We start from the raw sequence: 57671 nt of genomic DNA on the forward strand, positions 1-57671 counted from the left end.
CTCCCGACCGAGCCGAGCAGCCTGGGGGCACGACGTGCGTCAGCACAACGGGGAGCACGCGACACCACGGACTTCCGTGGCGCGACGTGCTCCCCGTTGTGCTGAGCGCGGCACGGTCAGGGCCCAGCCCCGGAGCCCGGCACGGTCGAGGCCGGGCTCCGGAGCGCGGCACGCTCAGGGCCAGCCCCGCAGCCCGGTCAGGGGACGGTGTGCCCCGCCGCCGTCAGGACGCGGTACCACTCCTCGCGCGAGAGCCGGACGTCGGAACCCGCGGCCGAGTCCCGCACCCGCTGCGGGTTCGTCGTGCCCAGGACGACCTGGAAGTGCGCGGGGTGTCGGGTGATCCACGCGACCGCGATCCCCGTCGGGGTGACGCCGTGTGCCGAGGCGAGCTCCTCGAGCACGTCGTTGAGCTCGGCGTACTGCTCGCGGTCGCCGAGGAAGACGCCGTCGAAGAAGCCCTTCTGGAACGGCGACCAGGCCTGCAGCGTGACGTCGTTCAGGCGGGCGTGGTTGAGGATGTCGTTGTCGCGGTCGATCGACTGGTCGAGCCCGGCCATGTTCGCCGTCAGGCCCTGCGCGATCACGTTGGCGTGCGTGATGCTCAGCTGCACCTGGTTGAACGCGAGCGGCTGCCGCACCGACCGCTTCAGCAGCTCGACCTGACCGGGGGTGTGGTTCGAGACGCCGAAGTGGTGCACCTTGCCGGCGGCGTGCAGCTCGTCGAACGCCCGGGCGACCTCCTCGGGCTCGACGAGGGCGTCGGGACGGTGCAGGAGCAGCACGTCCACGTAGTCGGTCCGCAGCGCCTCGAGGGACTCGTGCACGGACTCGATGATGTGCTCGTACGAGAAGTCGAAGTACGCGCCGTCCGGCGTCGGGCGGATGCCGACCTTGGTCTGCAGCTGGATGTCGGCGCGCTCGGACGGCGACAGGGTGACGGCGGAACCGAACCGCTGCTCGCACCCGTGCCAGACGCCGTACACGGCGGCGTGGTCGAACATCGTGACGCCGGCGTCGCGCGAGGCGGTGTACAGCTCGCGGATGTCCTCGTCGCTCATGTCGTTGATTCGCATGAGGCCGACGACGACGTCGGACGCGGTGAGGTCGGTCTGTGGCAACTCCAGTGTCTTCACGCGCTCGATCCTGCCAGCAGCTCGCCGCGCGCAGACAGGCCCTGCCGGTGCCCGTCGGGCCGGGTCCGGCAGTCACGCCCGACGCGACCGGGTGACGGACGGGAGGCGCGGTGCCGGACCGGCACCGCGCCTCCCGTCCGGTGCTCAGCGCGTGGGCGACGCGGCCGGGCCGAGCAGACCGAGGAACGTCAGGTCGTCCGCCACCTTGGTGACGAGCGCGTGGTCGAGCGACGGGATGTCCGGCGAGCCGAGCGGACGCACCGAGCGGACCGCGGCCGCGAATGCGTCCGCGGGGATCGCGGACCCGGCGTGCGGCACCTCCGGGGTCGCGAACGCGTGCAGCAGCGGCAGGACCGAGCGTGCACGGTCCTCGTCCGGCAGCGCCTCGAGTGCGGACCGGAAGCGCTCGACCCACTCGGCGTGGTCCGCGACCCGCTCGATCGCGTACCCGTCCTCGACCAGCCAGTCGACGAAGGTGTCCAGCGAGACGCCGTCGTCGTGCGGGTTGACGACGTTGAACGTCCGGTGGCCGTCGACCACCGACGCGCCGATGGCGTCGATCGCGGCGGCCGTGAAGTCGGCGGGCAGGCCGTCGTAGTGCGAGCGCTGCACCCGGCCGTCCGGGGTCCGCTGCACGAAGGACACGGGTGCCAGCCCGGTCGCGAGCACGCTCCAGACCAGGCGGGTGAACACGTCGGGCAGGTTCACCTGGCCGCGCCAGCGCGGGTGCGCCAGCACCATGTCGGAGCGGAACACCGCGACGGGGACGCCGTGCTGCTCGTGCGCCTCGCGGAGCAGCACCTCGCTCGCCCACTTGCTCGCGCCGTACCCGTTCGCGTACTCGTCGGCGATCGTCCACTCGGGGATCGTCGCCCGGAGGTCCGCCCGCTCGTCGAGTGCCGCGGGGGCGTCGGGGGCGACGTCCTCGGTCGCGCTCGGGCGGGCTCCACCGGCGACGGCGACGCTCGACACGAAGGTGACGGGGACGCTCCCGGCGGCGATCGCGAGCCGGACGACCTCGGCGGTCCCGACGACGTTGGGCCCGAACAGCGCGGTGTACGGCAGGACGTGGTTCACCAGGGCGGCGGCGTGCGTGACGAGGTCGACCCGCGCGGCGAGGTCCTCCCACCGCGGTTCCTCGAGGCCGAGCAGGTGCTCGCTGACGTCCCCGGCGACCACCTCGAGCGACCCCGAGAGCTCGGCGAACCGGTCGGCGAACGCGGGATCGGCCGCGAAGGCGGCGTCCAGTCGACGGCGGGCAGCGGCGTCGTCCGACCCGCGCACGACGCAGACCAGCGTGCCGCCGACCGGTGCGAGCCGCTCGAGCCAGTCCATCGCGGTGAAGCGGCCGAGGTAGCCGTTCGCGCCGGTGAGCAGGACGGTGCGCGGCCCGGCCGAGGTGGGGCGGGGTGCGCGTGCCACCGGCGCGGGGACCGCACCGAGCAGGCGGTCCACCCGCAGGTCCGACGCCCGCAGCACCGTCGGGTCGGCGCCGTGCACGCGGGCGACGGTCGGCCGGTCGTCGGCGGCCGAACGCTCGACGTACGCGGCCACGGCGGCGAGGTCGTTCGTCGGGTCGGTGATGACACCGACGGGCACCTCGGTCTCGAAGACGTCCTCGAGGACGCCGGAGAACGTCAGGGCCGACAGCGAGTCACCGCCGAGGTCCGAGAACCGGGCGGCCGAGGCGGTCTCGGTGCTGACCTCGGCACCGAGCAGGTCACGGGCGGCACGGACGACGGTGTCGACGGTCGGTTCGTCACCCACGTGCTCGCGCAGGGTCGCGACGAGGGTGCCGCTCTGCTGCTCGGCGACCGCGTCGTAGAGCGCGGCGAACCGGTCCCCGTAGCGGGCGGTGACCCGGGGGCGGAGGAGCTTGCGGGCATCGGAGAGCATGCCGTTGTCGACCGTGAAGGGGTCCGGTTCGACGATGATCGCTCGGGGCACCTCGTACGGCGCGAGCCCGTGGGCGCGGGCGGTGCGCTGGAGGGCGGCGAGCAGGTCGCCCTCCGTGGCCTCCGGGTCGACGGGCACGACGACCGCGACGAGGAACGCGTGCCTGCTGTCCCCGTGCAGGGCGATCTGCCGGACCTCCGGCGTCCCACCGAAGGTCGCCTCGAGGGCCGAGACCGCGACGAACTCGCCCTGCGAGAGCTTGATGACGTTGTTCCGGCGGTCGAGGTACTCGTACGTGTCCGGACCGGTCTGCGCCATCACGTCGCCGGTCCGGTAGAACCCGTCCTCGTCGAACACCGCGGCGGTGACGTCCGGGCGGCGGAAGTACCCGGGGATCACCGCGGTGCTCTTCACGAGCAGCTCGCCGCGCGGGTGCGGTCGGTCGGTGGTGCGGTAGCCGAGCTCGGGGACGTCCACCAGCTTGTGCTCGGTGACCGGTGGCTGCTGCACCACGCCGTCGCGCAGGATGCTGCCCGCCTCGGTCGAGCCGTACAGGTCGTGCAGCGGGACGCCGAGGCACTCCTCGAGGTACGTACGGAGCTCGGGCGTGAGCGGGGCGCTGGCGCAGACGGCCTGCCCGACGCGACCACCGAAGGCACGTGTCCGGAGGTCGTCCTGCACCTGAGCACGCACGGCCGGGGCGTCGGTGGCTCCGGCCGCGAGCCGGCGCTGCTCCTCGCGGGCGCCCTCCTGGCGGACCATCTCGGCGATCCGCGGGACGAGGACGAGCTCGGTCGGTGCGTAGACCCGCAGGTCCTCGAACAGGGCCGACAGGTCGGTCGAGGTCGCGAGCGCCACGGTGCCGCCGCGGCCGAGCGTGGCGAGCAGCGCCGCGCGACCGGTCAGGTGGCTCAGCGGCAGGTAGGCGTAGCCGACGGTCACGGCGTCCGGGTGGTCCGGCCGGAGTGCGTGCCAGAGCCGCTCGACCATGGACCGCGTGTACATCGCGCCCTTCGGGGTCCCGGTGCTGCCCGAGGTGTACAGCAGCAGGGCGAGCGGGTCCTCGTCGGGCGCCGGTCGCCACGGGGTCGGCTGCGGCAGGTCGCGGCCCCGTGCCACGAGGTCGGCGAGCCTCGGCAGCGCCGCCGCACCGTCGGTGCCCTCGGCCCCGGTCGCCGCGCCGGCCGCACCCGTCGTGTCGAGCAGGACGGTGTGCACCTCGGCGGCGGCCGCGTCGGTGACCGCCCGGGCCGTCGCGGCCTGGTCGGCGGTGACGCCCAGCCACACCGGCGTCGTCTCGTCGACGATCGCACGGAGCTGCTCGACGGCCGCGCTGGTCTGCAGCGGCACGCTCACCGCGCCGAGCACCGAGCACGCGAGCTCGAGGGTCACGACGTCGGCGCTCGGCGGACCGAGCACCGCGATCCGGTCACCCGGGGCCACGGACTCGCCGAGCACCGCCGCGAGGGCCCGCGCACGGTCCCGGAGCTCCCGGAAGCTCGTGTCGGTGACGACCTCGCCGTCCCGCTGTCGGATCGCCGTTCGGTCGGCGTACCGGTCGAACACCGCCTCGACGGAGGTGTCCTCGTCCTGCTGCACCATGGTGGTTCCCTTCCTCGTTCGTCCGACGCGCCCCCGCGCGCGGCCTCTCAGCGCGCGGCGAGCACGATGCCCGCACGCGCCGTCCCCCGGTCCACTGCCCACCGTCCCGTCGCCGCGAACGCCGCGCCGCGACGCGCGCTCGCCGTGAAGGTCCCGTCCGGGCGCAGCTCCACGTGGGCACCGTCGATGCCGAACCAGCCGTCGTGCGCGGCCGAGCGGGCCTTGGCGACGGCCTCGGTCGCGGCGAGCAGGACGCTGTCCGGACTCTCAACCCCGGTTCGCCGGAGTGCGGTGAGACCCCGCGCGACACGGTCGTCCGTGACGTCCGCGATGCGTCGGAGCACTCCGGGCGGCAGGGGTCGCGCAGGGGTGGCGTCGATGCCGATGCCGGCGTGGTCGTCGCGCCGGGCGACGGCGCAGGCGCGCAGACCGGGGCAGTGGGTGATCGTACCGACCACGCCCTCGGGCCAGCGGGGAGCCCCGCTCCGACCCACGGGCAGCGCCGTCACCGGGGTGCCGATCGCCGTCAGGGCGCGGCGGGCGAGCAGGCGGCCGGTCCGGAACTCGGCACGCCGCGACGGGACGGCACGGGCGATCGCCACGCGTTCGTCGTCGGCGAGGGGGCCGCTCAGGTCGTGGTCGGCGGCGGCGGTGACCACCGAGGCGGGGAGCAGCCCCACCCAGTCGGTCCCGCCTTGAAGTTGCACATTGCAATCAGACGCCCGGAAGCTCCGAGTCCCCCGGACGGGGCACGTCGCGGAGCGGCCGCGACCGGGTCCGTCAGGCGGGCAGGACCGCGACGACGGCCGAGCGGTCGCGCCAGGTCGCGGTCAGTGTCTCGCCGTCCGGCACGGGCAGCCCGATCACCCGCAGCACGACGAGGTCGCCGTGGTCGGTGCGCACCGTCGTCTCGGTCCCGTCGGTGCTGGCTGTGGCCGACGTCACCGTGGGGGAGTCCGGCGCCGACCCGCTGCCGACCGCCGTGCCCTCCTTGTCGAACCGTCCGGAGCCGTCGGCGCGCTCGAGCTCCGCCTCGTGCCCGCCGGTGGCGATCGCACGACGCAGGACGTCGGCGTACACCGGATCCGCGACGGCGTCGTACACCCAGCGCTGCCCGAGCACGGAGTGGTGCATCTCGCACACCAGGGAGCCCCGGGCGCCGTCGAGCGGAGCGCCGCGGTAGGTCAGCGGCGTGTGCAGGAGCCGTCCCTCGGGCGTCCGCACGACGATCTCCTCGACACCGACCTCGCCCTCGGGGTCGTCGAACCGGAAGCGGGTGACGATCTCGACGGCGGCACCGGCGGTGAGGCCGCTCCACGGCTGCGCTGGCAGCCAGGCGGCGAGGGCCTCGGCCTTGGACGGTCGGAGTTCTGCGCGGTGGATGACGGCCATGCACCGACGCTACCGAGCAGACCTCGGCTTCCACCGTCGGCCCGCCGCACGGCGGTCAGTGCCCGGCGGTCAGGGCGCGGAGGTCAGTGCACGGGGTCAGTGCACCGAGAAGCCGCCGTCGACCGCGATCGACTGGCCCGTGACGTACGCGGACCCCGGTCCGGCCAGGAACACCGCCACGGCCGCGAAGTCCGACGGCTCGCCGTTGCGCCCGACGAGCGTGCGCGCGGCGAGCGCCGCGACCCGCTCGGGGTCGGCGGACAGTCGCCTGTTGAGCGCGGTCTGCACGAAGCCGGGGACCAGGACGTTCGAGGTGACCCCGCTGCCCGACCAGGCCTCCGCCTGGGAGCGTGCCAGCGCCTCCAGGCCGGCCTTCGACACCCCGTACGCGCCGCTCGCGGCGAAGGGGCGGTGGGCCTGCTGCGAACTGATGCCGATGATCCGGCCGTACCCGCGTGCGGCCATGCCGGGCGCGAGCCGCTGGCCGAGCACGAAGGGTGCGTCGAGGTTGACGGCCATCGTCGCGTCCCACGTGCCCTCGTCGAGGTCCGGCATCGGCGGTCGCAGGTTGATGCCGGCCGAGTTGACGAGGACGTCCACCTCGCCGACGGCGTCCGCGAGCGCGTGGGCGCCCGCCCGGGTCGACAGGTCCGCGACGACACCGGCGGCCGATCCGCCGTCGGCGGTGATCGTCGCGACGGTCTCGTCGATCGCCTCCCGCGTGCGCGCCGCGACCAGCACGTGGGCACCCGCGTCCGCGAGGGCGAGCGCGATCGCCCGACCGATGCCGGAGCTGCCCCCGGTGACCAGTGCACGGCGTCCGTCGAGGCCGAAGAGCTGCTCCAGTGCCATCGGGCCAGGCTACCGACGCCCGTACGCTGGGTCGGTGCGCGACGACCTGCTCCCCGTGCTCGCCTGCCCCGTCTGCGCCGAGCCCCTCGCCCGTGTCGACGGCGGGCAGGTCGGCTGCGCCACCGGACACCGGTTCGACGAGGCGAAGCAGGGCCACCTCACGCTCCTGCCCGCGAAGCGCCGCGCCCTGACCGCGGACACCCCGGACATGGTCGACGCGCGGATCCGGTTCCTCGGGCGGGGGCACTACGCACCGGTCGAGCGGGCGCTCGCCGCGGTGGTCGCCGCCACGAAGGCCCCGGGCGTCGTCCTCGACGTCGGCTCCGGCCCCGGCACCTACCTCGCGCACGTGCTGGACGCGGACGGACCGGACGAGACTGCGTCGGCCGGGAGGCCCGGCTCGGCCCCGGCAGGCCCCGTCGCTGCCCGCCTCGGGGTCGCGCTGGACCTGTCACCCGTCGCCGTCCGGCGGGCGGCACGCGTCCACCCGCGGGCCGGCGCCGTCGTCGGGGACGTGACCGAGCGCCTCCCGGTCGTCGACGACGCGGCGGCCGTCGTGCTGGACGTCTTCGCCCCGCGCAACCAGCGGGAGTACGCGCGGGTGCTCCACCCGGACGGCGTGCTCGTCGTCGTGACGCCACGGACCGGACACCTGGCGGAGCTCGCCGAGGCGACCATCGCGGTGGACCCGGAGAAGGAGCGGCGGCTGCGGGAGTCGCTCGAGCCGACGTTCGCGCTGCAGGGGTCCGAGGACCTCACGTGGACGATGGAGCTGTCCGCGGAGGACGTGCACGACGTGGTGCACATGGGCCCGAGCCACCACCACGTCGATCCGGACCGGGTGTTCGCGCCGACGGCCGTGACGGCCGCGGTGACCGTGAGCACGTGGACGGTCGCCAGGCGGCACTGAGGCGCTGCCGTCGGCCGTCCACGTGCCGGGGTCGGGTGTCAGCCCTGCGGCGCCGCCACGTCGAACTGCCACACGACGCCGAACCGGTCGCGCAGCTGCCCGGCGAGCGGGGCCCACGGCGAGGGCGCGAGCGGCTGTCGCACCTCGGCACCCTCGGACAGCGCCTCCCAGTACCGGGTGACCTCGTCGGCGTCGTCGCCGTGCACGAAGACGTAGCAGGCGTTCGTGCCCTGGTCGTACGGCTGGTCCGGCCAGACGTCGAACGCCATGATCCGGAAGCCGGCCTCGGTGTTGACCTGACCGAACACGATGCGGTCCGCCCAGGCGGGGTCCTGGGACGCGCCCATCTGGCCGTAGGTGGCGGCGGTCACGGTGCCGCCGAACGCGGATGCGTAGTGGTCCAGGGCCTCGCGGGCCTGTCCGTCGAAGTTGAGGTGGGTCGTGGTCTCGATGCTCATGGATCGAGTGTCGCGAGCGTTGCGGTCAGATCGTGACCGCTTCTCCGACGAGGATGGACGACGTGTCCGGACCCTCCTCGCGCATGCTCGCGCTGCTCTCCCTGCTGCAGGTGCACCGGGAGTGGACGGGCGACGAGCTCGCCGGTCGCCTGACCGTGAGTCCGCGCACCCTCCGCCGCGACGTCGACCGCCTCCGGGACCTCGGCTACCGCATCGACTCCGTCCGCGGTCCGGCCGGCGGCTACCGACTCGCCGCCGGATCGGACCTGCCGCCGCTGCTGTTCGACGACGACCAGGCGGTGGCGATCGCCCTCGCCCTCGCGGTGGCGCCGGCATCGGGTGCCGACATCGCCGAGGCCGCCACCCGCGCGCTCGCGACGGTGCGACAGGTCATGCCCGAACGGCTCCGGAACCGGGTGGACCTGGTGGATGCCGTCGTGGGATCGTCCGCCCCGCGGGTCGATCCGGACGTGCTGGTGGCCGTCAGCGAGGCCGTGCAGCGCCACGAGGTGTTCCGGTTCGGGTACGGCACGGACGACCGTCCCCGCAGGGTCGAACCGCACGCGGTGGTCGCCCGGCACGGTCGGTGGTACCTGCTGGCGTGGGAGCCCGAGCACGACGACTGGCGGACCTACCGGGTGGACCGGATCGCCCCGCGGATGCGGACGCGGCTCCCGTTCGTGCAGCGACCCGTACCCGGTGGGGACGTGGCAGCCTTCGTGGCGGCCCGCTTCAAGGGGTCCGACCGCGACGACGCGTGGCCGTGCACGGGGTCGGTCTCGCTGACCGCTGCCGACGCCGCGCGGGTCGCCCCGTTCCTGCCGGAGGGCGCCGTGCTCGAGGATGCCGACGACGACCGTCGACGGCTGACGCTCGGGTCCTGGTCGTGGGACGGTCTCGCCGGCGCGATCGCCGGGCTGACGGTGCCGTTCGTGGTCGAGGGGCCGGAGGAACTCCGCGCCGCTGTCGACGCGCTCGCCACCCGACTGCGCCGATCGTTCAGGGACTGACCGGACCGTCCTCCCTCAGGCGTCGGCTCCAGATCGGCTCGTCGAGCCAGGCGGGGACGAGACCCATCGAACCGACGTCGATCCCGTCGACCGCCGGGAACGCGGACAGGAGTTCTGCGGTACGGACCTGCCAGTCGACGTTCGACGGCACGGAATCGAGCAGGTACGCCAGGACTGCCAGGACCTCGTACACGCCGAAGCGTTTCGGTGCCCGGCCGACCACGAGGTGTGCGAGCGCTGGGACCTGCTCTGCGCTCGCCCGCTTCGGTGCGGTGACGAGCTTGCGGTTGAAGAGTCGCGAATGGTGGGCCGCGACGTTGCGGACGTAGTTGACCGAGGCGAGCCAACTCCGCATCAGCTGCTTCGTCGGGACGGCGAAGGATGCAGCGACCTCCGTCGCGAGGTCGTTCCGCAGTCCTCCGTACAGGCGTGACACCTGACCGAGCTCGAGCAGCTCGACGATCACCCAGATGGGCATCCGACCGTCGTAGTGTTCGCGGAAGTGCGCGACGAACGACTCGTCCGACCGGGTCTTCCGGTCCTCCAGGCGGTCGAGCCACCGAGCGTGCTCGCTCCTCGGGTCGTCCCCGTTCCGCGGTGCGCAGAAGGCCGTGTTGAAGATCGCTGGATCTTCGTGGGCGAACGGAGACACCGCCCCGAGGACGTGTGCAAGACACGTCCGGAAGGCGACCTCGAAGCGCTCGACCGCCTCGAGGACGAGCAGGCGCAGTGACCGATCGAAGGTGAGCAGCTCGCAGGCTGCGTCCAGGTCGGCACCGGGACGGTACTGCTCGAGCACGACGGTGGTGTGGCGTCCGCTCTCGTCGATCTCCGTTCCGGAGACACGGAACGGGTGGAGGTAGCCGCTCAGGCGGTAGTAGCCGCTCTCGCGAAGCGCTGCTGCCGCGCGGTCGTGGTCCTCGATGGACAGACCCCGCTCGCGCAGCAACGCGATCTGCTCGTCGATCGACAGCCACGGTTTCGCGTACGACACCTCGTCCTCCCACCCCGAGACGAGAAAATCGGCCCGAGCCGTGAGGCGAGCGGGCCGATCGTGATGCTCCGAGGATAGCCGAGCCGTCCACGGCGGGCAACGGTGAAGCTCCCTCGTGCCCTGCGCGTTAGGGCGGTGCACGCGTCCGTCAGGACGGCGTGAGGATTCCGTGAGGACCGGCCTGGAGGCACACGGCCGGAACCAGCATCGGTACCGCACCACACGTGGTGCGGTCCGCGCCGCCCGGCGTCGGACCCGCAGCAACCAACGGAGTCCTTCGTGTTCGACGTCTTCGTCGTCGCCGGTGTCCTCGCCGTGTTCGGTGTCGTGGCACTCATCGCCAAGGGGGTGGAGCGGCTGTGATCGTCGTCACCATCGCCGCCGCCGTCCTCGGCATCGCCTCGGTCGTCTACCTCGTGTGGGCGCTCGTGCACCCGGAGCGGTTCTGATGAGCGCTGCCGACACCTGGGCCGGGATCGCCCAGGTCGCCACCCTCGTCCTGCTCCTCGTGGTCGCGTACCGCCCGGTCGGTGACTGGATGGCGCGTGTCTACACGCCCACGGAGCACGCCCGCATCGAGCGCGGCGTCTACCGCGTGATCGGTGTGGACCCCGACGCCGAGCAGTCCTGGCCCGCGTACCTACGCGGCGTGCTGCTCTTCAGCGCCGTCGGCGTGCTGCTCGTCTACCTGCTGCAGCGCATCCAGGTCGTGCTGCCCGGTGACCTCGGGCTGCCGAACGTCGGCCCGTCGCTCGCGTTCAACACCGCCGCGTCCTTCGTCGCGAACACCAACTGGCAGTCGTACTCGCCCGAGGCCACCGTGGGGTACTCCGTGCAGATGGCAGGGCTCGCGGTGCAGAACTTCCTGTCCGCCGCGGTCGGGCTCGCGGTCGCCGTGGCCCTGGTGCGCGGGTTCGCACGGCGGAGGAGCGGCACGCTCGGCAACGTCTGGGTCGACGTCGTCCGCGGCACCGGCCGGCTCCTGCTCCCCGGGGCGTTCGTCTTCGCGATCGTCCTGGTCGCCGGCGGCGTCGTGCAGTCGTGGGGCAGCGGCACGGACATCACCACGCTCGCAGGCGGCACCCAGCACATCCCCGACGGCTTCGTCGCGTCGCAGGAGGCGATCAAGGAGCTCGGCACGAACGGCGGCGGCTACTTCAACGCGAACTCGGCGCACCCGTTCGAGAACCCGCAGGCGTGGACGAACCTCGTCGAGGTCTTCCTCATGCTCGTCATCCCGTTCTCGCTGCCCCGCACGTTCGGGCGGCTCGTCGGTGACGACCGCCAGGGGTACGCGATCCTCGCCGTGATGGGCGCGATCTTCCTCGTGTCGCTCTCGGTGATGTCGATCGCCGAGCTCGCGGGCGGCGGCAGCGCCACGCAGGCGGCCGGTGCGGCGATGGAGGGCAAGGAGATGCGCTTCGGCATCCTCGGCACGACGCTCTTCGGCACGACCTCGACCGCCACGTCGACGGGCGCCGTGAACGGCATGTTCGACAGCTTCACGCCGATCGGCGGGATGATGGCGCTCCTCAACATGATGCTCGGCGAGATCAGCCCCGGCGGCGTCGGCTCCGGCCTGTACGGCATGCTCGTGCTCGCCGTGATCACGGTGTTCATCGGCGGACTGCTCGTCGGCCGGACCCCGGAGTACCTCGGCAAGAAGATCCGCGCCCGTGAGATGACCTTCGCGGCGCTGTACATCCTCGTCACGCCGACCCTGGTGCTGCTCGGCACCGGACTGTCCCTGGTGATCCCGGGTGTCCGTGAGCAGGTCCTCGGCACGAGCATCTTCAACCCCGGCAACCACGGGCTGTCCGAGCTGCTCTACGCCTTCACCTCCGGCGCGAACAACAACGGCTCGGCGTTCGGCGGTCTCACCGCGAACACCACGTGGATGAACTCGGCGCTCGGCGTCGTGATGCTGCTCGGCCGGTTCATCCCGATCGCGCTCGTGCTGGCGCTCGCCGGGTCCCTGGCCGCACAGGACAAGGTGCCCGCGACCGTCGGCACCCTGCCGACGCACCGGCCGCTGTTCATCGGCCTGCTCGGTGCCGTCGCCGTGATCGTCACCGCACTCACCTACTTCCCCGTGCTCGCCCTGGGCCCGCTCGCGGAGGCCCTCTCCTGATGGGAACCGAACCCGTGTCCACCCCGACCCCCTCGTCCACCGTGACCAGCGCGCCGGAGGCGAGCAGTGCCTCCCGGCCGGTCACCCGATCGTCCGCGTTCGGTCCCCGTCAACTGGCGGCGGGCCTCCCGGGCGCCCTCCGCAAGCTCGACCCGCGCCTGATGTGGCGCAACCCCGTCATGTTCATCGTCGAGGTCGGCGCCGCGCTCACCACCGTGACCGCGTTCGTCGAGCCGTCGGTGTTCACCGCCGCGATCGCGGTGTGGCTCTGGCTGACCGTCGTCTTCGCGAACCTGGCCGAGGCCGTCGCCGAGGGCCGGGGCAAGGCGCAGGCCGACACCCTGCGGAAGACCCGCTCGACGACCAGCGCCCGCCGGGTGCTGCGATGGGACGCGTCCGACGCCGCCGCGCTGTCGAACGACACCGAGGAGGTCGCCTCGGTGGACCTCGCGAAGGGCGACGTCGTGGTGGTCGTCGCCGGCGAGGTCATCCCCGGCGACGGTGACGTGGTCGAGGGCATCGCCAGCGTCGACGAGTCCGCGGTCACGGGCGAATCGGCGCCCGTCATCCGCGAGTCCGGTGGCGACCGCAGCGCCGTCACCGGTGGGACGCGGGTGCTGTCCGACCGGATCGTCGTGCGCATCACCTCGACGCCCGGCGAGACCTTCATCGACCGGATGATCCGGCTCGTCGAGGGTGCCGCGCGGCAGAAGACGCCGAACGAGATCGCGCTGAACATCCTGCTGGCGTCGCTGTCGATCGTCTTCGTGATCGTCTGCCTGACGATGCAGCCCATCGCCGGCCTCGTCGGTGCGACCGTCAGCGTGCCGGTGCTCATCGCCCTGCTCGTCTGCCTCATCCCGACCACCATCGGCGCGCTGCTCTCGGCGATCGGCATCGCCGGCATGGACCGGCTCGTGCAGCACAACGTGCTCGCGATGTCCGGGCGCGCGGTCGAGGCGGCCGGGGACATCACCACGCTGCTCCTCGACAAGACCGGCACGATCACGTACGGCAACCGGCAGGCATCGCGCGTGGTGCCCGTCCCGGGCGTCACGGTCGCGACGCTCATGGAGGCCGCAGCCCTGTCGAGCGCCGCGGACAGCACGCCGGAGGGCCGCTCCATCGTCACGCTCGCCGAGCAGGACGGCATCACGCCCGGCACCCCGGCGGGTGCGGTCGAGGTGCCCTTCACCGCGCAGACCCGCATGTCCGGGCTCGACCTGGCCGACGGATCGCAGATCCGCAAGGGTGCAGCGGCCGCCGTGCTCGCCTGGTCGGGGTCTGCCGACGCCGCCGTGGTCGCCGCGGTCGACACCGCGGTCGCCGAGATCTCCGACCAGGGCGGGACGCCGCTCGTCGTCGGCCGTCGCTCGGCCTCGGGCGCCGTCGACCTGCTCGGGGTCGTGCACCTGAAGGACGTCGTGAAGGACGGCATGGCCGAGCGCTTCGCGGAGCTGCGGTCGATGGGCATCCGCACGGTGATGATCACCGGCGACAACCCCCGCACCGCGGCCGCGATCGCCGCCGAGGCCGGCGTCGACGACTTCCTCGCCGAGGCCACGCCCGAGGACAAGCTCGCCTACATCCGGAAGGAACAGGAGGGCGGGAACCTCGTCGCGATGACCGGTGACGGCACGAACGACGCCCCCGCCCTGGCGCAGGCCGACGTCGGCGTCGCGATGAACACCGGCACCACCGCTGCGAAGGAGGCCGGCAACATGGTCGACCTCGACTCCGACCCGACGAAGCTCATCGACGTCGTCCGGATCGGCAAGCAGCTGCTCATCACCCGCGGGGCGCTCACCACGTTCTCGATCGCCAACGACGTCGCGAAGTACTTCGCGATCATCCCGGCGATGTTCCAGGCGGCGTTCCCCGGCCTCGCGGCGCTCAACGTCATGGGGCTGCACAGCCCGGCGTCGGCGATCCTGTCGGCCGTCGTGTTCAACGCGCTCGTCATCGTGGCGCTCATCCCGCTGTCGCTGCGGGGTGTGCGCTACCGCGCCGCCTCGGCATCGTCCGTGCTCGGACGCAACCTGCTCGTCTACGGGCTGGGCGGCGTCATCGTCCCCTTCATCGGTATCAAGCTGATCGACCTCGTGGTCGGTCTCATCCCGGGGTTCTAGACCATGGCTTCCTCATCACGCTCCTTCCTCCGTTCCACCGGTGTGGCGATCCGTCTCGCCCTGCTGTCCACCGTCGTCCTCGGCGTCGCCTACCCGCTCGCGGTGTGGGGCGTCGGGCAGGCGGCCTTCCACGACCAGGCGAACGGCTCGATGGTCACCGACTCCTCCGGGAAGGTCGTCGGCTCGTCCCTGATCGGGCAGTCCTTCGCGGGTGCCCAGGCCGACCGCTGGTTCCAGTCGCGTCCGAGTGCCGCGGGCGAGGACGGCTACGACGCGAACGCCTCGTCCGGCTCGAACCTCGGGCCGAACAACCCCGACCTGCTCAAGAGCATCGAGGAGCGGCGGGCCGCCGTGGCGGATGCCGACGGGGTCAGCGCTGCCGACGTGCCCGCCGACGCGGTCACCGCCTCGGGCTCGGGGCTCGACCCGGACATCAGCCCGGAGTACGCGCTGCAGCAGGTGGCCCGGGTGGCCGACGCCCGGGGTCTGTCGGAGTCGACGGTCCGCACGCTCGTCGAGCAGCACACCGAGTCCCGGCAGGCCGGGTTCCTCGGCGAGCCGGTCGTGAACGTCCTCGAGCTGAACCTGGCCCTGGCCGCCGAACGCTGACGCCGGCCGGCCGGCCGGTCCGGCCGGTCTGGCTCGGCCTGGCCGTGGCCGGCCCGGTCCGGCCCGAGGGCGGAGCCGCCAGCACAACCGGAAGCACCTCGCGCCGCGGAACCGCGTGGTGCGACGTGCTTCCGGTTGTTCGGCAGCACGTCGCACCACGCACCACCACCACACCACACCGAACCGCGGGAGGATGAGCACGTGAAGCGCGGGAAACTCCGGGTGCTGCTCGGCGCCGCTCCGGGTGTCGGCAAGACGTACACGATGCTCGAGGAGGGCCACCGGCTGCGTGCCGAGGGCCGGGACGTCGTCGTCGCCGTCGTCGAGACCCACGAGCGAGCCGCCACCGCAGCCCTGGTCGACGGTCTCGAGCTCGTGCCCCGCCGCGTCGTCGAGCACCGCGGCGTCGCACTCGACGACATGGACCTCGACGCGGTCGTGGCACGGGCACCCGACGTCGCCCTCGTCGACGAACTCGCGCACACGAACGCCCCGGGCAGCCCGAACGAGAAGCGCTGGCAGGACGTCGAGGAGCTCCTCGCCGCCGGCATCAGCGTCATCTCGACCGTGAACATCCAGCACATGCAGTCCCTCGGCGACGTCGTCCGCGAGATCACCGGCACGGTGCAGCGCGAGACCGTCCCCGACACCGTGGTCCGCGCCGCCGACCAGATCGAGGTCGTCGACCTGTCGCCGGCGTCCCTGCGCGAACGGCTCTCGGACGGGCTGGTCTACCCGGCCGCCCGCATCGACGCGGCGCTGTCGAACTACTTCCGCCTCGGCAACCTCACCGCACTTCGCGAGATCGCCCTGCTCTGGCTCGCCGACGAGGTCGACGACGCGCTCAAGGCCTACCGCGCCGAGCACGGCATCGACCACCGGTGGGAGACCCGAGAGCGCGTCCTCGTCGCGTTGACCGGCGGTCCCGAGGGCGAGACCCTGCTGCGCCGCGGTGCCCGCATCGCCGCCCGCAGTGCCGGTGGAGAGCTCGCGGCCGTGCACGTCACGACGAACGACGGGCTGCGCGAGCGCCACCCCGGCGCGCTCGGCAAGCAGCGCGCCCTGCTCGAGCAGCTCGGCGGGACGTACCACCAGGTGGTCGGCGACGACGTGCCGAGCACCCTCGTGCGCTTCGCGAAGTCGGTCGACGCGACCCAGATCGTGATCGGCGTCAGCCGTCGCAGCCGCCTCGCCGCCGCACTGACCGGGCCGGGCATCGGCAACACGGTGGTCCGTGAGTCCGGCGACATCGACGTGCACGTCGTCACGCACGAGCGCGCCGGCGGCGGGTTCGCCCTGCCGAAGCTCGGCGGCAGCCTCTCGCGCGGCCGGATCGCCGCGGCGTTCGCGGTCTCGCTGCTGCTCGGCCCGCTGCTGACCTGGCTGCTGTCGCTCGGCAGCGACCCCGACTCGATCACGGTCGACGTGCTGTCGTACCAACTGCTCGTGCTCGTCGTCGCCCTGACCGGCGGGATGTGGCCGGCGGTCTTCACCGCGGTGCTCTCCGGCCTGAGCCTCGACTACTTCTTCGTGCAACCCCTCTACATGGTCACCGTCCAGCAACCGTGGCACCTGGTGGCCCTCGTGATGTACGTGATCAGTGCCGTCCTGGTCAGCTTCGTGGTCGACCGGTCCGCCCGCCGCAGTCGAGCCGCCCGTCGCGCGGCGGCCGAGTCCGGGCTGCTCGTCGGGATCGCCGGCAGCGTCCTCCGCGGCGACGACGCCCTGCAGGCGCTGCTCGACCGCACCCGCGAGGCGTTCGGGTTCACCGGCGTGCGGATCCGGCAGGGCGAGGAGGTCCCGGCCACGTCGGGGACGTTCGCCGACGGGCCGGACGCGACCACGAGCCTCCCGTCCGGCGCCGTCCTGGAGTTCTCCGGCGCTCCCGACGACCCGACCCAGCGCCGGCTGCTGCGCGTCGTCGAGCAGCAGCTCGACGCCGCGGTCGAGCACCGCCGACTCACCCGCACCGCGGTCGACGCCGAGCGGATCGCGGCGGCCGACCGCGTGCGGAGCGCCATCCTCGCGGCCGTCGGCCACGACGTGCGCCGGCCGATCGCGGCGGCCTCCGCCGCCGTGCAGACGCTGCGGGCGTCCGACATCCAGCTGTCGGCACCCGACCGGGAGGCACTGCTCGCCACCGCCGACGAGAGCCTCGGTCAGCTGGCGGTCCTGCTGGCCGACCTGCTCGACGTCAGCCGGGTCCAGGCCGGGGTGCTCGCCGTCACCCCGCTGCCCACCGCGCTCGAGACGGTCGTCGCCCCCGCGCTCGACGAGCTCGAACTCGGGCCGGACGACGTCGACCTCGACCTGCCCGCCGACCTGCCGCCGGTCCTCGCCGACCCGGTGCTCCTGCAGCGCGTCGTCGTCAACCTGCTCGCGAACGCGCAGCGCTACGCGCCGGAGGGCACCCGGGTCCGGGTCGCCGCCAGCGCCTTCGGCGGCGGGGTCGAGCTGCGTGTCGCCGACCACGGACCCGGCATCCCCGAGGACCGCCGCGGCGAGGTGTTCCAGCCCTTCCAGCGGCTCGGGGACACCGACAACGAGACCGGCCTCGGCCTCGGGCTGGCCCTCGCCCGCGGGTTCACCGAGGGCATGGGCGGCACCATCGAGGTCGACGACACCCCGGGCGGCGGGCTCACCGTCGTCGTGCGGCTGCCGATCGCCGGACACCTGGGAGTGGATGTCAAGTGAGCACGAAGGTCCTCATCGCCGACGACGACGCACAGCTCGTCCGCGCCCTGTCCGTCACGCTCGCCGCGCGCGGGTACGACGTCGCCACCGCCCGTGACGGTCGGGCCGCCATCGACGCCGTGATCACCGAGCGCCCCGACATCGTCATGCTCGACCTCGGCATGCCCCGACTCGACGGCATCGGGGTGCTCGAGGGCATCCGTGCGTGGTCGCAGGTGCCGGTGCTCGTGCTCTCCGGGCGGACCGACTCGTCGGACAAGGTCGACGCGCTCGACGCCGGAGCGGACGACTACGTGACGAAGCCGTTCCAGATGGACGAGCTGCTCGCCCGACTCCGAGCCCTCGGACGGCGGCAGGCGTCGGCCGCGGCGACCGCGGGGGTCACGCCGACGGTGACGATCGGCGATCTGGTCGTCGACCTCGTCGCGAAGCAGGTCACCCCGCCGACCGGCCCCGCGATCCGGCTCACCCCGACCGAGTGGCGGCTGCTCGAGGTCCTCGTCACGAACCCCGGGCGGCTGATGACCCGCGAGATGCTCCTGACCGAGGTGTGGGGTCCGACGCACGGCAACGACTCCGGGTACCTGCGGCTCTACATGGCGCAGCTGCGGCGGAAGCTCGAACCGGAGCCGTCGCACCCGCGGTTCCTCGTGACCGAGTCGGGCATGGGGTACCGGTTCGACCCGAGCGGGGCCTGAGCCCTCCCTTCAGCGCCGGTTCAGGCCGCGCCGCCATGCTCGGACGATGCGTGTGCTGGTCGTCGACGACGAGGTGCGGCTCGCGGACGGCATCCGCGCCGGGCTGCAGGCCGAGGGCTTCGCCGTCGACGTCGCGCACGACGGGGTCGACGGGCTCTGGTACGCCCGTGAGCACCCGTACGACGCCATCGTCCTCGACCTGATGATGCCGGGCATGAGCGGCTGGAAGGTGTGCGAGACGCTCCGCGCCGAGCAGGACTGGACCCCCGTGCTCATGCTGACCGCGAAGGACGGTGAGTGGGACCAGGTCGACGCCCTCGACGCCGGTGCCGACGACTACGTGACCAAGCCGTTCTCGTTCCCGGTGCTCGTCGCGCGTCTCCGTGCGCTCGTCCGCAGGGGGTCCCGGGAACGACCCACGGTCCTCCGGGCCGGCGACCTGCGTCTCGACCCGGCGGAGCGACGGGTGTGGCGGGGCGAGGAGCTGCTCGACCTGACGAGCCGGGAGTTCACGGTCCTCGAGTACCTCATGCGGCACGCGGGTCAGGTGCTGTCGAAGCGCGACGTCATCGCGAACGTCTGGGACGACGACTTCGCGGGCGACCCGAACATCGTCGAGGTGTACGTCGGGCACCTGCGCCGGAAGGTCGACCGGCCGTTCGGCCGGACCGCGATCGAGACCGTCCGCGGGGCCGGCTACCGCCTGGACGCCGACGGTGGCTGACCGGTCGCGGCGGGTCCGACGGCCGCGCAGCATCCGTGCACGCGCGACGGGAGGCGCGGCGGTCGTCGTCCTCGTCGCGCTCGTGATCGGGGCGGTCGCCTTCGTCTGGGTCCTCCGGAGCTCGCTGTCCGACGGCGTCCGGTCGTCGGCCGAGCAGACGCTCGACGGCCTCTCCGCACGGGTGGAGGCGGACGGTGTCGCCGCCGTCGAGGCCGAGGGCGACGACGTGCTCGCCCAGCTGCAGGACGGCACCGGCCGGGTGCTCGCGCGGGCCGAGGACAGTCCCGACGCGGCCCTCTCCGGCGCCGAGGAGTCCCGGTACCGGCACGACGGCGAGCGCTGGTCCCTCGTGTCCGACGACGTCGAGCTGCCGGACGGCACCGAGGGCGTGCTCGTCGTCGGGCTGCCGCTCGAGGACGCCGACGCCGCCGTGCGGACCGTGTCCGTGCTGCTCGTCGTCGCCGTCCCGGTGGTCGTGGCCCTCATGTCGCTCGTGACGTGGTTCGTCGTCGGTCGAGCGCTCCGTCCGGTCGACCGGATGCGCCGCGAGGTCGACGACGTCGAGGGCACGAACCTGCACGCGCGCGTGGCGGAACCGGGCTCGGGGGACGAGGTCGACCGTCTCGCCGCCACGATGAACCGGATGCTCGCGCGGCTCGAGGCGTCGCAGCAGGCCCAGCAGCGCTTCGTCTCGGATGCGTCGCACGAGCTGCGGTCCCCGCTCGCGACGATCCGGCAGCACGCCGAGGTCGCCCGGGCGCACCCCGACGTCACCGGGACGGCCGAGCTGGCCGCGGTCGTCCTCGACGAGGGTGCCCGTCTGCAGGACCTCGTCGAGTCGCTCCTCCTGCTCACCCGTGTCGACGAGCGGGGCCGTACCCGTGACCGGGCGGTGGACCTCGACGACCTCGTGTTCGCGGAGGGGTCGCGGTCCGCGGGGGCCGGGGTCGTCCGCGTGGACGTGTCCGGTGTCGCTCCCGCGCGGGTCGGCGGGGACGACCGGCTGCTCGCCCGGGCGGTGCGGAACCTCGTCGACAACGCCGTCCGGCACGCCGTGAGCACCGTGACGGTCACGCTCGTCGGGACCGGCGACGACGCGGTCCTCACCGTCGACGACGACGGGCGGGGGATCCCGGAGCAGGACCGGCAGCGCGTGTTCGACCGCTTCGTGCGGCTCGACGAGGGCCGTGCCCGGGACGCGGGTGGGTCGGGGCTGGGGCTCGCGATCGTCGACGCCGTCGTCCGGGCGCACGGCGGCAGCACCGCGATCTCGACGGCCCCGGCGGGCGGAGCCCGGTTCACGGTCCGGCTCCCGCTGCTGCACGACTGATGCGCTGCCCGAGGGGCGTGCCGGACGCCCCCGGCGTCACCCCAGGTGGCTTCAGGCCTGCTTCAGTGCCCGTTCCGCAGGCTTGCCGCATGCAGACCACGACGAAGACCACCGCCCGCCGCATCGCCCTCCTCTCCGCGCTCCCGCTCGTCGGGGCGCTGGCGCTCGCCGGCTGCGCCGGTGACGACGACCGCGACGACACGGCCGCCCCGGCTGCCTCGGCACCCTCCGTGACGGCGACCGACGGCGGCGCGAGCGGCAGCACGGGCAGCGGCCGCACGGGCAGCGGTTCCGACGCCGCCGGGAACGACGCCCTCGGAGCCGCTGCGGAGACCGCACGGGAGGCCGTCGGCTCGGGTACCGTCACCTCGATCGAGCAGGAGGCCGGCGGTACCTCGTGGGAGGTGCTCGTCGTGACCGCGGACGGCAACGAGCAGGAGGTCCACGTGGCCGCCGACGGGGAGCGCACCACCGCCGGTCCGACGGAGGACTCCACGGACGCCGAGGACGTCGCGGACAACCAGCGGTTCGTCGACGCCGCAGACCTGTCCGTCGAGCAGGCAGCATCCACGCTCGTCGAGACGGTGCCCGGCACGGTCACCGAGCTCGGACTCGACGACCACGCCGGCACGGTCGTCTGGGAGGGTGACGTCCGCGACGACGCCGGGACGAAGCACAGCATCCGGATCGACGCCGGCAGCGGCGAGGTCGTCACGAACACGGTCGACACCGACGACTGACCCGCAGAAGGGCGCCGACGCCCGGGTGACGGGGCACTGGCGGGTGCGTGTCGTGTCCGTGTCGTGGTGCTGTCGCCCCGGGCGTTCCTAGGCTCGGCACCATGAACGAGATGCGGATCGCCACCCTCCGACGTGAGCGCGGCTGGACCCAGGAACGGCTGGCCGAGGCGAGCGGCGTGGCCGTCCGGACCGTGCAACGACTCGAGGGCGGGAACGACGCGAGCCTCGAGACCCTGTCCGCGATCGCCCGGGCGCTCGAGGTCCCGGTGCGGGAGCTCTTCGCGCAGGACGACCCCGCGGAGCTGGAGCCGGGCGTGCGCGGGCTCGACGAGCGGACCGAGGCCGCCGCGGCTGCAGCTGCGTCGGAGCAGGCCGCGCGTGACCGGTTCGTCGGCGGGTTCTGGTCGCTGTACTCCGCGGTCGGGATCGCCTTCGGGATCCTCGCGGTCCTGCTCCTCGTCCTGCACGTGTGGTCCCCGCTGGTGTTCCTGCTCGTCGGGGCGTACTGGGCGGTCGGGCGGTTGGCCGGACGGTTCCTGCTCGACTCGGTGCTCGGCCCCTGGCTCGACCGGCGCTGGCCGCTGTCGTCGGCGACCGACGTGCCGGTCCGTGCCGCTCGCTGAGCCGACGCCGGTTCGCGTCGGGCCGGACGACGTCGACGAGGTGCACGCCTTCCTGTCGGCGTGCGACCTGACGGTCGCGGGGCTGTCGGACCCGGGCGTCCGGCTCTGGGCGCTCCGTGGTCCGGGCGGCGCCGTCGTCGGTACCACCGGGTACGAGACCGGGCCGGACGGGAGGCACGCCCTCCTCCGCAGCGTCGCCGTCGGACCGGCGCTGCGCGGCTCGGGTCGCGGTGCGGCGCTCGCTCGGTTCGCGATGGCGGAGGCGACGGCGGGCGGGGCGCGACGGGCGTGGTTGTTCAGTCGGCGGTCCGGGCCGTTCTGGCAGGGCCTCGGCTTCGCGCCGGCCGATCGCGCGGAGCTCGCGACCGTGCTCGCCGGCACGACGCAGGTCGAGCTGTTCCGCGCAACCGGGCAGCTCGGGGACGAGGTCGCGTGGAGCCGGCTGCTGGTCCCGCCCGTACCGGTCCCTTAGGGGCGTCCAAGGCTGCGCCGACGATCCGCGCACGTCGGGATCGCACCCTCGGGGGCATGACCCAGACGATCCCCGCCGAGCGCCCGCGCCTGCTCCCGCCACCCATCCGTCCGCACGGCGTCCGCGACCGCCTGGTCGGTCTCGTCCGCGGCCGTGCGGACACCGCGCGGTGGGAGTGCCCCGCGTTCCTCGGGCTGCTGCTGGTGACCGCTGTCCTCTACGTCGTGAACCTCGGCGTGAACGGCTGGGCGAACGCGTTCTACTCGGCGGCGGTGCAGGCGGGGAGCCAGAGCTGGGAGGCGTTCTTCTACGGCTCCTCCGACGCCGCGAACGCGATCACGGTCGACAAGCCGCCGGCGTTCCTCTGGGTGATCGGCATCTCCGTCCGGTTGTTCGGGCTGAACTCGTGGTCGATCCTCGTGCCGCAGGCGTTGATGGGCGTCGCGTCGGTGGCGGTCCTGTACCGGATCGTCCGGCGCCGGTTCTCGGCCGGCGCCGCCCTGACCGCGGGTGCGGTCCTGGCCACGACCCCGGTCGCGACCCTCATGTTCCGCTACGACAACCCGGACGCCCTGCTCGTGCTGCTCACCGTCGGGGCGGTCGCCCTGACGCTGCGCGGGGTCGAGTCCGGGCGGATGCGGTGGGTCGTCTGGGCCGGCGTGCTCGTCGGGCTCGGCTTCCTGACGAAGCAGCTGCAGGCGTTCCTCGTGCTGCCGCCCCTGGTCGGGGTGTACCTCCTCGCGTCGCCCCGCCCGGTGCTCCGGCGGATCGGGCACCTGTCCGCGGCGGCGCTCGCCGTGGTGGTCTCCGCCGGGTGGTGGGTCGCGATCGTCGAACTCGTGCCGGCCTCGGCTCGGCCGTACGTCGGCGGGTCGCAGACGAACAGCTTCCTCGAGCTGACCTTCGGCTACAACGGGCTCGGCCGGGTCACGGGCGACGAGACGGGGAGCGTCGTGCCCGGCGGGACGACCGGGGCGGGGTCGTGGGGCTCGACCGGCCTGACCCGGCTGTTCGGCTCGGAGTTCGGCACGCAGGTGACCTGGCTGCTGCCGACCGCGCTCGTGCTGCTCGTCGTGTCCCTCGTGGCGCTCGGGGTCCGTCGCCGCCGTGACCCGCGGCTCGCGACCGTGCTGGTGCTCGGCGGCTCGTTGCTCGTCACCGGGCTGGTCTTCAGCTTCATGGGCGGGATCTTCCACCCGTACTACACGGTGGCGCTCGCGCCGTACATCGCGGGCGTGGTCGGCATCGGTGCCGGGCTCCTGTGGCAGCGCCGCGCGGTGCTCGCCTGGCGCATCGCCGCCGCCGGCGTCGTCGCACTCTCCGGAGCGTGGTCGTCCGCGCTGCTGTCCCAGGCGTCGTCGTGGCAACCGTGGATCCGGTGGGTGGTCCTCGTCGCGGCCGTCGTCGGGACCGTCCTCGTCCTGCTGCCGCCGCGCGGTCGGGGCCTCGCGGGGGCGACGGTGGCGACCGTGCTCGTCGCGGCGCTGCTCGGGCCGACGGCGTTCTCGGTGCAGACCACCACGGTCGGGCACACGGGTGCGCTCCCGTCGGCCGGGCCGAGCGTCACGACGAGCGGGTTCGGCGGGGGTCGCGGCGGCGTGCCCGGTGGTCAGGGTGGCCCCGGCGGCCAGGGAGCGCCCGGCGGCCAGGGAGCGCGCGGCGGTCAGGGCGGCCCCGGCGGAGCACCGGGCGGCCAGACCGGCCAGAACGGGACCGGCCAGAACGGGACCGGCCAGAACGCGACCGGCCAGAACGGGACGCGCCAGAACGGGACGAGCCAGAACGCGAACGGCCCGGGGACCGCAGGCGGCACCGACGGCCGCACGAACGCCCCCGGCGGCGGCACGAACCTGCTCGGCGGTTCGACCGAGGTGTCCGACGAGGTCGTCGCCGCGCTGTCCGCGGACGCCGACGAGTACACCTGGGCCGCCGCGACCGTCGGGTCGAACAGCGCCGCCACGTACCAGCTCGCGACGGGCGACCCCGTGATGGCGATCGGCGGCTACAACGGCACCGACCCGGCCCCGACCCTGGCGGAGTTCCGGACACTCGTCGCCGCGGGGAAGGTGCACTGGTTCGTCGGTGGCAGCACCAGCACCAGCACCAGCACCAGCAGCAGCGGGAGCGACGCCGCAGCCGAGATCGCCGAGTGGGTCGCCGCGCACTACGAGCCGACGACGGTCGACGGCGTGACGATGTACGACCTCACGCCGGCGTCCTGACCACGGACACCGCCGGTACCGCCCGCGTCCCCCGGACACGAGCGGGCGGTACCGTCGATCCGTGACCATCGAGCTGCGCCGGGTGACCGCCGAGGACTGGGCCGTCTGGCGCCCGGTCCGCCTCGCCGCCCTCACCGACGCGCCGCAGGCGTTCGGCTCCCGCCTCGAGGACTGGCAGGACGCTCCGGAACACCGCTGGCGCACCCGGTTGTCGCTGCCGGGCGCGGTCGACCTGCTCGCGGTCGAGGAGGGCGACACCGTCGGGATGGCGAGCGGGGTCCCCGACCCGGACGACCTCGCGCTGGCCGAGCTGATCTCGATGTGGGTCGCGCCGGGCGCCCGCGGTCGGGGGCTCGTCGCACGCCTCGTCGACGAGGTCGCCCGCGTGCTCGTCGTGCAGGGGACCGAACACCTCGAGCTCTCGGTGATGCCGGACAACGACCGCGCACGCCGGGCGTACGAGCGCATCGGGTTCAGCGCGACGGACACCCCCGGTGACCGGCTTCCGGACGGCCGGACCGAGACCGTGATGCGCCGCGACCTCAGCGCCGAGCGCACGCTCCTCGCGTACGAGCGCGGCGCCGACCGCTGGACGGAACGGACCGACGGCCACCGCGCGGGACTCGTCGACGACCTGCTCGGCCTCGTGCCCGGCGGCGCCCACGTCCTGGAACTCGGCTCCGGCCCAGGTCGGGACGCGGACGCGCTCGAGGCAGCGGGCCTCCGTGTCGACCGGACCGACGGCACCACGGCGTTCGTCGACCGGCTCCGCGCCGCCGGCCACGAGGCCCGCGTGCTCGACGTCCGCCGCGACGGCTGGGGCGGCCCGTACGACGCCGTCGTCGCGAACGCGGTCCTCCTGCACGTCGCGCGGTCGGACACCCCCGCCGTGCTCGAGCGCGCGCGCCGGGCGGTCCGCCCCGGTGGCGTCCTCGCGGCGACGGTGAAGCGGGGCGACGGTGACGGCCAGGGTGACGGCTGGAGCGACCGGAAGCTCGACGACCCCCGCTGGTTCACCTACTGGGACGAGGACGCCCTCGCGGCAGCCGTCACGACCGCCGGGTGGCACGACGTCCGGGTCCGTGAGACCACCCGCCCCGGCGCCGAGGAGCGCTGGCTGACCGTGACGGCCCGTCGGCCCGAGGAGGACCAGCCCGACGAGGACCGGCCCGACGAGGAGGACCGACCGTGAACCGAGCACTCCGATGGACCGCCTGGGTCGTCACCGTGGTGGTGCTGCTCGCGGTGGTCTTCCTCGTGTACGCGAACATCGTCATGCAGGGCACCAGGAGCGCTGCGCTGCAGGTCTGGCGGGACGACCGTGTGGCCGTGCGCGACGTGGGCGACAGCGTCGTGATGACCCCGACGGGCAGCGACGACGGCAAGGGCATCGTCTTCATCCCGGGCGCGAAGGTCGACCCCTACGCGTACCTGGCGACCTTCCGCCAGGTCGTCGCCTCGGGCACCACCGTCGTCATCACGAAGCCGACGCTGAACCTGGCGTTCTTCGACACCCGCCCGTTGGCGACCTTCGAGGCGCACGCACCCGGTGTCCGCACCTGGGCGGTCGGCGGCCACTCGCTCGGCGGCGTCCGCGCGTGCCAGCTCGCGCAGGACGCGGACGGTCTGCTGCTGCTCGGCAGCTACTGCGCCAACGACATCGCTCGTTCGTACGTCCAGGTCCTCAGCGTTTCCGGCTCTCGCGACGGCCTCTCGACGCCGGAGAAGGTCGCCGCTGCCCGCGACGAGCTCCCCTCCACGGCGCGGATGGTCGAGATCGAGGGTGCGAACCACGCCGACTTCGGCGCCTACGGCGACCAGCCCGGCGACCGCACGGCGACGATCTCACGCGAGGACGCGCGGGCGCAGATCAGCGCGGCCGTCCAGGACTGGGTGCGCACCCTGGGCTGACGCGACCACACGACAGACCGGAGGCTCGGTGCCAGCCGGCACCGAGCCTCCAGACCGTCGGCTGATCGGGGAGTGATCAGTGGATGCGGCCCGCCTCGTGGTCGCGACCGGTCCGGCGGCCCGTCGCACGGGCGACGAAGTACAGCACCACGCCCACGGCCAGCAGCAGGGCGGCGTACAGCCAGACCTGCCCGCTCTGCTGCGTGAGCAGCAGGATGCAGGACGCCACCCCGAGCACCGGCACCCACGTCCACACACGGAAGTGGTCGTGCTCGACCCTGTCCTTCCGCAGCACCAGCACGGCGACGTTCGTGCTGATGAAGACGAACAGCAGCAGGAGCACGACGGTCTCGGCGAGGGTTCCGACGTCACCGACGAGCGTCAGGAGCATCGCGACGACGGTGGTCGCGACGATGGCGACCCACGGGGTCTTCCGGTTCGGCAGGACCTTCGCGAGCAGGGCGGGCAGGAGCCGCTGCTCCGCCATGCCGTACGTGACGCGGCTCGCCATGATCATCGTGAGGAGCGCGCCGTTCGCGACGGCGACCAGGGCGATGAGGCTGAACACCCAGTCGGGGATCGGCACGCCGGTCGCCGACACGACGGCCAGCAGGGGGCCGCTCGACCCGGACAGCTCCGAGGCCGGCAGGGCGATCGAGCTCGCGAGCGCGACGAGCACGTAGACGACGCCGGCGGCGGCGAGGGACCCGAACAGCGCGCGGGGGTAGATGCGACGGACGTCGCGGACCTCCTCGGCGATGTTCGCCGAGGTCTCGAAGCCGACGAACGAGTAGTAGGCGACGATCGCGGCGCTCAGGGTCGCGAGTGCGGGGTTCGCCTCGGCGGGGAAGGCGCCGATGCGCGAGACGTCGCCGCCGCCACCGCCCAGCATGACCGCGACGACCACGATGACGATGACCAGGCCGGAGACCTCGATGATCGTCATGACGACGTTGCTGCGCAGCGAGTCGGAGATGCCCCGGGCGTTCAGGCAGGCGACGAGTGCGAGGAACACGATCGCCGTCGGCACCGGCGGCAGGTCCACGAAGGTGCCGAGGTAGTCGCCCGCGAACGCCAGCGAGAGCCCCGCGGCGCTCGTGACACCGGCGGCGAGCATGCTGAAGCCGACGAGGAACGACACGATCGGCGTCCGGTACGCCCGCTCGGCGAACACAGCGGCGCCACCGGCCTTCGGGTACTTCGTCACGAGCTCGGCGTACGAGCCCGCGGTCAGCAGGGCCAGGAGCAGCGCGAGGACCAGTGGTGCCCAGAGCGCGCCGCCGACGTCCTTCGACAGGGTGCCCATGAGGGCGTAGATGCCGGCGCCGAGCACGTCGCCGAGGATGAAGAGGAACAGGAGCGGGCCGGTGATCGCCTGCTTGAGCTTCGAGCCCGAGCCGTCCTGGGCCGTCGTGGTGGTGCTCATGTGGTGCCTTCCGTCACGCCCAACCTCGACGGGGAGCGGTCCGAGCGCTCCCGGAAGGTCCGCTCGGCGCGGTCGACACGGGTCCTCCCGAGCCTGAGCGTCCGAGCCGGGGCGGTCCTAGACTCGATCGGAGCCGAACCGACCACCGAGACCAGAGGAACTCCGATGACGATGCCGGACCGGCGCACGCCCGCACGACTCGCCGACACACGGGCACTCCTGTTCGACCTGGACGGCGTGCTGACGCCCACCGCCGACGTGCACATGCGCGCGTGGAGCCGCCTGTTCACGTCGTTCCTGTCCGAGCACGGCGCTGCGCCGTACACGGAGCAGGACTACTTCGACCACATCGACGGCAAGCCCCGCTACGACGGGGTCCGTTCGTTGCTCGCGTCCCGGGGCATCGAGGTCCCGCAGGGCGCGCCGGACGACGCCCCCGGGAGCGACACCGTGTGCGCGCTCGGCAACCGCAAGAACGCCGAGTTCACGGCCGAGCTGACCGAGCACGGCGTCGAGCCGTACCCGGGGTCGCTCCGGTTCCTCGTCGCCGCGATCGCCGCCGGCATGCAGGTCGCCGTCGTGTCGAGCTCGGCGAACGCGACGCAGGTCCTGCGCACGGCGGGCATCCTCGACCACTTCCCGGTGGTCGTCGACGGCCTGGTCGCGCGTCAGGACGGCCTCGCCGGCAAGCCCGCGCCGGACACCTACCTCGACGCCGCCGGGCGCTTCGGGCTGGCCCCGGCCGAGTGCGTCGTCGTCGAGGACGCCACGAGCGGGGTCGAGGCCGGTCGGAACGGCGCCTTCGGGCTCGTCGTCGGCGTGGACCGCGGCGCCGGAGCCGACGCGCTGCGCGAGCACGGCGCGGACGTCGTCGTCCAGGACCTCGCCGAACTCGTCGACCAGCTCCCGGCCCCGCGCACCAGCTAGCCTCCCGTCCCACCGGAACGGCCCCGACGGCGCGGCCAGACCGTCCGACCACCGCACGACTCCTCCCTCCCACGGAGCACACGCCATGAACCCCATCACCTCCGACCCCCTCGACCGCGTCCGCTACCCGGTCGACGAGTGGGCGCTCGTCGAGACCGAGTACGCCCCGGACGAGCAGGGCGTCGCGGAGACGAACTTCGCGGTCGGCAACGGCTACCTCGGCCTGCGCGGCAACCTCGACGAGGGCCGCGGCGGCGTGCAGTACGGCACGTACGTCAACGGCTTCCACGAGACCTGGCCGATCCGGCACGCCGAGGACGCCTTCGGCTTCGCCAAGACCGGGCAGACGATCATCAACGCGCCCGACGCCAAGGTCATCCGGTTGTACGTCGACGACGAGCCGCTGGTCCTGGCCGAGGCCGACATCCTGCGGCACACCCGTCGGCTCGAGTTCCGCGGCGGCTACCTGTACCGCGAGACCGAGTGGTCGACGCCGTCCGGCAAGCGCGTGCTCATCCGTGCCCGTCGACTCGTGTCCTTCACCGACCGGCACCTCGCCGTCATCGACTACGAGGTCACCGTGCTCGACGGGGACGCCTCGATCCTGCTGTCGAGCCAGATCCTCAACCGGCAGGACGTGCAGGACGAGTACCACGCGGGCATGCGGGCTGCGGCGAACGCCTTCGACCCCCGCAAGGCCGAGGCGTTCACCGAGCGGGTGCTCGAGCCGAAGCTCAAGCGCAGCACGGGCGGCCGTTCGCTGCTCGGCTACCAGGCGTCGAGCTCGGGCATGACGATCTGCGTCGGTGTCGAGCACCACCTGGAGACCGAGAACTCGTGGGACGAGGCGTCGTCGATCGAGGACGACCTCGCGAAGCACGTCTACCGCGTGCAGGCCCGCGCCGGGGTGCCGATCCGACTCGTGAAGCACATGGTCTACCACACGTCCCGCGGGGTGCCGGCGCGGGAGCTCGCCGACCGGTGCGAGCGGACGCTCGACCGTGCGCGCGCCGAGACGGTCGAGGAGACCTTCGCCAAGCAGCGCGCGTGGATGGACGACTACTGGACGCGCAGCGACGTCGAGATCCCGGGGCAGCCCGCGATCCAGCAGGCGGTCCGGTGGAACCTGTTCATGCTCGCGCAGGCCACCGCCCGCACCGACGGGCACGGCATCGCGGCGAAGGGCGTCACGGGCTCTGGGTACGGCGGTCACTACTTCTGGGACATGGAGATCTACGTCCTGCCGTTCCTGTCGTACACGGCGCCGATCGTCGCGCGGAACGCGCTGCGCTTCCGCTACAACATGCTCGACGCCGCTCGGTCGCGGGCGCGGGAGCTGAACCAGCGCGGGGCGCTCTTCCCGTGGCGGACGATCAACGGCGAGGAGTCGAGCGCGTACTACGCGGCCGGCACCGCGCAGTACCACATCGATGCGGACATCGCCCATGCGCTCATGCAGTACGTGCGGGCCTCGGGCGACACCGACTTCCTGAAGCGCGGGGCGATCGACATCCTGGTCGAGACCGCCCGCCTGTGGTCCGACCTGGGCTTCTGGCGGTCGAACGGCGACCGGAAGTTCCACATCGACGGGGTCACCGGGCCCGACGAGTACACGACGGTCGTCGACGACAACCTCTACACGAACGTGATGGCGCGGGCCAACCTGTGGTTCGCGGTGAACGCCTGCCGGCAGCTCGCGACCGACGACCCGGAGGAGTACGGCCGCATGGTCCGGCGCACCGGGCTCGTCGACGACGAGGTCACCGAGTGGGAGCACGCCGCCGAGTCGATGGAGATCCCGTTCGACCCGCACCGCGGCATCCACCCGCAGGACGCCCAGTTCCTCGACAAGGAGCTCTGGGACCTCGAGAACACGCCCGAGTCCAAGCGGCCGCTGCTGCTGCACTACCACCCGCTGGTGATCTACCGGTTCCAGGTGCTCAAGCAGGCCGACGTCGTGCTCGCGCTGTTCCTGCAGGGCCACGAGTTCACCGCGGCCGAGAAGCGTCGCGACTTCGACTACTACGACGCCCTGACGACCGGTGACTCGACGCTCTCCGCCGTGGTCCAGTCGATCATGGCGGCCGAGGTCGGGTACCACGACCTGGCGGCGCAGTACTTCCTGACGGCGCTCTACGTCGACCTCGCCGACCTGCACGGCAACACCGCGGACGGCGTGCACATCGCGTCGACGGGCGGCATCTGGGGTGCGCTCGTGAACGGCTTCGGCGGCATGCGCGACCACGGTGGCCGGATGACGTTCAACCCGCGCCTGCCGAAGGACTGGGAGCGCCTGACCTACCGCATCCAGGTGCACGGCTCGCGCGTCCGGGTCGACCTGGAAGAGGACGCGATGACCTTCACGGTGGAGACCGGCGAGGGCTTCACCGCGTGGGTGCACAACCAGCAGTGGGACGTCACCGCGGGGGCGCCGACGGTCGTGCCGCTCGCCCACCACGGGCCGCGGATGAGCGGGCACGCGCCCACCACGAGCGACATCCAGGGCACGCTCCGGGCGGACGGCTCCGTCATCACGGCGTCGATCCCGATGATCTCGCTGGACCGGAACCTCGACCTCGACGAGACCACCGCCTGATCGTCCGGCCGGGAGGCGCGGTGCGGGTCCGCCCCGCGCCGCGCCTCCCGTCGTCTCCGTACCCTCCACACCGGCACCGGTGCCGCCTCCGTCCCGCCTGCACACGCGCCCAGGCGGGTGCGGGCACCGTGGTCGTCCGTGCCCCCGGGCCGACGGCGTCTCCTGCGGCACGAGCAGTGCATCGAGAGGAGACACACATGGACAAGCGGTTCGAGGGCAAGGTCGCGATCGTCACGGGAGCCGGGTCGGGCATCGGCGAGGCCACCGCGCGGGCGTTCGTCGACGAGGGAGCTGCCGTGCTGCTCGTCGACAGTGTCGAGGACAAGGTCCGTGCCGTCGCCGACAGCCTGCCGACCGGTCGTGCGGTCGCGCTGCAGGCCGACGTGGCCGACCCGGCGGCGTGGGAGACGATCGTGTCCAACGCGGTGGATCGGTGGGACCGCGTCGACGTGCTCGTGAACAACGCCGGCACCTTCACCTCCGGCGACATCACCGACATCGAGCCCGACGAGTGGCACCGGGTCATCGAGACCGATCTGTCGAGCGTGTTCTACGGCACGCGCGCGGCGCTGCCGTTCCTGCGGGAGACCAAGGGGTCGGTCGTGAACACGTCATCGGTCTCCGGGATGGACGCCGACTGGCGGATGAGCCCGTACAACGCGGCGAAGGGCGGCGTCTCGAACTTCACGAAGGCCGCGGCGCTCGACAACGGGCAGTTCGGTGTCCGGGTGAACGCGGTCGCGCCGGGCCTCATCTGGACGGACATGACCCAGCAGCAGGCCGAGGACGAGGAGCTCCAGCACGCGTTCGCGGAGCGTGTCTCGCTCGGTCGCGGCGGGCGCTCGGAGGAGGTCGCTGCAGCGGTCCTGTTCCTGGCCAGCGACGCTGCGTCCTACATCACGGGAGCGATCCTGCCGGTCGACGGCGGGACGACCGCGAGCAACGGGCAGCCCGCGCAGTCCTGACCGTCCGACGCGCGGCTCAGAGCAGCTTGCGCAGGGTGTTCGTGTTGCGGGTCGTCGTCGTGCGCCGGAAGCGCGCGGCGGCGGCCCGCTTCGCGAACGCGGTGTCGGTGCTCGAGCCCTTCGGGCAGGACCAGTAGACGACACCGTCGCCCCGGGCCACCCGCTCGACACCGTCGTCGAGCGACAGGTCGGCGACCAGGCCGTCGAGGGCGGCGTCGTCGGAGCCGAAGACGACGTGGTCGTGCCGGTCGGGGGCGGAGTCGAACGGGAAGCCGTCGACGACCTCGGCGAGTCGCTCGTGCGGGACGAGGACGATCCGGGCGTCGTACCCGAAGCGGTCCCGCAGGGCCTGCTCGACGGCGGTCTGCACCGCCGACGCGTCGCCCGGTGCCGTGAACACGACGTTGCCCGAGGCGAGCACCGTCCGCACGTCGGTGTACCCGAGACCCCCGAACAGCGCCGCGAGCTCGGCGTTCCGGATCGTGATCCCGTTGACGTTCACCCCACGCAGCAGCGCGACCCACCTGGCCATGCCGGAACCGTAGCCTGCCCGGCGGCGGTGGGGCGAGCCTCCCGACTGATCCGCAACGACCATTGCGCAAGAAACGTTGCACAAGACGTGTTGTGCACCTATGGTCGAGCCATGGACGTGCAGCGACTCGACGACGCGGCGCAGATGCGCGCGCTCGCCCACCCGACCCGGCTGCGGCTCGTCGGGCTGCTCCGGACCGGTGGCCCGCAGACCGCGGCGATGCTCGGCGAGCAGGTCGACGAGGCACCGGGGACGATCAGCTACCACTGCAAGCGCCTGGCCGACGCCGGCTTCATCGAGCCCGCACCCGAGCTCGGCACCGACCGACGTGAGCGCTGGTGGCGGGCGGTCGCGCAGCACACGTCGTGGGACCTCGCGGACGGCTTCGACGACCCCGACCGGATGGTCGCCGGCACTGCGCTCGACCGGACCGTCGCGCAGGCGTACGCCGACGAGTACACGGCGTTCCTCGACCACGTCCCGGCCTTCGGGCGCGAGTGGGTCGCGGCGTCGAACAGCGGTGACCGGACCCTCCGGCTGACGGTCGACGAGCTGCGTGCCCTCGGGTCGGAGCTGCAGGGCGTCCTCGACCGGTGGGAGGCGCGGAGCGCCGAGCACGAACCCGGCGACGGTGCCGAGCGGGTCACCGCGGTCGTCCAGAGCTACCGGTCGGCGCGCCCGTGAACGCGCACTGGCGGCTGCGGTCGCTGCTCGCCGTCCAGGTGGTCTCGCGGACCGGGAACGTCGCGACGACGATCGCGGTGCCGTTTGTGGTGCTCTCCCGCGGCGGGTCGGCGACGGACGTCGGCATCGCGGCCTTCGCGGCGACGATCCCGATCGTGCTCGGCGGGGCCTTCGGCGGCGTGCTCGTCGAGCGCTTCGGGTTCGTCCGGTCGAGCGTGGCGTCCGACCTGGTCAGCGCCGCGACGCTCGTCGCGATCCCGCTCCTGGCGTGGACCGTCGGGCTGCCGGCCTGGGCGCTGCTCGTGCTCGTGTTCCTCGGCGGCCTGTTCGACACCCCGGGGGAGTCGGGCCGGCGGGTGCTCCTGCCGGGACTCGCGACGGCGGCGGGGATCCCGCTCGAGCGTGCCGTGGGCCACTTCGAGGCGTCGGTGCGCTTCTCGGTGCTGCTCGGCGCCCCCGCGGCGGGACTGCTCGTGGGCGCCGTCGGGCCGTTGCCCGCACTGGCCGTGACCGCCGCCGTGTTCGGGGCGGCAGCGGTGCTCGCCGCCGTCACGCTGCGGGGTGTCGTCGTCGCTCCCGCGACCGACGCGGGCGCCGCCGAGCCGTCCGCCGGGTACTGGCGCGACCTCGGCGCCGGGCTGCGCTTCTGCGTGCGCGACCCGCTCTTCCGGCTCGTCATCACGCTCGTGCTCGTGACGAACCTGCTCGACGCGGCGCGCTCGACAGCGCTGCTCCCGCTCTACGCCGACCGAGTGCTCGACGGCGCGCAGTCGCTCGGGATCGTCAGCGGGACCTTCGGTGGTGCGGCGTTCCTCGGATCCCTCGCGTTCGGGTACGTGGCGCACCGGGTGCCCCGGCGGATCACGTTCGTGGTGTGCTTCGTCCTGGCCGGCGGGCCGTCGCTCGCGGTGCCGGCGCTCGGGCTCGGGCTGCCGTGGGTGCTCGGCGCGTGCGTGCTGTCGGGCTTCGCGGCGGGCGCGCTCAACCCGATCCTGGGGGCCGTCGAGCTCGAGCGCATCCCGTCGCACATGCGGGCCCGGGTGTTCGGGCTCCTGTCGGCGGGGTCGTGGGCGGGCATCCCGCTCGGCGGACTCTTCGGGGGCATCGCTGCGGACGGCATCGGGGTGACCGCGACGTTCGGCGTCGTGGCGGTCGTCTACACGATCGTCACGCTGTCGCCGCTGCTCGGTGGGTCCTGGCGGCTCATGGAGCGCCCGACGGCGACGGCGCCCGCGGCCGTGCCGCCGACGGTCCCGGTCCCGTAGCCCGGTCGGCCGACCGGTCGGCCGGTCGGCCGGCCGGCCAGCCGGTCGGCAGCGCTCGCGGCGGCGCGGTCCGTCGTCACGCCGCACCACCGGAAGCACGTCGCACCACGGAGTTCCGTGGTGCGACGCGCTTGCGGTCGTGCGCGAGCGAGTCGAACCAGCGCACGACCGCACCAGCCGAACGCGACGAAGGAGCCCGTCCCGCACTTGCTCGGAGCGACCCGAGCGACGCTCCGGTAGACGAGGAGCATGACGGACGAGCGCGACGCAGACGGCCAGGCAGCAGACGGACAGGGACCGGACGACGCACACGTGGTGCCCGAGGGGGTGTCCGAGGCGACGGTCGAGGCGCTCGGCACGCTGTCGGCCGCACTCGAGGTGCTCGAGCACGCACGGGGCCTGCTCTACGGGTTCCACCGACTCACCGGGACCGCGGACCTGAACCTCGGCGAGGCCGTCGAACAGCTCCGGAAGGCTGGCCACACCGAGCTCGCCGAGCGGATCGACACCGAGCTGGTCGGCCGCAACGTCATCGACGGGCGGTGGACGTTCCAGATCGTCGAGGACTACGACGACAACTACTACGCCCTCGCCAAGGAGCTCGAGCAGACCGCCCGCGACCAGCTCGTCGGCGGCAAGCGCCACCTGTACGAGGCGGGCATGAAGGAGGACCGGCGCACCCCGGGCCGACGCCGCCACGAGGCCAAGCCGGCGGACGTGTCGGACTGACGACGCGCCTCCAGGCCGGACGTACCGGACGTACCGGACGTACCGGAGGCACTCTCGCGGAACGCACCGTGGGCGGCCCCTCGCAGCGGAACGTCGCTGCGAAGAACCGCCCACGTTGCGTCTCGTGGAGAGCGCGGGAAGCGCGGGACGCGGAAGCGGGAGCGCGCTACCCGACGCCGAGCAGCGCCTCGAGCGGCCCGCGCGCGAAGTACAGCAGGAAGCCCGCCGCGACGACGTAGAGGAGCCAGGAGACCTCGCGGCCGCGGCCGGACAGCAGCTTGATGAGCACCCAGCTGATGAAGCCGGCGCCGATGCCGTTCGCGATCGAGTAGGTCAGCGGCATCACGACGATCGTCAGGAACGCCGGCAGCGCAGCCCCGAAGTCACTCCACTCGATGTCCTTCACCTGCGCGACCATGAGCGCACCGACGACGACGAGTCCGGCGGCCGCGACCTCGAGCGGAACGACCTGGGTCAGGGGCGTGAGGAACATCGACGCCAGGAACAGCAGGCCCGTCACGACCGAGGCCATGCCCGTGCGGGCTCCCTCGCCGATGCCCGACGCCGAGTCGATGAAGACCGTGTTCGACGACACCGACGCGCCACCACCGGCGATGGCGCCGGCACCCTCGACGACGAGCGCCGACTTCAGGCGGGGGAAGGTGCCGTCGGGCTTCGCGACACCGGCGGCCTTCGCGAGCCCGGTCATCGTGCCCATCGCGTCGAAGAAGTTCGTGAAGACGAGGGTGAAGACGAGCATCGACGCGGCGACCGGGCCGATGCGGGTGAACGCTCCGAAGACGTCGGCGTGCCCGACGAGCGACAGGTCCGGCAGCGCGAAGAGGGCGTTCGGCAGGCCGGGGGCGTTGAGGTTCCAGCCGGTGGGGGAGTCGACCGAGGTGGGGACCTTGAAGATCGCCTGCAGGACGATGGCGATCACGGTGGTGCCGATGATGCCGATGAGCAGCGCGCCCTTCACCCGGCGGGCCATGAGCGTGCCGATGATGACCAGGCCGATCAGGAACACGATCGTGGGCAGGGCCGCGACGGAGCCGTCCTCACCGAGCTGCAGCGGCGGCGAGGCGTTCTTCGTGGTGCGGACGAACCCCGAGTCGACGAGTCCGATGAACGCGATGAACAGACCGATGCCGACGGTGATCGCGGCCTTGAGCTGCGCGGGCACGGCCGTGAAGATCATCGTCCGGATGCCGGTCAACGCCAGGATCACGATCACCACACCGTTGATGACGACGAGGCCCATCGCCTCGGCCCAGGTGACCTGGTGCACGACGCTCACGGCGAGGAACGAGTTGATCCCGAGGCCCGCGGCGATGCCGAACGGCAGGTTCGCGACGAGGCCCATCGCGATCGTCATCACACCGGCGACGAGGCCGGTCGCGGCAGCGACCTGCGCGTTCTGCAGCCAGCCGCCGAGGACGTCCTGCGGCGCCTGGTCCTGGCTGAACCCGCCGAGGATCAGCGGGTTGAGGATGACGATGTAGGCCATCGTCACGAAGGAGACGAGACCACCACGGATCTCACGGGGGATGCTCGACCCGCGGTGCGTGATCGAGAAGAAGCGGTCGAGGCCGGATGCGAAGCGGTTCCGGGGCGGGGTGTCGGTCTGCTGGGCGCTCACCGAACGAGTTTACAGAACGCTGGGAGTCCGAGCGGCTCGTGTGTCGCTGCAGGGCACCGGCCCGGAGGCGCGGGTCACCGACCCGGGGGACGGTGCGTCCGACAGGCGGCCGCGTTCTGCGGCCATCCGACGGTGTTGGATGAGAGCGTGAACGAACGTCTGGACCGCGCGCGGGTCGAAGCCGCCGTGCGCGAGCTCCTCCTCGCCGTCGGCGACGACCCTGACCGCCCCGAGCTCGAACGGACCCCGGCGCGCGTCGCCGACTCGTACGCCGAGTTCTTCGCCGGCATGGGGGTCGACGCCACCGCGATCGCCCGCTCCGGCGCCGTGCACTCCGAGGACGGGGAGCGCGGGCAGCTCGTGGTCGTCCGCGACGTGCGGTTCCGTTCGATGTGCGAGCACCACCTGCTGCCGTTCATCGGCGTCGCCCACCTGGCGTACGCGCCGGGCGAGCAGCTCATCGGCCTCGGGACCCTGTCGCGCGTGCTCGACGCCGTGGCCTCCCGGCCGCAGCTGCAGGAGCGTCTCGGCGAGCAGGTCGCGTCGGCGGTGGCCCAGGGGCTCGACGCCGACGGCGTGCTCGTCGTGCTCGACGCGACGCACCAGTGCGTCACCGCCCGCGGCGAACGGCAGTCGGGCTCGTCGACGGTGACCGTCGCCGCGACCGGCAGCCTGGCCGAGGCGTCGGGGCGGGCCGAGGCGATCGCGCTCATCGGGACGGGCGCCGGGACCGACCACGGGGCGGACGCATGACGAGCGAGCAGCCGACCACGGGCCTCCAGGCCGTGACACCCGCAGCCGGCTGGGTCGTGCCGGCCCTGCGCGACCCGGTCCGCACCATCGGGCGCCGCACCTTCGACTTCGACCACCGCATCGCCGTGATGGCGATCGTGAACCGCACGCCGGACTCGTTCCACGACAAGGGTGCGACCTTCGCACTCGACCGGGCCGTCGAGGCCGCCGTCCGCGCGGCCGACCAGGGCGCCGACTGGGTCGACATCGGCGGGGTCAAGTTCGCGCCGGGGCCCGAGCTGTCCGCCGACGACGAGATCGACCGGGTGCTGCCCGTCGTGTCCCAGCTCGCCGAGCAGTCCGACGTCGTGATCTCGGTCGACACCTTCCGGCCCGAGGTCGCTGCGGCGACGATCGCCGCGGGGGCCAGCGTCGTCAACGACACCACGGGGTTGTCCGACCCGCGGATGGCGTCCGTGGTCGCCGACTCCGACGCGACCGTCGTGATCACGCACTCGACCGCCCCGCCGCGCCAGCAGCTGCCGACGCCGCCGACGTACGCCGACGTGACCGCCTCGGTCGTGGACTTCCTGCGCGAGCGGGTCGACCGTGCGCTCGCAGCGGGGATCCCCGAGTCGCGGATCATCGTCGACCCCGGGCACGACCTCAACAAGAACACCGTGCACACGCTCGAGCTGACCCGACGGCTGCCCGAGGTCGTCGCGCTCGGGTTCCCGGTGCTCGCAGCGGTGTCGAACAAGGACTTCGTGGGGGAGTCCCTCGGGCGCGCCCGTGGTGCTCGCCTGTCGGGGTCGCTCGCCGCGGCGACCGTCAGCGCGATGCTCGGTGCCCGGATCGTCCGCATGCACGACGTCGTCGAGAGCGTCGACGCGATGCGCATGGTCGAGGCGGTCCTCGGCTGGCGCGAACCCGTGGAAACGAGGCACAACACGTGACCAGCCCCTCCCTGCCGGCGTCGATCGCCGACCTGTCCGACGACGAGCTGCTCGACCGGTACGCAGGGGACGTCCCCGACGGCCCCTGGCTGCGGGTGAACTTCGTCGCGACGCTGGACGGTTCGGCGTCCGCGTCGGGTCGCACGGCGTCCCTCGGCGGGGACGACGACCTGCGCGTGTTCGACCTGCTCCGCCGGGTCGCCGACGTCGTGCTCGTGGCCGCCGGCACCGTGCGTGACGAGGAGTACGGCCCGATGGTGCTGCGCGACGAGGACGTCGCCTGGCGCCGCGCGAACGGGATGCCCGACCACCCGGTCTTCGCGATCGTCACGAACTCCGCGTCGCTGGACGCGGGCTCGCGGGTGTTCACCGAGGCTCCGGTGCGGCCGATCGTGCTGACGTCCGGGTCCGGTGCCGCGTCGTCGTCCGGGCAGGCCCTGGCGTCCGTCGCGGACGTCGTGGACTGCGGCTCGGATGCTGTCGACGTGGGTGCCGTGCGGGACGCCCTGGCCGTTCGGGGCCTCGACCGGATCCACTGCGAGGGCGGTCCGTCGTTCCTCGGGGCGCTCGTCGCCGCCGACGCGGTCGACGAACTGACGCTGACGATCGACCCGACGCTCGAGGGCGGCGAGGGTCCGCGCATCGCGACCGGGTCCTCGCCGGAGCTGCGCCGGATGCGGCCCGCGCACGTGCTGCTCGGCGACGGCGGTGTGCTGCTGACCCGGTGGGTGCGCGACCGTGCCGAACGGTGACGGGCTCCGGTACTGAAACCTGACATGCCAGTAGGCTCCTGGCATGGTCTCGATCTTCTTCCCCACGCCCCTGACCGCCCGGCCACTCGTCGCGACGGGAGCCGTCGTCGTTGCCCTCGTCAGCGGTCTCGTGACTGCGCCCGACCCAGCGGCCGCTGCCCCGAGGTCCTCGACGACCTCGACCGAGCGGGGCATCCGCGACCTCGTCGAGCAGGCGCAGTCGTGGGAAGCACTCACCGACAGCGAGACCACGGCGGCGGTGGCGGTCTGGTCCGGTTCGGGACGGACGTCCTCGAGCGGGCTCCCCCTCGACCTCGCACGAGCGCAGGCTTTCGTGACGGTCGACGGGACGGTCCTCCGGCTGCCCTTCGCTGAGGGTGCCGACGTGTTGCCCGAGTCCAGCGTCACGGCCGTCCTCGACGGCGGGCACATCAGGACCTGGAGCGAGCTGGTCCTGACGCCGAAGACGGCTGACTCGGGTCGCCTGCAGACCTGGATCAACGGGATCGCCGGTCTCGATCGTGACGTCGCAGCCGGACCGGCGGCGCGCTCGACCTGGTGGAGCCGGTTCTCGTCGTGCCTGAACAGTGCCGGGGTCGCAGCATGGGCCATCACGGCCCTCACCATCGCGTGTTCTGCAGCATGCCTGGTCACAGCGGGTGTCGGCTGCATCGCCTGCATCACTGCTGCCGGCGCGGCGACCAGTGGGACGATCTCCTTCTGCGCGGGGAAGGCGAGCCGAGGGTGAGTCGCCGATCGACCCGGCGCGGCTCGATCGTCGCTGCCGTGCTCTGTGGTTGCGCTGCGGTCGTCATGGTGAGCGGCCACATGGTCCCCGCGCTCCGAGAGGTCCCAGCGGTGGTGTGGATCACGACCCTGGCGCTGATCGTCGCTGCGGGTGCTGTGATCGTTCGAGACCGGCGGCCGGGCGACCGGTAGCGGCTAGGGTCGGACGCGTGATCGACGTCGTGGTGTCCGGGGTGCTGTTCGACATGGACGGGACGCTCGTCGACTCGACCGCCGTGGTCGAGGAGGCGTGGAGCCGCTTCGGTGCGGAGCACGGCATCGACCCCACCGACATCCTCGGCTTCTCGCACGGGCGGCAGACGATCGACACCGTGCAGCGCTTCCTGCCGCACCTGGCCCCGGACGAGCAGCGGGCGATCGTCGCGACGATGATCGCCGCCGAGATCGGGTACACCGAGGGCATCGTCGAGGTGCCGGGAGCGGCCGCGTTCGTGCAGCGCCTGCTCGACACCGGTGTGCCGGTCGCCCTCGTCACGAGCGCGCCGCGGGAGCTCGCGGTGGAGCGGATGCGGGCCGCGGGGGTCCCGGTGCCCGAGGCACTCGTGCCCTCGGAGGACGCCGAGCGGAGCAAGCCGCACCCCGAGGGCTACCTGCGTGGTGCCGCGCTGCTCGGGGTGCCGCCGGAGCGGTGCCTGGCGTTCGAGGACGCCCCCGCCGGGGTCGAGGCCGCCGTCGCCTCCGGAGCCACGACCGTCGTCGTCGGGACGCTCGAGGCACCGGTCACCGCAGGGCTGCCGCGCATCACGGGGTACGACGGCATCGAGGTCGTCCGCGAGGGGTCCGCTTTCCGCATCCGGGGCTGAACGTCGGCTCCGGACTGCGAACGTCCCCAGGCCGTCCGGACGACCGTGGACATCGCGCCGGGAGACCCCCGGCAGCGGAAGGAGCGACCATGGCAGCCCTCGACGGCAAGAAGATCCTCGTCATCGCGACGAACTACGGCGTGGAGCAGGACGAGATCGTCGTCCCCACCGACCAGCTCCGCGAGCGCGGTGCCGACGTCACGGTGGCGGCGCAGGAGTCCGGCTCGATCGAGACCCTCGTCGGCGACAAGGACCCGGGCAAGTCGGTCTCCGTCGACACCACCATCGGCAGTGTCAGCGGCGCAGGCGACTACGACGCACTCGTCGTCCCCGGTGGCACCATCAACGCGGACACCATCCGCCAGGACTCGGACGCGGTCGCACTCGTGAAGGCCTTCGCCGAGGCGGGCAAGCCCGTCGCCGCGATCTGCCACGGCCCGTGGACCCTCATCGAGGCCGGTGTGCTGCAGGGCAAGACCATCACCTCGTTCCCCTCGCTGCAGACCGACGTGCGCAACGCCGGCGCCGAGTGGGTCGACCAGGAGGTCCAGGTCGACGGCGGCCTGATCACGTCGCGCAACCCCGACGACCTGCCGGCGTTCGTCGACGCGATCGAGCAGGCGCTCACCGCCTGACCCGCTCGCACCACGCACCATGGGCGGCACCTCGCAGGGCTACGGCGCTGCGAAGTGCCGCCCACGGTGCGTTCCCCGGAACGGCCGGAACGGCCGGAACGGGCGGGAGCGCCGGGCACACCCGTCCGTCAGAGCGCGACGGGGCGCGCCGTGCGGAGCACCGCGGGCCCGAGGGTGAGCACGCCGTCGGACTCCGGGTCGCAGCGAACCCCGCCCAGACCGCGCATCGCCCGGAACGCGCCGGGAGCCACCTCGTGGTCCATCCAGGCGCACGGGTTCGCCGGCCGGTACCCGCGGAAGGACACCGGACCGCCGGACCCCGGGCTCTCGAGCGAGAACGGCGAACCCCGGAGTGCCTCGACGTCGGCACCCCGCAGGTACACGTTGCGCCGGGTCGCCGCGGGGTCGACGGGGGCACCCACCGCCTCGGCCACGGCGTCGAGCCCCTCGAGACCGATCACCGTGACGGTGGCGTGCACGTGCGCCCGTGCGGCGAAGTAGCGGTCACCGACGATGCCGAGTCCCGCCCGGAGCTCGATCCGGTCGCGGAGCTCCGGGCCCGCGGCCGGCAGCGCCCCGTCCGCCGGGCGCCCCTCGTAGCGGTGGTGCGGGGAGACGAGCAGCATCGCGACCTCGACGTCGGTGCGGAAGGGCAGGTCGCCGGGGCCGGCCACGTCGTCGACGGAGGTCACGGCGCCCACGGTAGTCGTGCCTCCCGGCCGGCACCGCTGCCCCGCTGCCGTGGTGAGACGCCGGCGTGCGCGCGAGACGCCGCGAAGGTTGTGAGACGCGGCCGGATCCCGCGGCGTCTCGGAGCGAACGGTGCGTCTCGACGCGACGCCGCCGTCTCGACACAACCGCCGACCGCCGGTGCACACCGCCGCCCCGCTGCCGTGTCCGATTCCCGCCAGTACCTGTCGGGGGCCCGTGCCAGGCTGACCGCGTGACGAACCCCGCACCCGGCACGGAGCCGCAGCCCGACGCGCAGCCCGACGAGCTGCACGCCGAGCGCCACCGCGCCGTCGCCTCCCGCGACGCCCGGTTCGACGGCCAGTTCGTCACCGCCGTGCACTCCACCGGCATCTACTGCCGCCCGAGCTGTCCCGCCCGGACCCCGCGCGCCGAGGGCGTCACGTTCTACCGCACGAGTGCCGCCGCCCACCTCGCCGGCTTCCGCGCGTGCAAGCGCTGCCTGCCCGAGGCGACGCCGGGCAGCCCGGAGTGGGACCTCCGTGAGGACGTCGCCGGCCGTGCCGTCCGACTCGTCCTCGACGGCGTCGTCGAGCGCGAGGGGGTGCCCGGCCTGGCCGCCCGCGTCGGGTACTCCGAGCGGCAGCTGGGCCGGATCATGACCGAGGAGCTCGGGGCCGGACCGAAGGCCCTCAGCCGGGCGCACCGTGCACAGACCGCGCGGACGCTCCTGACCTCGTCGGACCTGCCGGTGGCCGACGTCGCGTTCGCCTCCGGCTTCACGAGCGTCCGGCAGTTCAACGACACCGTGCGCGAGGTCTTCGCCCTCACCCCCTCCGAGCTCCGCGCGCGCCGGACCGACCGCCCGGCGTCGGCCGACGACGGCTGGCTGCACGTCCACCTCCCCGCCCGCGCGCCCTTCGACCTGCAGGGCCTGCTCGACTGGCACGCGCTCCACGCGCTGCCGGGGCTGGAGCACGTCGAGCGGGACGCCTCGGGCCGCGTCACGGCCTACGGTCGCCTCGTCGCCCTGCCGGGAGGCCCGGCCCGCTTCACCGCCTCGGCCCCCGCCACCGACGGGGTCGGCAGGGGCGCGGGGCGCGTCGGGGTCGCCCTGCGCGTCCGGCTCACGACGCTCTCCGACCTGCCGACCCTCGTGGCGCGGGTGCGGGCCCTGTTCGACCTCGACGCCGACCCCGAGGCGGTCGACGCCGTCCTCGCCACGGACCCCGTCCTCGCCCCGGCGGTCGCCCGGGTCCCCGGCATCCGCCTCCCCGGCGCCGTCGACGCACACGAGGTCGTGTTCCGCACCCTGATCGGGCAGCAGGTCTCCGTGGCCGCCGCCCGCACCGCACAGACCCGGCTCGTCGCAGCCCTCGGGGAGTCGGTCGACCCGGGGCTGGCCGAGGACGGGCTGCTGTTCCCGACCGCGACGACGATCGCGACCCGCGGGCACGAGGTCCTGCGGGGACCCGCGGCACGGGTGGACACGATCCTGCGCGTCGCGGCGGCGCTCGCCGACGGGTCGCTCGTCGTCGACGCGGGACAGTCCCTCGCGGAGCTGCGCGCCGGGCTCCTGGCGGTGAAGGGCATCGGGCCGTGGACGGCGGACTACGTGGCCCTGCGGGTCCGGCACCACCCGGACGTGTTCCTGCACAGCGACCTCGCCGTGCGGAACGGTGCACAGGAACTCGGACTGCCCGGTGGCGCCCGCGAGCTCTCCCTACGGTCGGAGCAGGTGGCGCCGTGGCGGAGCTACCTGACGATGCACTGCTGGCGTCCGATCGTCGACCGCGCGAGCGCGACGGCGGAGGCAGCAGCGGCGACGGACCACCAGGAGGAGACAGCATGACCGAGCCCACGACGACCATCCAGACGCTCGACACCCCCGACGGCCCCTTCACGGTGCTCGAGGACGACGAGGGGTACGTGCTCGCGTCGGGGTGGACCGACGACTCCGCACGGTTGCTCGCGCGGCTGGCTGACCGGCACCGCCCACGACGGCTGACCGACGGCCGGGTGCGTGCGGCCGAGGCGGTCGAGGCCTTCTACGCCGGCGAGGTCGAGGCGGCGATGCGGGTCCCGGTCCGGCAGCACGGCACCGACCTGTTCGCCGAGGGCTGGCGGCAGCTCCGCGCGATCCCGGCCGGCACCGTCCTGACGTACACCGAGCTCGCGGCGGCCATGGGGCGACCGGACGCCGTCCGCGCGGCTGCGAGCGTCTGCGCGCGGAACGCCCCGGCGCTCTTCGTGCCGTGTCACCGGGTGCTGCGGTCCGACGGGACGCTCGGCGGCTTCGCGTGGGGGCTCGACGTCAAGCGCTCCCTGCTCGAGCGCGAGTCGGTCGGCGTGACCGCGCTCGCCTGAGCCGCTCCGTGCGCGGGAACCGAGCGGCGACCGAGCGGGAACCGAGCGGCGATCGAGCAGGGTCGACCGAGCAGAGTGCACAGGGAACGTGGAGCGCTCCCCCTGGTTGCGGGTGGTGACGCTCACGGTCCGGACTGTCATGCTCTGGGTACCGACCCGCACGGTCCCTCCGCAGGACCCGACGCAGCGCCGTCGCGCACCTCGGAAGGACCCATGCCCCCCGACCAGCACGCCCCGCCCGGACAGCAGCCGGGGGACCCCGCGCACGTCGACCGCACGGTCGTGTCCGCGGACGGCACACCGCTCGCGGTCGCCGAGAGCGGCTCCGGGCCCGCCCTGGTGCTGGTCGGCGGCGCCTGGGACCACCACGGCAGCCCGGCGGTCGACCGGATGGTCGCGGCCCTCAGCGACCGCTACCGTGTCGTCACCTACGACCGGCGGGGTCGGGGTGCGAGCGGGGACACCGCGCCGTGGTCGGTCGAGCGCGAGGTCGAGGACCTGGCGGCGGTCGCGGCGTCCGTCGACGGCCCGGCCGACGCGGTGGGGTGGTGCGTCGGTGCAGGGGTGGTGCTGCGTGGCCTCGCCGCCGGCGTGCCGTTCGGGCGCGCGGTGCTCTGGGAGCCGCCGTACCGCGCCACGGTCGACCCGCAGGGCGACGACGTGCTGTTCGCGGACTTCCTCGACGGGCACGTCGCGGCCGGACGCCGGGCGCAGGCGGTGCGGGCCTTCCTGTCCCGCGTGCTCGGCATCCCGATCCCGCACATCACCGCGGCGCGCCTGAAGCCCGGACTGTGGCGGTCGCTCCTGGCCGACGCACACGTGCTCTCCCGGGACGTCCGGGTGCTCAACGGCCTCTCCGTCCCCGAGCGGGTGGCGGCGTCGGTCGGCGTCCCGGTGCTCGTGGCCTCGGGCGACGGCGGCGCCGAGTGGATGCGGCAGGCCTCGGTCGCGCTGGCCGAGGCGGTGCCCGGCTCGCGGCACCTCGTCGTCCCCGGTCAGGGGCACGTGCCGGAGCCGAAGGTGCTGCGGCACCTGGTCGACCGGTTCGTCGGGCTGCCCGCGCCCGAGTGACGTGCGCGCCCGGAGCCGCTGCGGTCGGTCGTCACCGGCCGACGCGGGAGGGTGGGCATCGCGGGTGCGAGAGGATGGAGGCGTGACTGCTCCCCGCCTCGGCCTGCTGCTCGACGTCGACGGACCCATCGCCAGCCCGGTGACCCGGACGATCGCGATCCCCTCGATCGTGGCGGACCTCGTCGCGCTCGCCGCCGAGGGCGTCCCGATCGTCTTCAACACCGGCCGCAGCGACGCGTTCATCCGCGAGCAGGTCGTCGGTCCGCTGATCGCCGGAGGGCTCGCGGAGGGCGGCCGGGTGCACGCGGTGTGCGAGAAGGGTGCCGTCTGGTGCTCGATCGGCCCGCAGTACGAGGGCGGGATGAGCGACCTGGTGATCGCCGAGGACCTCGCGCTCCCGCGGGACTTCGCCGACGAGATGCGCGACCTCGTCCGTGACGAGTACGCCGACCTGGTGTTCTTCGACGAGACGAAGCACGCGATGGTCTCGATCGAGCAGCGCGTCGAGGTGCCGAACGCCGCGTACCTCGCCCGCCAGGCCGAGTTCGACGCGAAGGCGATGGCGGCGCTGGAGCGGCGCGGGCTCGGTGTCCGCCGGCTCGACGACGTCCGACCGGACGCCGACGGCGCGGTGCAGTGGCGCGTCGACCCGACGATCATCTCCACCGACGTCGAGTCCGACCGGTCCGGCAAGGACATGGGTGCCGAGCGAGCCCTCGAGCTGCTCGCGCAGGACGGGGAGCTGCCGGTGACCTGGCGGACCGTCGGCGACTCTCGCAGCGACTACGCGATGGCGGACTGGTTGCACGCCAACGGGCACGACGTCGCGCACGTGGACGTCCGGCCGGCGGACGGGGTGCCGGCGACGCCGTACCCGGTGCTCACCGCGGACGACGGCGTGATCCACGACGAGGCGGGCGCGCGCTTCCTGGCCGACTGGCGCCGCGGCGCCTGAGCCGCCCCGCGTTCGGGCGGGCCTCCCGCGCCGGACCCCCCCCGAGCCTCCAGGCCGATGCCGCGATGCCGCGTCTGCACGGGTGCCCGGGTGCCGAGACGCCGGCGTCTGCACCAGACGCCCTGAGTGCCTCGAGACGGTCCCGGATCCGGCGGTGTCTCGACGCGTCGACGGCGTCTCGCCGGGACGCCGTCGTCTCGCACCCCACGCCGTCTCGCCCGGACGCCAGCGCCGCCCTCGCCCGGACGCCAGCGCCGCGCACCGTCCGGACGGCTGGTGCTGCTGGCCCCGTGTCCCGGGGCGACACCGTTTGCGAGCCGGGGTGGTACACCAGTACCCTCACGGGGTCCATCGCCAGCCGTTCGACGGGAACCCCCATGGCATCACCGCTCCGCATCAAGTCGATCGAGGCCTCCCTCGCCGACTCCGAGGAGGCGGGCCGCTCGCTCAAGCGGTCCCTCAAGACGTTCGACATCGCCGCGATGGGCATCGCGGTCGCCGTCGGCGCCGGCATCTTCTCGGTCGGCGCGAACGCCGCCGCGAACTTCGCCGGCCCGAGCGTCATCATCTCGTTCCTGCTCGCAGCCGTCACGTGCGGCCTGGCGATCATGTGCTATGCCGAGTTCGCCTCGACCATCCCGGTCGCCGGCTCCGCGTACACGTTCACGTACGCCACGATGGGCGAGCTGCTCGCGTGGATCGTCGGGTGGGACCTCATCCTCGAGACCCTGACCGCGAGCGCCGTCATCGCGAAGTACTGGGGCATCTACCTGAGCACCGCGTTCGGGGTCTTCGGCATCGACCTCCCCGACACGATCCAGCTCGGCCCGATCGGCTTCACGTGGGGCCCGGTCCTCATCGTCGGCGTCTTCACGCTGCTGCTCGCGTTCGGCACCCGCCTGTCGTCCCGCGTCTCCGCCGTCATCACGATCATCAAGGTCGCGATCGTCGTCTTCGTCATCGTCGCCGGGGCGTTCTTCGTCAAGGCCGCGAACTTCGCCCCGTTCGTCCCGCCGGCGGAGCCGTCCAAGGGCGCGGAGGGCGGTGTGCTGACCCAGTCGCTCGTGTCCTTCGTGACCGGTCAGGCCCCGGCGCAGTACGGCGTGTTCGGCCTGCTCGCCGCGGCCTCGCTCGTGTTCTTCGCCTTCATCGGTTTCGACGTCGTGGCGACGAGCGCCGAGGAGACCGAGAACCCGCAGAGGACCCTGCCCCGAGGCATCTTCATCGGCCTCGGCATCGTCACGCTGCTCTACATCGGCGTCAGCATCGTCATCACGGGCATGGTCTCCTACCAGCGGCTCGCCGACGAGGAAGCGCCGTCCCTCGCCTCCGCCTTCGACATCGTCGGACTGCCGTGGGCCGCGGGCATCATCGCGATCGGCTCGCTCATCGGCCTGACCACCGTGGTGATGGTCCTGCTGCTCGGCCTGTCCCGCATCGTCTTCTCGATGAGCCGCGACGGTCTGCTGCCCCGCTGGTTCTCGAAGACGAACCCGAAGACGCAGACCCCGGTGCGGGTGCAGGTCGTCGCCGGTGTCGTCGTCGCGTTCATCGCCGGGTTCACCGCCGTCGAGCGCCTCGAGGGCATGATCAACATCGGCACGCTCTCGGCGTTCGTGCTCGTGTCGATCGGCATCGTGGTGCTGCGCAAGACTCGCCCGGACGCACCGCGAGCCTTCCGGGTGCCGTGGGTGCCGGTCCTGCCGATCCTCTCCGCGGTGCTGTGCTTCTGGCTCATGCTCAACCTCGAGGTCGAGACCTGGCTGCGCTTCATCGCCTGGCTGGCGATAGGGTTCGCGATCTACTTCGGGTACAGCCGACGCAACAGCCGGGTGGGCAAGGGCCTGCAGTAGCGGGCGGCGGCGGCGGCCTCGCCGCGCGCGCAACGGGAAGCACCTCGCGCCACGGATCGCCGTGGCGCGAGGTGCTTCTGGTTGTGCCGGAGCAGCCCGCGCCGCCGCCCGCCGCCCGCCGCCCGCGCCACCGCCCGCCCGCGCCGCCGCCCGCCGCCCGCAGCCCGTGCCGCCGCCCGCCGTGCCGGATGCCGCGCGCCCGCGCCGCGGCAACTACGCCCCGACGGCGAGCGCGACGCCGAACGACAGCATCACGACGGCGACGAGCCCGTCGAAGACCCGCCACGTGAGCGGCTTCGCGAACAGCGGTCGGAGCAGTCGTCCCCCGAACCCGAGTGCGCCGAACCAGAGGCAGCTCGCGGCGACCGCGCCGACGGTCCACCACCAGCGGTCGTCGACGCCCTGCTGGTTCGCCACCGAACCGAGGAACACGAGGGTGTCGAGGTACACGTGCGGGTTCGCCCACGTGAACACGAGCATCGTCGCGACCGCCGCACCGAGGGTCGGGACGGCGCGTGCTGCGGAGGCGACTCGCGTCGCGACCGCGGGTGTCGTGGTCCGGCCGGGAGGCTCCTCCGCACTCCGTCCCGCAGCCCCGCCCCCGCCGTCGGGAACGACGGTGTCGTCGGCCCGCCGCGCGGCTCGGCCCGCGGCCGGTCCGGGGTCACCAGCCGCCTGCGCGACCGTCTCGGACGAGGCCGTCGCAGGCGCCGCGACCGCCGTGGGCGCGACCGTCATCGGCGCCACCACGCCGTCGTCCGCCGCCTCCTGCTCGACGGCCATGGCCTCCCCGGTGGGACGGAACGCCCGGCGGGCCGCGAACACCCCGTACACCACGAGGAACGCCGCGCCCACGAACCGCACCACCACGAGCGCGACGGGGAACCGCTCGACGACGACCCCGACGCCGAGCACCCCGGCGACGATGAGCACCGCGTCGGACACCGCACAGACGGCGACCGCGGCGGCGACGACCCGCACGGGGGCGCTGACCGCGAGCCGGAGCAGGTACGCGTTCTGCACCCCGATCGCGACGATCAGGGCGAGGCCGGTGCCGAGGCCGGCGAACAGGGGGAGGAGGACGGTCACGGTCTCGACGGTAGGAGCGACCCTCGGTGCAGTCCAGCTCACGTTCCTGAAGGTCCGTAAGCTCTGCTGCATGCTCCGTCTGCAACGGGACCACCTCGAGACGCTCCTCGCCGCCGTCGACCACGGCACGTTCGACGCTGCGGCCCGCGCCCTCGCGATCACCCCGTCCGCGGTGTCGCAGCGCATCAAGGCGATGGAGCAGCAGCTCGGCCGGGTGCTGCTCCAGCGGACGACACCGGTCGCGCCCACCGCCGACGGTGCGGTCGTGCTCCGGCACGCACGGCAGGCCCGGCTCCTCGAGGACGAGACCGCCCGGGCGCTCGGCGCGGTCGGGCATGCGGACGCGCCCGTCGTGCCGTCGATCCCGCTCGCCGTGAACGCGGACACGCTCGGCACGTGGTTCCTCGACGCCCTCGCGCTCGTCCGAGCCGACACCGAGGTCGTGTTCGACCTGCACCGCGAGGACCAGGACCGCACCGCCGAGCTCCTCCGTGCGGGCACCGTGATGGCCGCGGTCACCGCCGAGGCCGACCCGGTGCAGGGCTGCTCGTCGGTGGCACTCGGGGTCGACCGCTACCGGGCCGTCGCCGCGCCTGCCTTCGTCGACCGGTACCTCGCCGGTGCGGTGTCCGAGCGGCAGATGACCGCACGGCTCGACGCGGTCCCGCTCGTCGACTACGACCGCGACGACGACCTGCAGCAGGGGTACCTCCGCCGGGTCCTCGGGCACGCCCCTCGCGGGCCGCGGCACTTCGTCCCGACGTCGGCAGACTTCGCGCGCGCGGTGTCGCTCGGCTTCGGGTGGGGGATGCTGCCGGAGGCCCAGTGCCTCGACGGCCTGCGCAGCGGAGCACTCGTCGAGCTCACGCCGGGGCGTCGGGCGGACGTGGCGCTGTGGTGGCAGCGGTGGAACCTGGCGTCACCGCTGCTCGAACGGGTGACCGAGGCCGTGCGGGCGACCGCGCACGAGCGACTGCACCAGCCCGGCTGACCGCGGACGCTCTCCGCCCCGCCCAGCGGGTTGCGGACCCCGCCCGCGGTGCCGGATCAGACGGTCGCCCGCCAGCGCAGCCCGTCGACGAGCAGTCCGACCAGCTGCTGGCTCTGCTCGGTCGTCGGCGCCCCGTGGCAGAGGTCGGCGACCGCGCGGAGCAGCTGCGTGGCGCCGATGTCGTTGCGGATGGTCCCCGCTGCCGAGGCCGCGTCGAGCAGTCCGGTCAGCGCCCCGCCGAGTCGACCGATGAACCAGGGGTGCAGTCCCTCGAACGCCGGGTCACCGGACTGGAGCGCCGCAGCGAGCCCGCGCTTCGTCGCGACGAACCCGGTGAACCGCTGGAGCCAGAGCGCGAGGGCGTCGTCCGGCTCGTGGTGGTCGGCGAGGTCCGCGGCGGCGTCGGCGCACTCCTCGACGGCCTGCTGGAACACCGCCACCACCAGGTCGGAGCGCTGCGGGAAGTGGCGGTACAGCGTGCCGACACCGACGCCGGCGAGGTCGGCGATCACCCTGGCGGGAGCGTCGACGCCCTGGTCGGCGAACACCTGACGGGCAGCGTCGACGAGGGCGTCGAGATTGCGGCGGGCATCGGCGCGCACGGTTCCTCCGAACGGGGTCGCGGTGAGGGCTTGCGGAAACGGAACAGCTTTCCGTATCGTTGCGGAAGAGCGTTCCGCTTCGAGCCAGCCTACGACGACCGGCCTCGGGACGCCACCGACAGGAGACACCACCATGCAGTACCGCACCCTCGGCCGCACCGGCATCCAGGTCAGCCCCTTCGCGCTCGGCGCCATGATGCTCGGCACCGACGGTCGCATCGGCAACGGCGACGAGCAGGACTCCATCCGCATCGTGCACCGCGCGCTCGACGCCGGCATCAACATCATCGACACCGCCGACCGCTACTCGCAGGGCGGGTCCGAGGTGCTCGTCGGCAAGGCGATCAAGGGCCGGCGCGACGACGTCGTCCTCGCCACGAAGTTCAACGGTCCGATGGGGGACGACCCGAACCGGCGCGGCAACTCCCGCCGCTGGATCACCACGGCGGTCGAGGACTCGCTCCGACGCCTGCAGACCGACCACATCGACCTCTACCAGGCACACCGTCCCGACGACACCGTGGACCTCGAGGAGACCCTGTCCGCACTCACCGACCTCGTCCGGAGCGGCAAGGTGCGTGCGATCGGCTCGTCGGACTTCCCCGCATCGATGCAGGTCGAGGCGCAGTGGACCTCCGAGCGTCGCGGTCTCGAGCGCTTCCGGTCCGAGCAGCCGACCTACTCGATCCTCAGCCGGGGCATCGAGCGCGAGGTCCTGCCGGTCGCCCAGCGCTACGGCATGGGGGCGCTGGTGTGGAGTCCGCTCGCCGGCGGCATGCTGACCGGGCGCTTCCGTCGGGGACAGCAGAACGACCTGTCGCGGGCGGGCATGTTCCGCCACGACCAGGACGACCGGCGGATCGACGCCGTGGAGCAGGTCGTCGCCCTCGCCGAGGAGACCGGCATCCCCACCACCCACCTCGCCCTCGCGTTCGCGATCGCCCACCCCGGCGTGACGAGCGCGCTGATCGGGCCGCGGTCGGTGGAACAACTCGACGACCTGCTGGCGGCGGCGGACGTCGCACTCTCCGACGAGGTGCTCGACCGCATCGACGCGATCGTCCCGCCGGGCACCGACGTCACGCGGCTCGACCAGCAGTACCAGCCGCCCGCGCTCCTGCGACCCGAGCTCCGCCGTCGTCCGGCCGCCGAGCGCTCCGCCGCCTGACGCCCCCTCGCCCTCCGCAGGACGCAACCCCGGCGGTTGCTCGCAGCGCTGTACCGCTGCGAGCAGCCGCCCTCGTTGCGTCTCGCGAAAGAGCGAGAGAGCGAGAGAGCGAGAGAGCGACCGAGCGGGGGAGCAGGGGAGTGTCGGCGCCCCCACCCGATCCCGCAACGCGGTGATGCGGGAAACCGCAAGAAGCAGCGGGGTCCTGCGGGATTCACACGACGGACACCCGAGCGCGTCGAGCGGGTCGTAGTGTCGCACTCGACCGACGGCACGGGCCGTCGTCGCACGACCGCTCTCGACACACCGAACACCGCGACCGCACCCTCGGTCGCGACCTCCCCGGCGCAGGATCCCTGGTCCCTCGCCGAGCCGGACCCATCCCGACGGTCCGGGCCCATGTCGCCACAGTCGCCGACGCCCGTCTCGCGACCCGTCGGCGTCCCTGCCTGCGGGCCGCGAGCTTCTCCCGACCCGACAGGAGATCCTCATGTCCGCACCAACGGACGTCCGTCGCGCACGCCCGGACGCCAGCACCCCGCAGTACCGCCGGAGCGCCCCGCCGCAGTCCCCGGACGCGGCCCAGCCCGTCCAACCGCAGCAGACGGAACTGCTCCAGCAGCCCCGACTGCTCCAGCAGCAGGCGCTCCCGCCGCAGCCGCTCCCCCAGCCGCTCACCCCGCGTGACCGCGAGCGCGCCCGTCGACGCCGGCAGGCCGAGCAGGTCGGGCACGTGCGACCCCGCTCCGAGAGCCGCGCGCACAGCCCCGTCATGGTGCTCATCGTGCTCGTCGCGACCCTCGGCGTGATGGCCTACGCGGTGTTCCTCCTCGACCCCGCGAACCGCGGCGACTTCCTGCCGTACGGCCTGGTGATCGTGGCGGAGAGCGTGCTGGTCGGCCAGGCGCTGCTGTCGATGTGGACGATCCTGTCCGGCGGTGCCGACCCGCGGGACTTCGCGTTCCACCACACGCAGGACACCCTGTTCGACCGGGACACGATCGAGCGCGACGGGCTCACCGACCAGCCCCACCGCTGGCCGATGCACGTGCGGGGCCGTCAGGTCGAGGTCGACGTCTTCATCACCGTCTACGGCGAGGAACTGTCCAAGATCGCCGCCACCGTGCGGGCAGCGGTCGCGATGCGCGGCGAGCACCGCACGTGGGTGCTCGACGACGGCCGGAGCGACGAGGTCCAGGCGCTCGCCGCCCGGCTCGGCGCGCGGTACGTCCGCCGGCTGTCGTCGCACGGTGCCAAGGCCGGCAACATCAACCACGCCCTGACCCTCGCCAAGGGCGACTACTACGCCGTGTTCGACGCCGACTTCGTCCCGGAGCCGGAGTTCCTGTTCGAGACCGTGCCGTTCTTCGCGGACGACACCATCGCGTTCGTGCAGACGCCCCAGACCTACGGCAACCTGCACAACCTGGTGTCCCGCGGCGCCGGGTACATGCAGACCGTCTTCTACAAGTTCATCCAGCCAGGCCGGAACCGCTTCAACGCGGCGTTCTGCGTCGGCACGAACGTCATCTTCCGCCGCAGCGCGATCGACGACATCGGCGGCATGCACACCGACTCGAAGTCCGAGGACGTCTGGACCAGCCTGATGCTGCACGAGCGCGGGTGGAAGTCGGTCTTCATCCCGATGACCCTCGCCGTCGGCGACGCTCCCGAGACCATCGAGGGCTTCACGAAGCAGCAGCTGCGCTGGGCGACCGGCGGGTTCGAGATCCTGCTGACGCACTTCCCGTTCAACCCGAAGCACCGCCTGACGATGGACCAGCGCCTGCAGTACCTGGTGACGGCGAGCTTCTACCTGACGGGCATCGTCCCCGGGCTCCTGCTCCTCGTGCCGCCGCTCGAGATCTTCTTCGACCTCCGCCCGATGAACCTGTCGATCGGTGCGGGCGAGTGGGTGCTGTTCTACCTCGGGTTCTACCTCATGCAGGTGGTGCTGGCCTTCTACGCGCTCGGCTCGTTCCGCTACGAGACGCTCCTGCTCGCGGCGGTGTCCTTCCCGATCTACGCGAGCGCGCTCTGGAACGTGCTGTGCGGCAAGGAGCAGGCCTGGCACGTCACCGGTGCCGACCGCGGACGGACACCCTCACCGTTCAACTTCATCGTGCCGCAGGTGCTCGTCTTCGTGTTCCTCACCCTGACCAGCGTGGTCGCGGTCTGGCGGGACACCGGCAACGGGCAGTTCACGCTCGCCACCGCGTGGAACATCACGAACACGCTGGTCTTCGCCGCGTTCATCGTCGCGGCGTTCCGTGAGCAGGCCCGCAACCGCGTGGCCGACCGGCAGCGCGCTCGCGGCGAGGCCGTCCGACCGGCCGCACCGCTGGTGCAGGCCCCGGTCAGCCCCGTGCGGACGACCGTCGTCCGCCCCGACACCCTCGAACCCCAGCGCGCCGCGATCGCCGGCGTCGCGATGCAGATGCAGGACGGACCCCGCGCATGACCTGGACCAACCGACTCCGACTCTTCGGCGGCCTCGTCGTCGTCCTGGTGATCGTCGCCGCGTGCACCCTCGTGTTCAACCAGCGTCAGAGCGCCGTGGCGAGCACCTCGGCGGCCATCGCCGCGCAGGAGTACGCCGTCGGCACCGACTACGGCGGGACCGTCACCGAGGAGTACGTCCAGGAGGGCGACTCCGTCATCAAGGGCGAGAAGCTCCTGCAGGTGCAGAGCCTGCAGCTGGCGCAGGACATCCGGAAGGGCGTCGTCGGCGCGGACACGCAGACGAGCGCGTACGACATCGGCGAGGACGGCTTCATCACGTTCAAGGCCGAGGTCTCGGGCACCGTGGCGAAGATCGACGTGAAGACCGGCGGGTACGTGCAGGCCGGTTCCGAGCTCGGCACCATCCACAAGGAGGACAGCCTCTTCGTCACCTCGGAGTTCACCGTCACCGCGCGCGACTACGGGCGCATCCGGAACGGTGCCGAGGTCGAGCTCCGCCTGCCGGACGACCGCACCATCACCGGCACCGTGAAGAGCGTCAGCGTGGAGACGAACGACGACGGCCGGGCGAAGACCACCGTCGACGTCGAGAGCCCCGAGCTGTCGGCCTCGCCGTCGTCGGGCATCACGAGCCCGGGCACGCCCGTCGACGCGACCCTGCACCTGCGCGACGACGGCACGCTGGCGGGCGTCACCGACGCCGTCCGCGACTTCTCGCGCCAGATCGGGCTGTAGCCGGTGCGGCACCACCTGCACCCCGGCCGCCGCCCTGCGGGCGCACGCCGGGCCTCCCGGTCGACGCTCCTGGTCGTCCCCCTGGTGACGTCCGTCGCCCTGCTGCTCGCTGCGTGCACCGGGACGGGAGGCACGGACCACCCGACCCCGTCGGCCACCCCGACCGACGCGGCGGCCCAGGCACGCGCGGTCGCCGCCCTGGGCGACGTCGCGTCGTCGACGGTGGGCACGATGCGCCTGGCCGAGGGACTGACCCCGCCGACGAACCGGTGGTTCTCCGGCCTGGTGTTCGGCGACGCACCCCAGCCGGTGTTCCCGACGCCGATCTCGTGGCAGGTCACCGACCACGGCTTCGCAGCCGGACTGCCCGACGTGACCGCGACCGAGAAGACCATCGCCGGCGGCGCCGTACCGCAGGTCGGCTTCGACCTCGGCGCGACGAGCACGCTCGTGTCGGCGTACGACGCGGTGTCGGTGACCGTCGAGCACCGCGACGGCGACACCGTGCTCGGGCACTCGGTCGTCGCCGAGGGGTCGCCCCTCGTGACCTACACCGCCGACCGCGACCAGACGCTGACCGGCACCTCGCCGCTCGACCCGACCGGCGACGGCACGGCGACGATGTCCGGCGGCGGTCGCACCTGGCAGGTCGTCGTGCACAATGGCTCGGTCGCCGCGTCCGGCGTGCGCCTGCGCAGGGGCGGGTCGGTCGTGCTCCTGCCGACACCGGACGGCGCGTCGTCGTCCGAGGTCTCCCGGCTCGTCGCGGCCGCACGGCCGCTCTCCGGCTCGTCGCTGGAGCGCAGCGCGTCCGGTGGTTCCCAGCGCACCACGCTGTCGTACGACTTCGACGGCGGTGCCGGGGTGCTCGTGCCGCAGCCTGGCCAGGGCACCCACGGGCTGACGTGCACCGACCTGCGGGTCGCGACCCTGACGGGTCCCGCGCCGGTCTGCACCGGGACGGCGCTGCGCTTCGACGCCGACACCGTCGAGCCGTCCGACCGGCTCGACCTGTCCGGCCTGTCCGACGGTCAGCGGGACACCCTGGCCGCACAGGTCCGGCAGGACGCCGCCGGGGTCGACGCCTCGTCGTACGCGGCCGACTCGTACGGCGGCGGCAAGGACCTGTACCGCGTCGCCACGCTGTACCGGCTCGCCGTCGCGCTCGGGCTCGACGACCAGGCCGCGGCGCTGAAGACGTCCGTCGTCGCGGAGCTCGACCAGTGGTTCGACCCGGCGGGCTGCGGCGGGAGGACCGCGCGGTGCTTCGCCTACGACCCCGAGGTCCACGGGCTCGTCGGCCAGGAGGCGTCGTTCGGCTCTGACGAGTTCAACGACCACCACTTCCACTACGGGTACGTGCTGTCCGCCGCTGCGATGGTGGCCGACGGTGACGCGTCCCTCGTGCGGAAGTGGCGCACCGTCGCGGACCTCGTCGCCGCGGACATCGCCTCGCCGACCGCGACGGAGTCGTTCCCCGCGCTCCGCGTCTACGACCCGTACGCGCAGCACTCCTGGGCGTCCGGCTACTCGCCCTTCGCCGACGGCAACAACCAGGAGTCGTCGTCCGAGGCGGTGTCCGCGTGGAACGGCCTGGCCCGCTGGGGCGCCGTGTCCGGGTCGACCTCGCTCGAGTCCACCGGCACCTGGCTGCTGTCGAACGAGGCCGCCTCGGCGCAGCGCGACGTGCTCGACCCGGACCTGTC

General features: G+C 73.0%; 51 protein-coding genes (1 of these 51 running past the window's edge). 38 read left to right on the forward strand and 13 right to left on the reverse strand.

The features are described 5' to 3' along the window. Positions 1-197 precede the first annotated feature (197 nt). The 5 genes from M3666_RS10165 to M3666_RS10185 form a co-directional block, all read right to left on the reverse strand. On the reverse strand, positions 198-1136 hold the full coding sequence (locus tag M3666_RS10165) for an aldo/keto reductase (RefSeq protein ID WP_251155155.1): 939 nt from the start codon (positions 1134-1136) through the stop codon (positions 198-200). Between the two features lie 144 nt (positions 1137-1280). Next, a complete protein-coding gene (gene car, locus M3666_RS10170) occupies positions 1281-4634 on the reverse strand; it encodes a carboxylic acid reductase (protein ID WP_251155156.1) in 3354 nt (1117 codons plus the stop codon). Positions 4635-4681: 47 nt separating this feature from the next. Further along, the gene (locus M3666_RS10175) at positions 4682-5341 is read right to left on the reverse strand and encodes a 4-phosphopantetheinyl transferase (RefSeq protein ID WP_251155157.1); all 660 of its coding nucleotides are present in this window, start codon (positions 5339-5341) and stop codon (positions 4682-4684) included. Between the two features lie 73 nt (positions 5342-5414). Next, positions 5415-6026 carry a hypothetical protein gene (locus tag M3666_RS10180; RefSeq protein ID WP_066657243.1) on the reverse strand — a complete coding sequence of 204 codons (612 nt, stop codon included), beginning with the start codon at positions 6024-6026 and terminating at the stop codon, positions 5415-5417. 96 nt (positions 6027-6122) lie between these two features. Next, positions 6123-6878, reverse strand: coding sequence for an SDR family NAD(P)-dependent oxidoreductase (locus tag M3666_RS10185; RefSeq protein ID WP_066657233.1), 756 nt, complete (start codon positions 6876-6878; stop codon positions 6123-6125). A 34-nt stretch (positions 6879-6912) separates the two neighbouring features. Here M3666_RS10185 and M3666_RS10190 point away from each other — a divergent pair, with 34 nt between their 5' ends. After that, complete coding sequence (locus M3666_RS10190; RefSeq protein ID WP_251155158.1) at positions 6913-7788, forward strand: putative RNA methyltransferase; 876 nt, start codon at positions 6913-6915, stop codon at positions 7786-7788. Positions 7789-7826: 38 nt separating this feature from the next. On the opposite strand, the gene M3666_RS10195 is transcribed toward M3666_RS10190, so the two are convergent. Continuing rightward, entirely contained in the window at positions 7827-8246 is a 420-nt protein-coding gene (locus M3666_RS10195) for a VOC family protein (RefSeq protein WP_209684854.1), read from the reverse strand. 62 nt (positions 8247-8308) lie between these two features. Between M3666_RS10195 and M3666_RS10200 the strand changes: the two genes are divergently transcribed. After that, positions 8309-9256, forward strand: coding sequence for a helix-turn-helix transcriptional regulator (locus M3666_RS10200; protein ID WP_374109581.1), 948 nt, complete (start codon positions 8309-8311; stop codon positions 9254-9256). Here M3666_RS10200 and M3666_RS10205 read toward each other — a convergent pair. After that, on the reverse strand, positions 9246-10250 hold the full coding sequence (locus M3666_RS10205; RefSeq protein ID WP_251155159.1) for an Abi family protein: 1005 nt from the start codon (positions 10248-10250) through the stop codon (positions 9246-9248). The two genes, M3666_RS10200 and M3666_RS10205, sit on opposite strands and share 11 nt — an antisense overlap. Positions 10251-10609: 359 nt before the next feature. On the opposite strand from M3666_RS10205, the gene M3666_RS10210 reads away from it, so the two are divergent. The 14 genes from M3666_RS10210 (at position 10610) to M3666_RS10275 (ending at position 26533) form a co-directional block, all read left to right on the forward strand. Further along, positions 10610-10699: a potassium-transporting ATPase subunit F gene (locus M3666_RS10210; RefSeq protein ID WP_058729515.1), complete on the forward strand. Its 90-nt coding sequence runs from the start codon at positions 10610-10612 to the stop codon at positions 10697-10699. Then, entirely contained in the window at positions 10699-12381 is a 1683-nt protein-coding gene (gene kdpA / locus M3666_RS10215) for a potassium-transporting ATPase subunit KdpA (RefSeq protein ID WP_251155160.1), read from the forward strand. Before M3666_RS10210 ends, kdpA begins: the two co-directional genes overlap by 1 nt. Then, entirely contained in the window at positions 12381-14510 is a 2130-nt protein-coding gene (gene kdpB / locus M3666_RS10220) for a potassium-transporting ATPase subunit KdpB (protein ID WP_251155161.1), read from the forward strand. The genes kdpA and kdpB overlap by 1 nt, the downstream gene beginning before the upstream one ends. A 3-nt stretch (positions 14511-14513) precedes the next feature. Then, entirely contained in the window at positions 14514-15119 is a 606-nt protein-coding gene (kdpC, locus tag M3666_RS10225) for a potassium-transporting ATPase subunit KdpC (RefSeq protein ID WP_251155162.1), read from the forward strand. 201 nt (positions 15120-15320) lie between these two features. Beyond that, complete coding sequence (locus tag M3666_RS10230; protein WP_066657223.1) at positions 15321-17813, forward strand: ATP-binding protein; 2493 nt, start codon at positions 15321-15323, stop codon at positions 17811-17813. After that, positions 17810-18511, forward strand: a complete 702-nt coding sequence (locus M3666_RS10235) for a response regulator (protein ID WP_066657220.1) — start codon at positions 17810-17812, stop codon at positions 18509-18511. The genes M3666_RS10230 and M3666_RS10235 overlap by 4 nt, the downstream gene beginning before the upstream one ends. 46 nt (positions 18512-18557) lie before the next feature. Then, positions 18558-19235 carry a response regulator transcription factor gene (locus M3666_RS10240; protein ID WP_066657217.1) on the forward strand — a complete coding sequence of 226 codons (678 nt, stop codon included), beginning with the start codon at positions 18558-18560 and terminating at the stop codon, positions 19233-19235. Then, positions 19228-20565, forward strand: coding sequence for a HAMP domain-containing sensor histidine kinase (locus tag M3666_RS17085; protein ID WP_251155163.1), 1338 nt, complete (start codon positions 19228-19230; stop codon positions 20563-20565). The genes M3666_RS10240 and M3666_RS17085 overlap by 8 nt, the downstream gene beginning before the upstream one ends. An 89-nt stretch (positions 20566-20654) precedes the next feature. Then, a complete protein-coding gene (locus tag M3666_RS10250) occupies positions 20655-21305 on the forward strand; it encodes a PepSY domain-containing protein (protein ID WP_251155164.1) in 651 nt (216 codons plus the stop codon). A gap of 101 nt (positions 21306-21406) precedes the next feature. After that, complete coding sequence (locus M3666_RS10255) at positions 21407-21928, forward strand: helix-turn-helix domain-containing protein (RefSeq protein ID WP_066657202.1); 522 nt, start codon at positions 21407-21409, stop codon at positions 21926-21928. Then, on the forward strand, positions 21915-22400 hold the full coding sequence (locus M3666_RS10260) for a GNAT family N-acetyltransferase (RefSeq protein WP_209684862.1): 486 nt from the start codon (positions 21915-21917) through the stop codon (positions 22398-22400). The genes M3666_RS10255 and M3666_RS10260 overlap by 14 nt, the downstream gene beginning before the upstream one ends. Before the next feature lie 56 nt (positions 22401-22456). Continuing rightward, on the forward strand, positions 22457-24622 hold the full coding sequence (locus M3666_RS10265; RefSeq protein WP_251155165.1) for a glycosyltransferase family 39 protein: 2166 nt from the start codon (positions 22457-22459) through the stop codon (positions 24620-24622). Positions 24623-24683: 61 nt separating this feature from the next. After that, positions 24684-25814, forward strand: coding sequence for a bifunctional GNAT family N-acetyltransferase/class I SAM-dependent methyltransferase (locus M3666_RS10270; protein ID WP_251155166.1), 1131 nt, complete (start codon positions 24684-24686; stop codon positions 25812-25814). Further along, positions 25811-26533, forward strand: coding sequence for an alpha/beta hydrolase (locus tag M3666_RS10275; RefSeq protein ID WP_209684865.1), 723 nt, complete (start codon positions 25811-25813; stop codon positions 26531-26533). The genes M3666_RS10270 and M3666_RS10275 overlap by 4 nt, the downstream gene beginning before the upstream one ends. A gap of 76 nt (positions 26534-26609) precedes the next feature. Here M3666_RS10275 and M3666_RS10280 read toward each other — a convergent pair whose 3' ends face one another. Continuing rightward, a complete protein-coding gene (locus M3666_RS10280; RefSeq protein WP_209684866.1) occupies positions 26610-27959 on the reverse strand; it encodes an APC family permease in 1350 nt (449 codons plus the stop codon). Between the two features lie 165 nt (positions 27960-28124). Here M3666_RS10280 and M3666_RS10285 point away from each other — a divergent pair, with 165 nt between their 5' ends. From M3666_RS10285 to M3666_RS10295, 3 genes are all read left to right on the forward strand, one after another. Beyond that, positions 28125-28886 (forward strand): HAD family phosphatase, encoded by a 762-nt coding sequence (locus tag M3666_RS10285; RefSeq protein ID WP_209684867.1) that lies wholly within the window; start codon positions 28125-28127, stop codon positions 28884-28886. 85 nt (positions 28887-28971) lie between these two features. Beyond that, positions 28972-31482 (forward strand): glycoside hydrolase family 65 protein, encoded by a 2511-nt coding sequence (locus M3666_RS10290; protein ID WP_066657193.1) that lies wholly within the window; start codon positions 28972-28974, stop codon positions 31480-31482. Between the two features lie 197 nt (positions 31483-31679). Beyond that, the gene (locus tag M3666_RS10295) at positions 31680-32447 is read left to right on the forward strand and encodes an SDR family NAD(P)-dependent oxidoreductase (RefSeq protein WP_251155167.1); all 768 of its coding nucleotides are present in this window, start codon (positions 31680-31682) and stop codon (positions 32445-32447) included. A 16-nt stretch (positions 32448-32463) separates the two neighbouring features. Here M3666_RS10295 and M3666_RS10300 read toward each other — a convergent pair whose 3' ends face one another. Beyond that, positions 32464-32979 (reverse strand): DUF1697 domain-containing protein, encoded by a 516-nt coding sequence (locus tag M3666_RS10300; protein ID WP_251155168.1) that lies wholly within the window; start codon positions 32977-32979, stop codon positions 32464-32466. A gap of 111 nt (positions 32980-33090) precedes the next feature. Between M3666_RS10300 and M3666_RS10305 the strand changes: the two genes are divergently transcribed. From M3666_RS10305 to M3666_RS10315, 3 genes are all read left to right on the forward strand, one after another. Continuing rightward, complete coding sequence (locus tag M3666_RS10305; protein WP_251155169.1) at positions 33091-33663, forward strand: transcriptional regulator; 573 nt, start codon at positions 33091-33093, stop codon at positions 33661-33663. Next, entirely contained in the window at positions 33660-34928 is a 1269-nt protein-coding gene (locus tag M3666_RS10310) for an MFS transporter (RefSeq protein WP_251155170.1), read from the forward strand. The genes M3666_RS10305 and M3666_RS10310 overlap by 4 nt, the downstream gene beginning before the upstream one ends. 249 nt (positions 34929-35177) lie before the next feature. Then, positions 35178-35657 carry a hypothetical protein gene (locus M3666_RS10315; protein WP_251155171.1) on the forward strand — a complete coding sequence of 160 codons (480 nt, stop codon included), beginning with the start codon at positions 35178-35180 and terminating at the stop codon, positions 35655-35657. Between the two features lie 166 nt (positions 35658-35823). Here the strand turns inward: M3666_RS10315 and M3666_RS10320 are convergent, their stop codons facing one another. Then, positions 35824-37296 (reverse strand): NCS2 family permease, encoded by a 1473-nt coding sequence (locus M3666_RS10320; RefSeq protein WP_209684873.1) that lies wholly within the window; start codon positions 37294-37296, stop codon positions 35824-35826. Between the two features lie 147 nt (positions 37297-37443). On the opposite strand from M3666_RS10320, the gene folE reads away from it, so the two are divergent. The 6 genes from folE to M3666_RS10350 all read left to right on the forward strand — a co-directional run bounded on the left by folE (position 37444) and on the right by M3666_RS10350 (position 41981). Next, complete coding sequence (gene folE, locus M3666_RS10325; protein WP_235426399.1) at positions 37444-38049, forward strand: GTP cyclohydrolase I; 606 nt, start codon at positions 37444-37446, stop codon at positions 38047-38049. Further along, positions 38046-38984: a dihydropteroate synthase gene (folP, locus tag M3666_RS10330; protein WP_251155172.1), complete on the forward strand. Its 939-nt coding sequence runs from the start codon at positions 38046-38048 to the stop codon at positions 38982-38984. The genes folE and folP overlap by 4 nt, the downstream gene beginning before the upstream one ends. Continuing rightward, a complete protein-coding gene (locus M3666_RS10335; RefSeq protein ID WP_251155173.1) occupies positions 38981-39736 on the forward strand; it encodes a pyrimidine reductase family protein in 756 nt (251 codons plus the stop codon). Before folP ends, M3666_RS10335 begins: the two co-directional genes overlap by 4 nt. 43 nt (positions 39737-39779) lie before the next feature. Beyond that, on the forward strand, positions 39780-40484 hold the full coding sequence (locus M3666_RS10340; RefSeq protein WP_066657173.1) for a hypothetical protein: 705 nt from the start codon (positions 39780-39782) through the stop codon (positions 40482-40484). 208 nt (positions 40485-40692) lie between these two features. Continuing rightward, positions 40693-41346: an HAD-IA family hydrolase gene (locus tag M3666_RS10345; protein ID WP_066657171.1), complete on the forward strand. Its 654-nt coding sequence runs from the start codon at positions 40693-40695 to the stop codon at positions 41344-41346. 89 nt (positions 41347-41435) lie between these two features. Further along, complete coding sequence (locus M3666_RS10350; protein WP_058750492.1) at positions 41436-41981, forward strand: type 1 glutamine amidotransferase domain-containing protein; 546 nt, start codon at positions 41436-41438, stop codon at positions 41979-41981. A gap of 128 nt (positions 41982-42109) precedes the next feature. Here the strand turns inward: M3666_RS10350 and M3666_RS10355 are convergent, their stop codons facing one another. Continuing rightward, the gene (locus tag M3666_RS10355) at positions 42110-42607 is read right to left on the reverse strand and encodes a molybdenum cofactor biosysynthesis protein (RefSeq protein WP_251155279.1); all 498 of its coding nucleotides are present in this window, start codon (positions 42605-42607) and stop codon (positions 42110-42112) included. 371 nt (positions 42608-42978) lie between these two features. On the opposite strand from M3666_RS10355, the gene M3666_RS10360 reads away from it, so the two are divergent. From M3666_RS10360 to M3666_RS10380, 5 genes are all read left to right on the forward strand, one after another. Further along, positions 42979-44523: a DNA-3-methyladenine glycosylase 2 family protein gene (locus M3666_RS10360; protein WP_251155280.1), complete on the forward strand. Its 1545-nt coding sequence runs from the start codon at positions 42979-42981 to the stop codon at positions 44521-44523. Beyond that, positions 44520-45038 carry a methylated-DNA--[protein]-cysteine S-methyltransferase gene (locus M3666_RS10365; protein WP_209684879.1) on the forward strand — a complete coding sequence of 173 codons (519 nt, stop codon included), beginning with the start codon at positions 44520-44522 and terminating at the stop codon, positions 45036-45038. The genes M3666_RS10360 and M3666_RS10365 overlap by 4 nt, the downstream gene beginning before the upstream one ends. Before the next feature lie 213 nt (positions 45039-45251). After that, positions 45252-46109, forward strand: coding sequence for an alpha/beta fold hydrolase (locus M3666_RS10370; RefSeq protein ID WP_058729653.1), 858 nt, complete (start codon positions 45252-45254; stop codon positions 46107-46109). 82 nt (positions 46110-46191) lie between these two features. After that, positions 46192-47064 carry a hypothetical protein gene (locus M3666_RS10375; RefSeq protein WP_081985143.1) on the forward strand — a complete coding sequence of 291 codons (873 nt, stop codon included), beginning with the start codon at positions 46192-46194 and terminating at the stop codon, positions 47062-47064. Positions 47065-47441: 377 nt separating this feature from the next. Next, positions 47442-48917, forward strand: coding sequence for an APC family permease (locus tag M3666_RS10380; RefSeq protein ID WP_251155174.1), 1476 nt, complete (start codon positions 47442-47444; stop codon positions 48915-48917). Positions 48918-49130: 213 nt separating this feature from the next. Here M3666_RS10380 and M3666_RS10385 read toward each other — a convergent pair whose 3' ends face one another. Further along, entirely contained in the window at positions 49131-50006 is an 876-nt protein-coding gene (locus M3666_RS10385) for a LysE family transporter (protein WP_251155175.1), read from the reverse strand. Between the two features lie 70 nt (positions 50007-50076). On the opposite strand from M3666_RS10385, the gene M3666_RS10390 reads away from it, so the two are divergent. Continuing rightward, positions 50077-50997: a LysR family transcriptional regulator ArgP gene (locus M3666_RS10390; RefSeq protein WP_251155176.1), complete on the forward strand. Its 921-nt coding sequence runs from the start codon at positions 50077-50079 to the stop codon at positions 50995-50997. A 56-nt stretch (positions 50998-51053) separates the two neighbouring features. Here M3666_RS10390 and M3666_RS10395 read toward each other — a convergent pair whose 3' ends face one another. Continuing rightward, positions 51054-51599 (reverse strand): TetR/AcrR family transcriptional regulator, encoded by a 546-nt coding sequence (locus tag M3666_RS10395; RefSeq protein WP_251155177.1) that lies wholly within the window; start codon positions 51597-51599, stop codon positions 51054-51056. 133 nt (positions 51600-51732) lie between these two features. On the opposite strand from M3666_RS10395, the gene M3666_RS10400 reads away from it, so the two are divergent. From M3666_RS10400 to M3666_RS10415, 4 genes are all read left to right on the forward strand, one after another. Then, the gene (locus M3666_RS10400; protein WP_251155178.1) at positions 51733-52767 is read left to right on the forward strand and encodes an aldo/keto reductase; all 1035 of its coding nucleotides are present in this window, start codon (positions 51733-51735) and stop codon (positions 52765-52767) included. Between the two features lie 490 nt (positions 52768-53257). Continuing rightward, entirely contained in the window at positions 53258-55228 is a 1971-nt protein-coding gene (locus M3666_RS10405) for a glycosyltransferase family 2 protein (protein WP_251155179.1), read from the forward strand. Further along, complete coding sequence (locus tag M3666_RS10410; RefSeq protein ID WP_251155180.1) at positions 55225-55965, forward strand: HlyD family efflux transporter periplasmic adaptor subunit; 741 nt, start codon at positions 55225-55227, stop codon at positions 55963-55965. Before M3666_RS10405 ends, M3666_RS10410 begins: the two co-directional genes overlap by 4 nt. An 84-nt stretch (positions 55966-56049) precedes the next feature. Further along, on the forward strand, positions 56050-57671 hold the 5' portion of the coding sequence (locus M3666_RS10415; protein WP_251155181.1) for a glycosyl hydrolase. Its footprint extends 370 nt past the window's final position; 1622 of the gene's 1992 nt are visible here — the first part of the coding sequence; the start codon lies at positions 56050-56052; the stop codon falls past the right edge of the window.

Origin of the sequence: Curtobacterium sp. ODYSSEY 48 V2, from assembly GCF_023712625.1 — a bacterium.
In the GTDB taxonomy this organism is placed as follows: domain Bacteria; phylum Actinomycetota; class Actinomycetes; order Actinomycetales; family Microbacteriaceae; genus Curtobacterium.

What these genes read in the sequence shown, in the direction of transcription:
- car (WP_251155156.1), bottom strand. Translation starts at nt 4,634, where the DNA reads ATGGTGCAGCAGGACGAGGACACCTCCGTCGAGGCGGTGTTCGACCGG.
- M3666_RS10180 (WP_066657243.1), bottom strand. Translation starts at nt 6,026, where the DNA reads ATGGCCGTCATCCACCGCGCAGAACTCCGACCGTCCAAGGCCGAGGCC.
- M3666_RS10185 (WP_066657233.1), bottom strand. Translation starts at nt 6,878, where the DNA reads ATGGCACTGGAGCAGCTCTTCGGCCTCGACGGACGCCGTGCACTGGTC.
- M3666_RS10195 (WP_209684854.1), bottom strand. Translation starts at nt 8,246, where the DNA reads ATGAGCATCGAGACCACGACCCACCTCAACTTCGACGGACAGGCCCGC.
- kdpA (WP_251155160.1), top strand. Translation starts at nt 10,699, where the DNA reads ATGAGCGCTGCCGACACCTGGGCCGGGATCGCCCAGGTCGCCACCCTC.
- kdpB (WP_251155161.1), top strand. Translation starts at nt 12,381, where the DNA reads ATGGGAACCGAACCCGTGTCCACCCCGACCCCCTCGTCCACCGTGACC.
- kdpC (WP_251155162.1), top strand. Translation starts at nt 14,514, where the DNA reads ATGGCTTCCTCATCACGCTCCTTCCTCCGTTCCACCGGTGTGGCGATC.
- M3666_RS10240 (WP_066657217.1), top strand. Translation starts at nt 18,558, where the DNA reads ATGCGTGTGCTGGTCGTCGACGACGAGGTGCGGCTCGCGGACGGCATC.
- M3666_RS10250 (WP_251155164.1), top strand. Translation starts at nt 20,655, where the DNA reads ATGCAGACCACGACGAAGACCACCGCCCGCCGCATCGCCCTCCTCTCC.
- M3666_RS10255 (WP_066657202.1), top strand. Translation starts at nt 21,407, where the DNA reads ATGAACGAGATGCGGATCGCCACCCTCCGACGTGAGCGCGGCTGGACC.
- M3666_RS10265 (WP_251155165.1), top strand. Translation starts at nt 22,457, where the DNA reads ATGACCCAGACGATCCCCGCCGAGCGCCCGCGCCTGCTCCCGCCACCC.
- M3666_RS10280 (WP_209684866.1), bottom strand. Translation starts at nt 27,959, where the DNA reads ATGAGCACCACCACGACGGCCCAGGACGGCTCGGGCTCGAAGCTCAAG.
- M3666_RS10285 (WP_209684867.1), top strand. Translation starts at nt 28,125, where the DNA reads ATGACGATGCCGGACCGGCGCACGCCCGCACGACTCGCCGACACACGG.
- M3666_RS10290 (WP_066657193.1), top strand. Translation starts at nt 28,972, where the DNA reads ATGAACCCCATCACCTCCGACCCCCTCGACCGCGTCCGCTACCCGGTC.
- M3666_RS10295 (WP_251155167.1), top strand. Translation starts at nt 31,680, where the DNA reads ATGGACAAGCGGTTCGAGGGCAAGGTCGCGATCGTCACGGGAGCCGGG.
- M3666_RS10300 (WP_251155168.1), bottom strand. Translation starts at nt 32,979, where the DNA reads ATGGCCAGGTGGGTCGCGCTGCTGCGTGGGGTGAACGTCAACGGGATC.
- M3666_RS10305 (WP_251155169.1), top strand. Translation starts at nt 33,091, where the DNA reads ATGGACGTGCAGCGACTCGACGACGCGGCGCAGATGCGCGCGCTCGCC.
- M3666_RS10315 (WP_251155171.1), top strand. Translation starts at nt 35,178, where the DNA reads ATGACGGACGAGCGCGACGCAGACGGCCAGGCAGCAGACGGACAGGGA.
- folP (WP_251155172.1), top strand. Translation starts at nt 38,046, where the DNA reads ATGACGAGCGAGCAGCCGACCACGGGCCTCCAGGCCGTGACACCCGCA.
- M3666_RS10340 (WP_066657173.1), top strand. Translation starts at nt 39,780, where the DNA reads ATGGTCTCGATCTTCTTCCCCACGCCCCTGACCGCCCGGCCACTCGTC.
- M3666_RS10350 (WP_058750492.1), top strand. Translation starts at nt 41,436, where the DNA reads ATGGCAGCCCTCGACGGCAAGAAGATCCTCGTCATCGCGACGAACTAC.
- M3666_RS10355 (WP_251155279.1), bottom strand. Translation starts at nt 42,607, where the DNA reads ATGCTGCTCGTCTCCCCGCACCACCGCTACGAGGGGCGCCCGGCGGAC.
- M3666_RS10365 (WP_209684879.1), top strand. Translation starts at nt 44,520, where the DNA reads ATGACCGAGCCCACGACGACCATCCAGACGCTCGACACCCCCGACGGC.
- M3666_RS10370 (WP_058729653.1), top strand. Translation starts at nt 45,252, where the DNA reads ATGCCCCCCGACCAGCACGCCCCGCCCGGACAGCAGCCGGGGGACCCC.
- M3666_RS10380 (WP_251155174.1), top strand. Translation starts at nt 47,442, where the DNA reads ATGGCATCACCGCTCCGCATCAAGTCGATCGAGGCCTCCCTCGCCGAC.
- M3666_RS10390 (WP_251155176.1), top strand. Translation starts at nt 50,077, where the DNA reads ATGCTCCGTCTGCAACGGGACCACCTCGAGACGCTCCTCGCCGCCGTC.
- M3666_RS10400 (WP_251155178.1), top strand. Translation starts at nt 51,733, where the DNA reads ATGCAGTACCGCACCCTCGGCCGCACCGGCATCCAGGTCAGCCCCTTC.
- M3666_RS10405 (WP_251155179.1), top strand. Translation starts at nt 53,258, where the DNA reads ATGTCCGCACCAACGGACGTCCGTCGCGCACGCCCGGACGCCAGCACC.
- M3666_RS10410 (WP_251155180.1), top strand. Translation starts at nt 55,225, where the DNA reads ATGACCTGGACCAACCGACTCCGACTCTTCGGCGGCCTCGTCGTCGTC.